A 43,527-nucleotide genomic window follows, 5' to 3' on the forward strand; every position below is an offset into this window, starting at 1 on the left:
TATGAGGGAAAGAAAAGTAGAAAGAAATCTGAACAGAACTTCTGATTAAAATCTTTATGTCTTTTAATGAATCTATGTTATACCTAATAAAACGGCATAGAAATTGCTTATCAAAAACTTATATATTAAGTTGTTGAAAAACATAAATTTAAAAGAGTGGGTGAAAATGAAGTTATCGGTTGGATTAAAAGTTGCAAACTCCTTGTCACTGACACCGCAGTTACAACAAGCCATTCGTTTGCTTCAACTTTCGAGCTTGGAACTTGAGCAAGAAGTTCAAATTCAGTTGGATAGTAATCCCTTATTAGAAAAAGTCGAAGAACAAAGTAGTGTTGAAAGTTTATCCACCTTAGAAGAACAAGAGCATGATCAAAAGGATTTAACCAAAGAATTAAATGCAGATCATCTACCGAATGATTTGCCTGTCGATACAGACTGGGATGATGTGTACACCCATCTACCAACGAGTTTGGGCGCAGCGGAATATGAAGAGCGCGAGGATAATCGTCAGGGGCATTTAGGTTTAAAAGAGCACATGATGCAACAAATCAATCTGTTGCATTTTTCTCAAGTCGAGCAGCTCATTGCCTATTGTATTGTTGATGCTTTGGATGACAATGGTTTCTTGGATTGTGAAATATCTGAAATCACTGCATCTGTACAGTATTTATTGATCTCCATGGAATACGAAGATGAAGTTGAAGACGATGAAGTTTTGGTGGTTTTGAAACATATTCAGCGTTTAGATCCGATTGGTATTGGTTCGCGTAATTTAGCGGAATGTTTATCTATTCAGCTTGAAAGTTTGACTGCAGATGTACCTTATCGGCAGGAAGCGCTGCAACTTTTGCAGCATTATGAGCTATTAATTTCGAATGATTTAGCCAAGTTAATTAAGCAAACGGGTTTAAGCGCAGATCAGCTTCAGCATGTAGTGGCTTTATTAAAAACATTGAAAGCACATCCTGGTACAGCATTTGAAGATCAGGAGTCAGACTATCAAATTCCAGATGTGGTGGTCAGTAAAAAGCAGGACCATTGGCAGGTGCAGCTGAATCCTGATGTTGTACCGAAGCTTAGAATCAATTCATTTTATGCCAATATGATTAAACGCGCAGATCAAAGCGAAGACAATCAATATTTGCGCAATCAAATGTTGGATGCAAAAAACTTTATTAAAAGTGTCGATGAGCGTCATAAAACTTTATTAAAAGTCGCAACCTGTATTGTGCAACATCAACGTGAATTTTTAGAAATTGGTGCTGAAGGAATGAAACCGTTGATTTTGCGTGATGTTGCCGATGAGGTGGAGTTGCATGAATCTACAGTTTCACGGGTGACCACCAATAAATATATGTTAACTCCACGTGGTTTATTTGAATTGAAATATTTCTTTTCAAGTCATGTTGGAACAAGTTCAGGTGGAGAAGCATCCTCAACTGCGATTCGCGCCAAGATAAAAAAATTAATTGCAGAGGAAAATCCACGTAAACCTTTGTCAGACAACACAATTGCAAACCTTCTTAAGGAAGGGGGAATTGATGTAGCACGCCGAACGGTTGCGAAATATCGTGAGTCATTAAATATTCCGTCATCTTCTGAACGAAAAGTCTTGATCTAGTTTTTAAAATCGGTCTATTCTAAGGATTCATTATGACCAAATAATGAATTTTTTTTGAAGGAATAGTTAGACATGATTTAAAGTGACCGCTGCAGTGATCTGTTATTTGGCAATCAATCATGTGAACTATGCCTTCCTAATCCTAATGAAGGTGAGGGATAGAATTATGCAAATAACAATTCGTGGACATCACTTAGCTATCACCCCTGCAATTGAAGAAAATATTCGACTTAAATTTGCACAAATGACCAAACATCTGGATCAGGTCAATAGTATGCAGGTGAAATTAAGTAAAGATCATCAAATCGATAAACATTCTAAAAAAGGCAGCGCCAATCATATTGCAGAAGCAATTATTCGTTTACCTGGAACGGAGCTTTTTGCGCAGGCTAGTGCAGATGATATGTATACTTCAATTAAGATGATGACAGAAAAATTAAAACGTCAGTTAGAGAAACATCGGAAGATGCAGTTGGATTATCAGCCTTTAGCCATCTAGTTAAAATGTGATTTAAAAAGAGGTTTTGGATAAACCTCTTTTTTATTGCGATAATGTATAGGATTAATGAATTATTTTTTCTATTTATAGTAAAATGACAGGTTTTTACACCGTTGGTCCTATAAGAGGTCTTTGTGATGAATAGTGAACAGCTCACTGAAATTTTAAAAGCTGCTTTTCCAGAGGCTGAAGTTGCTGTAAGTGGGCAAGGCGGCAAGTTTGATCTTCGTATTGTAGATAATCAGTTTGAAGGTAAGCGTCCTGTTGCTCGTCAACAAGCAGTGTATGCACCATTGAATAGCTATATTGCCAGCGGTGAAGTTCATGCGGTTACAATTCGTGCAATGACACAAGAAGAATGGCGTAAAGCAAGCTTATTTGGAGCTTAATAATTTAATGGATAAATTTTTAATTCAGGGCGGTAATAAGCTCGAAGGTGAAGTGCGTATTTCTGGTGCAAAAAATGCAGCCTTGCCACTTCTTGCTGCAATGATTCTTGCGGAAACGCCAATTACATTGAAAAATGTTCCAAATTTAAAAGATGTAAATACCTTAGTGAAGTTGATCGCAGGCTTGGGCATTAAAATGTCTTATGAAGGCGATACAGTCATTGCAGATACATCAACGTTGGACAACAAATTTGCACCTTATGAATTGGTAAAAACCATGCGTGCTTCTATTTTGGTGCTTGGCCCATTGGTCGCGCGCTATGGTAGTGCAAAAGTATCTTTGCCAGGTGGTTGTGCAATTGGTTCACGTCCTGTCGATCAACATCTTAAAGCACTCGAAGCGTTAGGCGCAGAAATTGAAGTCGAAAATGGTTATGTAAATGCCAAAGTCAATGGTCGCCTTAAAGGTGGCGAAGTGGTCTTTGATATGGTCACTGTTGGCGGTACAGAAAACATTCTCATGGCTGCGGTATTGGCAGATGGTGTTACTACCATTCGTAATGCTGCGCGTGAACCTGAAATTACTGACCTTGCGCAAATGCTCATTAAAATGGGCGCTAAAATTGAAGGTTTAGATACCGATACTTTAGTGGTTACAGGTGTTGAACACTTGCATGGTTGTGAGTATTCGGTGGTTGCTGACCGTATCGAAACGGGTTCTTATTTGGCTGCGGCTGCAATTACAGGCGGTAAAATCAGAACCACACATACCGATCCTGCCTTGCTAGAATCTGTGTTAGATAAGTTTGAAGAAATGGGTGCGGAAGTCACACGTGGCGATGACTGGATTGAACTGGATATGATGGGCAAGCGCCCTAAAGCCGTGAGTTTCAGAACTTTACCACACCCTGAATTTCCAACAGACATGCAAGCACAGTTAATGGCGGTGAATGCGATTGGACGCGGTTTTGCTACCATTTCGGAAACTATTTTTGAAAACCGTTTTATGCATGTCCCTGAGTTGTCACGTATGGGTGCCAATATTCAGGTAGAAGGCAATGATGCGGTGGTGACAGGCGTAGAAAAACTTTCTGCTGCACCTGTTATGGCAACTGATTTACGTGCCTCATTCTCGTTGGTGTTAGCAGCATTGGCGGCAGAAGGCGAAACATTGATTGACCGTATTTATCATATTGATCGCGGTTATGAAAATGTAGAACAAAAGTTACAAGGTTTAGGCGCCCAAATTAAGCGAGTAAATTGATGAATGACATGAGAAACGATGATCCAAATTTTGACGTCATGGGCAATTTTGATCATGGTTTAACTTTGGCATTAAGTAAGGGGCGAATTTTAAAAGAAACTTTGCCTTTATTAGAAACTGCGGGAATTAATTTACTGGAAGATCCAGATAAATCACGTAAGTTGATTTTCCCAACCACACATAAACAAGTGCGTATTTTAATTTTACGTGCCTCTGATGTACCAACTTATGTTGAAAATGGTGCGGCAGATATTGGGGTTGCGGGTAAAGACGTGCTGATGGAGCATGGCGCTCAAAATGTATATGAGCCGCTGGATCTGAAAATTGCCAATTGTAAATTAATGACTGCGGGCAAAGTTGGTATGCAGCGTCCAAAAGGTCGTTTAAAAATTGCCACTAAATATGTGAATTTGACCCGTCAATATTATGCCAGCTTAGGTGAGCAGGTTGATGTCATTAAACTCTATGGCTCAATGGAATTAGCACCATTGGTCGGTTTGGGTGATTACATTGTCGATGTGGTTGATACAGGTAATACTTTACGTGCCAACGGTTTAGAGCCGCTAGAAGAAATCTGTAAAGTATCTTCACGTTTAATTGTCAATAAAGCCAGTTTTAAGCGCAAGCAAGATTTGCTCAATCCAATTTTGGCACAACTTGAAAAAGCTGTGGCAGAACGAGAGTTGGCAAAACAATCTGCTTAACTTTGTATCCATCATCCTGCCTTCTCAAAAAACCGTCATTCAATGGCGGTTTTTTTATGTTCGTGCATGATTCTGTTCTTGAATGATTTCGAACGTGAATTTCCATCAAAACATACTGCTTTCGCCATGTATAGATTCCCACAAAGCCCTAGAAACAAGGTAAACTAAACTTTTCTATCAAACCTTGTGGGTAAATTGATGCGACGTTTATCGACTCAAGATCAAAGCTTTAAACAAGCCTTTGCAGACTTGTTGGCTTTTGAAACTGTCAGTGATCCTGAACTTTTAAAAACTGTAGATCAAATTATTGCTGATGTGCGTCAGCACGGTGATGCTCAGGTTCTTAAACTCACTCAACAGTTCGATCGACATCCAGCGCATCAATTTTCAGAACTTGAGTTAAGTCAGGAACAACTGAAAGCCGCATTTGATGCTTTAGATAACGAAGTTCGTGAAGCTTTGGAATTGGCTGCTGTACGTATTCGTGAATTTCACCAAGCGCAAAAGCAGGATGGCTGGACTTATGTTGATGCTTTGGGCAATACACTTGGGCAAAAAGTCACGCCATTAGATCGCGTTGGTATTTATGTACCGGGTGGTTTGGCATCTTATCCATCTTCTGTGCTCATGAATGCCGTGCCTGCGCATGTTGCTGGTGTACCTGAAATTATTATGGTGGTACCTGCACCGAATGGTGAACTCAATCCATTGGTTTTGGCGGCTGCATATTTAGCAGGGGTGACTCGTGTATTTACCATTGGCGGAGCACAAGCTGTTGCTGCATTGGCTTATGGTACAGAAACCATCCCATCGGTAGATAAAATTACGGGGCCAGGTAACCGCTTTGTGGCGGCTGCAAAACGTGCTGTATTTGGTCAGGTTGGCATTGATATGATTGCTGGGCCATCCGAAATTTTGGTTTATGCCGAAGGTGAAAATAATCCTGAATGGTTGGCGATGGATTTACTTTCCCAAGCCGAGCACGACACGGTTGCACAATCTATTTTTATTACACCAGATGCGCAATTGCTGAATCAGGTTGAACAAGCGATTGAACAGCACTTGGCGAATTTGCCTAAAGCTGAAATTGCCCGCACTTCTATTGCAAATCGTGGTGCATTGATCTTAGTCAAAGATCGTCAAGAGGCGATTGAATTGATCAACCAAGTTGCGCCCGAACACTTAGAATTGTGTATGGATGATGCACAAGTGATGGCAGAAGAAATTCGTCATGCGGGTGCGATCTTTATGGGGCGCTATACACCAGAAGCTATTGGTGATTATTGTGCAGGGCCAAACCACGTATTACCAACGTCGGGTACGGCACGTTTTTCATCCCCATTGGGTGTTTACGATTTCCAAAAACGCTCAAGTCTGATTATGTGTTCAGCTGAGGGCGTGAAAAGTTTGGCGAAAACCGCTGATATTTTAGCGAAGCAGGAAAATCTGGATGCGCATGCACGATCAGCACGTTATCGTTATCAATCATAAATAGCATTACAACCTCTCCCTGACCCTCTCCTAATAAAGAGAGGGGAATTTAAACCACACAAATTTTGTGTCTTTAGTAATGAAAATTCCTCTCCCTTTGGGAGAGGTTAGGAGAGGGTTTAAAGAGAATACAAAATGAATATCACAGCAGAACAAATGCGTTTTTGGAGCCCTGAAGTACGTGAGCTAGAGCCTTATGTACCGGGTGAGCAGCCAAAAATTCAAAATTTATTAAAATTGAATACCAATGAAAACCCGTATCCACCTTCGCCTAAAGTGGTGGAAGCGGTGCAAAAGGTTTTAGAAAACTCGGCAGATGCACTGCGTTTATATCCAGATCCAGATGCGTCTGAGCTTAAGCAAGCCATTGCGAAACAGCAAAATGTAGCTGTTGGAAATGTCTTTGTTGGCAATGGTTCAGATGAAGTCCTTGCACATATTTTTAAGGCTTTTTTTGTTCAGGAACAGCCGTTACTGTATCCGGATATCACCTATAGTTTTTACCCTGTATATAGTCAATTTTTTGGGGTAAAAACTAAAATTTTGCCTTTAAATGATGATTTTGAAATTGTAGTTGATGACTATAAGCAAGCCAATGGTGGCATTATCATCACCAATCCGAATGCACCGACCAGTATTGCTTTAGGTTTAAGCGCGATTGAAGAAATTTTACAGGCCAATCCAAATTCAGTGGTGGTGATTGATGAGGCTTATGTCGATTTTGGTGCAGAGTCTGCAGTGAAATTGGTGGAAAAGTACGAGAATCTAGTGGTGTGTCAAACCACCTCTAAATCACGTTCATTGGCAGGTTTACGTGTTGGTTTTGCGATTGCACAACCACATTTAATTGCCGCATTGGAAGCCGTAAAAAATAGTTTTAACTCTTATCCAATGGATCGTTTTGCCATTGCAGCTGCGGTGGCATCTTTTCAAGATCAGGCGTATTTTGAAGCACAATGCCAAAAAGTTATTGCAAGCCGTGAGAAATTGGTGACGGATTTAACGAGCTTGGGCTTTAAGATATTGCCATCACACGCCAACTTTATTTTTGCATCACATCCTCAACAGGATGCGGGTGAATTAGCTGCAGCATTACGTGAACGCGGTATTATTGTGCGTTATTTTAATAAACCACGCATCAATCAATATTTGCGCATTACTATTGGTACAGATGATCAAAATCAACGCTTAGTAGATACTTTAAAATACGATATTTTGGCTTAATTGTTAAAATATCGTAGAGGCGAGTGAAGCATTGAATTCACTCGCTTTTTTTGTTTTTGCGACATGCTATTGCGCAGGTTTGTACCAGCGGTTCAATAAGTCCAACATCGCTGAAACCTTGTCAAAACATTCTTGATATTCTGCTTCACAAACAGATGCAATCGTGACGCCACCACCAGCCCATAATGAAACATCTTGCTGATATTTCTGAATAGAACGGATCAGGATATTCCAAGAACCCGTTCCATCGGCATCAAAATAACCCATAGAGCCGCAATAGGCGCCACGTGCTGCACCTTCGAGTTCATCTATAATTTGCATGGCACGAATTTTCGGTGCGCCTGTAATTGACCCACCTGGCAAGGCAGACATCAACACATCAAAAGGATTCATCTCGGCTTTTAGTGTTGCGGTCACTTCACTGACCATGTGATGCACTTGGTTAAAAGACTCAATATTGAATAACTTTGGCGTTTTGACGCTGCCAGTTTCGGCATAAACACTTAAATCATTACGTAATAAATCCACAATCATCACATTTTCAGCCTGATCTTTTTTAGATTCACTTAATTGTTGTTTCGATTGTCGGTCTAATTCAGGATCGCCATAACGTGGCATCGTGCCCTTAATGGGTTTTGTGGTAATTTTTCGATTTTCCTCAAAATCGATAAAGAGTTCGGGCGAACAACTTAAAATTTCAAAATCACCAATACGTAAATAACCTGCATAAGGTGCATTGGTCAGTTGCCAAAACTGAGCTGCAGTCTCTAAAAGTTGACCTTGAGCCTCAGCGCTAAACTCTTGCGTAAGATTAATTTGATAACAATCTCCTGCCACTATATAGTCTTGAACATGTTGAAAGGCGCGTTGGTAATCTGTGAAATTCCAGCGGGCTTGACACTTTTGGCTTAATTGGAACTGTTCAATTATGGTTGATTGAGTATATAAATTTAAAATAAAATCAAAAATTTGCGTAGCAGCATCGTCTGAACTATAAAAATACCAGCCATCAGTTTCTTGCTGTAAATAGCTTTTAAATTGACCTAAAAAAACACTGGGTTGGGCGCGAGGCTGCATATTGATGTGTTGCTGTGCTGCTGCATCATACGAAACAAACCCCATTACACTGCAAAATGGGGCGGTGTCAGCATCTTCTAAAGCACCGAGATGAGCTGTTAAATCTAATTGAGTTGGACTTAATTCATATTGATCCAATGCCGTTTTTTGAAAGTAAAAATGTTGATGGTTTTGCTGCACACAATAGCGTTCAGCCAAAAAAGCAATACGTGCCTTTCCATTATTTTGCAAATAAATACAATGTGAAAGTGCTGCCAAAGCTTGCAAAATTCTTGCAGCCTCATATTCAGGTTCACAGAATAATTTTTTAAAATGAGTAGGATAGGACATAAAGCGTAAACAGCTGAGAGATTTTAAAAGGCTATTTTACATGATTGCAGCACATAAAAAGCAAATAACCGTTTGTCGGTAAGATGTGGATTGCGACCAACAGCAGTTGAACAAAAAATAACTCAGATATACCTTTGTATGTGCAAACCGGCTACTCAAGGAATGTGTGTCAGTGTTGTCCTCATCAAATAAAAATACAATCACTGGCACTGAGTGGTAAAACCAAAAAAATAATACTCTCGGGAGAGTAACAAGATGAAAAAATTTACTAAACTTGCTTTGGTATCATCAATCGCGTTAACAACAAATGCAATGGCAATGCAGGCAATGGACGATACTGCATTAAGCGCAACTACTGGTCAAGATGGTTTAAGCATCGGGATTGGTATTTCTAAAATCGAAATCGAAAAACTTTTAATCCATGATAACGATGGTTTGGTTAGTGATGGTGCCAAACCAGCAGTTGCTCCTGTCTTAGATGCGAATGGTAATGTTGTAACTCCTGGTGTACCAGCTGTTATCGGTTCTTTAGGCGGCACAAACAAAGCTGGTGCAATTGTTGTCAAGGGCAATGGTATTGCTGGAGATGCAAACGAAAAGCATGGTATTGTGATTGGTGCAAACTACGATGATAACGGCAATTACTTGTTAGCTTCTCGTAACTTAGCAGACTTGGTTATTGATACGGATGCAGGTACAAGTGCTACAGGTGGTGCATTTATTAATGTTGCAGCTCAAGTATCAGGCTTAGATATCAAGATTGGTGAAATTGGTGTATCTGCATCAAATGCTGAAAATACAAGTACAACCTCTATCCGCCGTGGTAATGATGATACTAACTATAATGCAATTTTATCTGGTTTAACTTTAAAAACTGGTAAAATGGATGCCAACATCCAATTAGGCGCAGCGCCACAAGGTGCAATGGTTAAATTGAATACCAAAATGATTGGTGGTTTAGAAATTAAAAACTTAGGTATTTTGGATAATTCAACCAAAGGAGAAGCTGTAGGGGTTGTGAAGATTAATGGTACAGATACAGCTATAACAACAAAGGAAGCGGGTGAAATCTTTATTGAAAGCATTAAAATTGCGGATGCTGACAGTAAAGACTTGACGTTAAATCAAAGTATCCAAGTATTTAATGATGCTTATGTTGGTGGTGGTAATAATGTCGGTAAGGCGGCACATATTCGTATTGTCAGCAATGACACTGGTGCCAAAGACCAATATATTAAAGGTATCCATTTAGGTAGTCGTACTGCTGCTTCTATTGGTGATATGGAAGTTCAAGGTCTTCAAACTTACTACAGTACTTCTCAGGGTAGCTACACGAAGGGTGCTGTTATCACCATTTCTGGTCACTAATTTAAAAACTGAAAAAGCGCGTGAATTCACGCGCTTTTTTTTACAAATAAACTGATGAGTTCGCAAAAAAAATATAGAAAGCCCTTTTTTTTTCTATAAAACGAGTATCTTTCTAAATACAAGGAAGTAGAGTGAAAACTCTAAAATAAAAATATTAGGCAGGTATTGCCGAGAATTAAAAAGTAAAAATATATGTTAGAGATCGCTTTGGGCTCGGCATTGATCTATTACGCTGCCACACAAGCCTTTGATTTAAAAGAACAGCATCCTGAAACTGTGCGTTACACAGAAACTTTGGATTCTAGAAATAATTCCTTTACCCGTATGCACAGAGAGCCTGTGCAAATTAAACCTGCTTTAGAAGATCAATTTCGCGGAATTGTGCGCCAAGCCTATGACTACAGTTGTGGTTCTGCAGCTTTAACAACCTTGCTGAATGGTTATGTAGGAACACAATTAAACGAGCAACAAACCATGAGTGGCTTGCTGCGTTATGGAGAATACGACCGAATTATTGAACGTCGTAGTTTTTCGCTATTGGATATGAAGCGCTTTGTCGCAGCTTTGGGCATGGAAAGTGGTGGATATCGCGGGGAGTTTTCGGATTTAGTGAAACAAGGGCAGCCTGCAATTGTGCCGATTTCCTATGCAGGTTTTAAACATTTTGTGGTGTATAAGGCATATAAAAATGGACGTGTCTATGTGGCAGACCCTGCATTAGGCAATATCAGTTTCGATGAAGAACGCTTTAAGGAAGTCTGGGAAAATAACACCTTATTTCTAATTAATGTCGCACCGCAAAATCGTCAAACTATGTTGGCATTACAAGAAAAAGACTTGCGTCATGTGGAAGACGCAACAGTGAATCGTTATGCCTTTGTTGATATTCAATATCCACAATTTGCGATGGAAAAAATAGCCGATAAAGCATCGACAATACGTCTAGAGCGTAATGTAAATAAAGATTCTGAAAATTACGGACAGTACGAGCATCGTTTTTTAAGACTCTACTACAAAAACAAATAATCAGTTGTTCACGAAATACAAAAATAAAAATGGAAGGGGTAAATCATGGATCGTAAATGGATGAATAAAACCTTATTGGCTCTCAGTATTCAAATGGTATTTGGGGTGGCTTATGCCGCAGAGGAGCCGCAATTAGGGGAATATGAAACCACAACTGAACAGGCAGAAGTATCAGATACAGCAGCATCAACTGCAGATACAAGTGCTGAAACAAATAGTGCGGTTGTCGCTGCAAATGGTGCACAAGCAGCATCATCTGCTTTGCAACAGCAAGAGGGCGACGCAACCAAAGAGGCGAATTTAGAGGAAGTGTTTACCTCGAATGAGCGTCAATACTCGCTCATGAAACAAGGTGATATTTCATCTTATTATGATATTGATTATACCTATCATCGTGATACGCAGCTCGACCTTGAAATGGCTCAAGGTCAGTTGTATCAGCTTCGTGTGCAAGAAAATGCGTCCCACGCATTAACTAACACCTTCACCGCACAATATGGTTTGCGTGACAATTTAACTTTATCTGCTTCTGTACCATTGGTTGCAAAGTCAGACTTGTTAAAAGATGCCACGGCAGCAGGCTTGGGGGATATTTCTTTAGGTGCACGTTGGGAGCCATTCCCATTAAAAGCGGGGCGTTTACCTTTAATTTTATTCGCAAATTTATCGACCAAAACGGGGGATAGTCCTTACGAGATTAATCCTGTTAAAGATTTATCAACAGGTAAGGGTTACTACTCTGCAGGCATCGGTGCAAGTACGCGTAAGTATATTGACCCAGTTGTATTGTTTGCTTCTGCTTCAGCCAACTATGGTTTTAAAGAAAGCGGTCTCAATCAAATTCGCGGTAGCCGTATTATTGAAGAGTTTGAGCCAGGTATTAGTGGTGGTTTTGCTTTTGGTTTTGCTTATTCGTTTAACTACGATGTGTCGATGACCATGTCCTATCAGCAAAGCTTTAATACAGGTTCGGAGTTTACTTATCATACGGGTGAAAGCTATTCACCTGCAGACCAGACCAGTTCGACTTTGGCTATTTCATTAGGCGTTCGCGTTTCACCTGAAACCATTGTGAATGGTACGGTAGGAATCGGTCTGACCGAAGACGCGCCAGACGTATCACTTGGTTTGTCATTCCCACTGGATATTCTCGGTTTCGGTAAAAAAATTCGCTAAGAGGCTAGTCGCATGAAAATGATACGACTTCGCCCGTTAGTGACTGCAATTATACTGTCGGGCTGTTCAGGGGCTGCTTTTGCGCAGCTTGGACAAAACTTATCTGTCGATATTCGTTCTTTGACTATGGGGAATGCGGTCACTGCAGATCCTCCTGGTATTAGTGCGATTCACTTTAACCCTGCTGCACTGACCAAGATTGAAGGTTTGCAAACAGATGTGCAAGGGGTGTTGGCACATTTTGATGTACAGCGTGAGCTTTCCGTTCCAGCAGGTTATGACGTATTTGGTTATTCTGATGACCCTGTGGTGTGTAACGATGGACCAGAAATTTTGGCCGATTTTTGTACCGATTTTAAAGGTACAGTACAAGCCGATGTAGAATATCCAACGCTGTATGTCCCGATTCTGAAAAAATTTGTCGATTTGGGTAAAGGCATGCCACTGGCAGCGCCAACCAACGGTATTGCCTATAATCCACCAGGTTCCAAAGTGACCTTTGCCACCGCATTATATGCGCCGTTGATTGCGGGCTTTGGTGCCGAAAATGGTAACCCTGGTAACTTTATGGGACAACAGGTTGCCTTAGAGCGTATTACTTATCTTTCTCCATCTATCGCCTATCAAGTCAATGATGAATTGTCAGTCGGTGCGTCAATAGGGATGTCTTACCAAGCCATCGCCATGAATACCGATTTACGCTTCCCGAATGAACTGATCGGGATGTTACGTATGGTGGATGAAGTGGTCTGTACGCCATTTAAAGAAAACGCCAATATCATCACCGATATTTTGTTGCTCGGGATTTGTAATGCCGAAGAAGGCATGAATCCATTTTCCCGTTTTGGGCAAATGCAACTGGCGGTTGAGCAAAGTTTAAGCCCGAGTTATAACTTGGGTATTTTGTGGGAACCGACAGAAGATTTTAGCTTTGGTATGGTGTATCAGAGTGCAGCTAAAATGCGCTTGAAGGGCAAATATCATATTGATAACTCGAAAGCACCGCGTGAGTTAATTAATGGTTTGATGTCTTCACCAACAGGTCAGATTTTAGCGGCAATTTTAGGTTTCCCAAGTTATATTCCAGCCAGTGAGTCTGGTTTGGTTTCTATGGATTTTGAATATCCTGCGCACTTTCAAGCGGGGATAAAATATAAAGTCATGCCTGATTTACAAGTCAATTTTGATGTGGGCTGGACTGACTATAAAGCATGGGATAAATTCAAATTCGAGTTTGACCGTCAAATCTCGGCATTAAAAATTGCAAAATTGCTTTCGGAGCATGTGTCTGATGACAGTTTAGCTTTGCCATTAGAGTTTAAGTCACCGTGGAACTGGGGTGTTGGCATCGAATATTCAGCCACAGACCGTTTAAAACTGCGTGCGGGTTATGAACCACGTGGTAGTGCGATTCCTGACAATAAACGTAACACCATGGTACCGATTAATAATGCACGTTTATTCGGTCTAGGTGTGGGATATCGTTTTGATGCAGATACAGACCTCGATTTATCCATCGGCTTTTTACAAAGTAAGGATAAAATTCCAGCCAATACCAGTAGCTTAGCCAATAAGGAAGGTGTAAATAACCTACTGTTAAACCCTTATGCGGGTTTGAATGTGAAAACGGATACAAAAATTACAATTCTTGGATTGAGTTATAGAACACGATGGTAAGTTCAGTACGGAAAATAAAACGGACTTTATTTTCAAAGTCGATACTCACACTGATTTTCAGTATGGGATCGGTGTGTTACGCGAATCAGTTTTACACCATTATTGGACCAGATGGTCGTCCAATTGTGGTGCAGCGTAATGCTGCAGAAAAAAAGCAAACGATACAGGCGTTGGAAACCGCACAACAGCAAAAGCAAGTCCAACAAAAGCAACTACAAGAAAACCAACAACAAGACCAGTTTAAGCAAGACAAGGTGCATCAAGTACAGCAGATAACTGCTCAAACATCCGTTCAGGTATCTAAAAATATTTCTGTTCAGGCGAGCAAGCAACTGAATTTGTCTAAGCCGAATATCTCAGAACAATCCGCTATGTCACAAAATCAGGCTAGTCAAAGCAAAGAGAACTCATCATTGCGTGCATCACACACTGAGCCAAATGCAGTGCAGCAAGATATTTCCAGTGCGGAATCTGTTCATCAAACAGGATTGGCAAAAGAAGCAGCGATCAACAAAGTCGCGGTAAAACCATCTGTACTAGAGGATTTACAACAGCTTCCTCAGCAATTTGCGATTGATCCATCCACAGTGTCTGTTTCTAAAAAAACACCAGATCAAGCATCGCATGCATCTGCCCAACAAACGGGTTTTATGGAGATGGCGGGAGAACAGTATGTTAAAAGTGAGTATTTGGAAGATCAGGAGTTTAATTTAGAAGGAAAAAAACGCTTTTATAGTATGCCAGAAGGCATAATTGACACAAAAAATGGCGGTGGTGCTCGTATGCAAGTGGTCGAACGTGAACGTGGTGTAAGCCGTTCCGTTCTCAATAAATTATTTAAAAAGCAATCGGTTGCTGAGCCTCACGCTATTGTTTTGGCTGCAGACTATTATCGTGTTAATCAAGCTGAAGCAATTGAGGGTTTGGGGCAGCAATGTTTTGCTGAAAGCAAAAAAAATAAAGCTAAAACCTTAAAAGCACAACAAGATTTAAATTTGTGGCCTAGAGCTCCCTTAACCGAAAAATTTGATTATGAATTGGTGAAGTTAGAAGGCAATATTCAAAATATTCAAATCAACTCTTATGCCATGAAGCAAAATCAACCGACCTTTTATTGGCCGTTTGTGGTTTTTCTGGATCAAAAAGGCTGTGTGATTGAAGGTGCAGGTGGTTTTAGAAATCAGGATACTGCAGGCAATGTCTTACGACACGAGGTAATAGAAGGTATGCTGCAACTTCCAAAAAATAGCCACTATGTATTATTAACGCCATTGGCTTCTGCAGTGGATATGGAACATCGCGCGCTCAGTAACCAAGGGCAATTAAAACTCATTGCGATACGCTAACAACAATAAGAGAATTCAGGATGAAAACAAGACATATTTTACCTTTTGCAACGACAGCATTGATGGCGGCCTTGAGTGGTTGTGGTGGAGAAAGTGCCAATATTAATCCAGAGCCTAATGCTGTGGCGTATATCAATGGAAGCTGTGCCAGTACAGCAAAAAACTGCGTGGAATTTGCATTGGATTATCCTGTGGATGGTTTGAATTTTACCTGTAGCAGTGATACCAGTAAAACCTACATCACCATGATTGAGCCGAAAAGTAATGCGGCAACAGGTAAATGTAGTGAAGGAGATAAAGTCCACTTCTTTATTCAGGAAAAGACCAATCAATATATTGATTTAGGCACAGTATCATTGTCTGATATTGGAATGGTCAGTACTGCAGGCGCGGGTTATCCACGTTTAAGTGTGTTAGATATGGCACGTGGATTAACAGGACGCCAAGCAACGAGTTTAAGTAGTAGTGACGAAACTATACAGGTCGCGACTGCAATTGTACGTATTTTACAGGCTTTATCTCTTGAAAATAAAAATTTTGTCGCAGGCGATATTCAGCCTTTAACGATTACGACACTCAAAAAAGAACAATTGGCAAATGTTGCTGAGTCCGTTGAGCTTGGTGACTATCGTTCAGGGGCTTATGCCAGTATTTTACGCCCGTGGGTAGATGTGTCACAGGTATCTCAAGATGATGCTTATCAAGCATTAAACACCTTGGTTTACATGAATAACTCGGCATCTTATCAAGCTAACTATCCGATTTTAGCCAAAGAAGACTCACAATTGCCACAGGGTTTATATGGCTGTAATTTGGCAGATTGTAAATCTACGGTCGCAGATTTGAAACACCTCATTGGGCAGTATCAACTGATTACAGACCGTTCAGGGTATACCTTCGGTTATGGTATGCAGTGGAAAGGTGCGGTGTCTGCGAACACGACTAACCCAATTTTAACGGTGAGTGGTGAATTGATTCGTAAAGTGCGTCCTGAGCGTATGGTTGCAGCAGCACAAACCACATGGGTCAACCCATTGAATAAACGTATTCAGGGGCCATTCCATTTTAGTGTGAATGACAATACGGCTGATGATTTTAAAATTACCCAAGGTAAGGTGTTTAATGATTATTTAATTGCGGGCACGGAAGGTTTTTATAAATTATTGACCAAATCTACAACAGCGAATCCTGCAGATTATGGTCAATGGCAACAAACTATAGGCACTGATCAGTTCAAAGGTTCTTTTGATGCCTATAAATTCTTTTCTGTGAACTTTTTGGATAATCGCGTTTTTAAAACCCAAAAAAATGTACCTTTAGGCAGTCGCTATATTTTCCCAATTTATGCAACCTTGACCTTTAATTTTGATGGCGGAACGACGACAGATAGCATCAAATTAGGTGTTGTTTTAGATGAAGATGGCAATATTCGTACAGATATAGCACCAAATGCCACAGAAACCGATATGTCTGGTCAGTGTGCAGCAATTAGTCAGTCTGGTGCTGAATATGTTGATACAAATGGTGTGCAGCAATACCGTATAGGTGTGTTAGGTGCAACCGATATCGACAATAAAGCAGTTACTTTGCGTATGATTTTGGCCAATCCAATATTTCATAAACTTGATGGCGCAGTCATTGGTTTGAATACCAAAATTGAAGCGGTTGAAGGTGGAAATGGTCAAGTGGTGGGCGGTGCACGTGCCAATATTGGCAATTTAGTTGCAGCCAACTCTACACGTATTACATTGTCTGATTTCAATGGCTCAACAGTGAAGTGGAGCAATATTTATCATGCGCAACTTGCAACTTACGTGGCTCAAAATCCTGCTTTAGCAACTGATGCAGATAAAGCTTTGGTGAAAGCCCAAGGTGGAGCTGTAAGTCTAGATGTTGCCGAATGTTATAACCCAGATAAAGTGCGTATTTAGCATTAATTTCCTATGATATAGAGATGAAAATAGCTCACTACTCAGTGGGCTATTTATTATTCAGATTTTAGCTTGATTCAAATGAACATCATGTGGGGTTTTTAACCCGTATGATCGGTACGTGAACCTAAGGTTTCTAAGTGGGTCGTGAAATGGTTGTTTTTTCGATCTGCAAAGTAGTGTTGTAAAGTACGTTCTACACTTGGGAAAGCCAATTCAGACCACGGAATTTCATCTTCACTAAACAAGCGTGATTCGATAGTTTCTTCACCTGCACCAAATTGACCATTCAACAATTGAGCTTTGAACAGCACATAAATTTGCCCAATCCGTGGAATGTTATACATGCAATAAAGTTGTTCGATTTCAATTTCCGCTTCGGCTTCTTCGCGGGTTTCACGGGCAGAACCTTGCTCCATGGTTTCAAACATTTCCATATAGCCTGCGGGTAAAGTCCACAAACCATAGCGTGGTTCAATTGCACGACGACACAACAATACTTTATTTTCCCAAACGACCAATGCACCACAAATGACTTTTGGATTGACATAGTGAATATTGCCACATGCGCTACACACTTGACGTAATTGCTGATCGCCAAGCGGAATTTTCGTTGTTGTTTTTTGTCCACAATTTCCACAAAAGTTCATAGTGATCGTCATTGTTGAAGGGAGTTCTCAGAATAACTGAAAATTTCAACTTTGGCATCCTCTCTATCTATTGCCCACCTATTTCAGCTATGATGAAAACTTAGACAAGGAGAATTATAAGGCATGATTGATCATTCGCTCACGCATCTATTACAGCAACGTTTGCGCTTTTCTAAAACGTTCATGGAAGCGCATGCAGCGGTATTGATTGCCATTACCGACGAGTCTGATCCAAAGGTATTGCTAACCCGCCGTTCTACCTTACTCAATAATCACGCGGGTGAGGTGTCTTTCCCTGGTGGCAAACGCGATCCGCAAGATACCAGTAATATTGTGGTGGCGTTACGTGAAGCACAGGAAGAAACGGCGTTAAATCCATTTGAAGTGCAGTTGATTGGTGATTTACCAATGCAAAAAGCCCGTAATGGGATGTTGGTTAAACCTGTGGTGGGGCTGATTTCTCCAAAAGTAGAATTAATTCCACAACCTTCAGAAATTGATCGGATCTTTTTTGCCTCTTTACAGCATTTAATGGAAGCGCCACCAACGCCGTATGAAGTGAGCTTTGCACAACAAAAATTATATTTTCCGAGTATGCAGGTTGAAGATGAAGTGGTTTGGGGCTTAACAGCGCGGATGTTGGTGTCTTTATTTGAATATGGTTTGGATTATCGTAAAGAATGGCCGTTTTTGTTAAATTCACCAACATTTAAGAAATAGAAAAATTTTGATGTGAAGATAGGAAGGAACCATGTTGTATAAATTTAAAGGATATGCCCCGAAAGCAATGCAGCAACCGTGGGATGGTTGGGTGGCGGATAATGCCACGGTCATTGGTCAGGTTGAGTTGGGACAGAAAGTTAGTATTTGGTTTGGGGCTGTGGTACGTGCCGATAACAGTAAAATCAAATTGGGTAATTTTAGTAATGTTCAGGAAAATGCTGTTTTGCACACCGATGCAGGTATTGAAATGCAGATTGGTGATTATGTGACTATTGGACATCTGGCGATGTTACATGGTTGTACCGTGGGCGATAACACCCTGATTGGTATTAATGCAGTGGTGCTGAATCATGCGGTGATTGGTAAAAACTGTATTATTGGTGCCAATGCTTTAATTCCTGAAGGGAAAGTGATTCCCGATAATTCTGTGGTGATGGGTTCTCCCGGTAAAGTGGTTAAGACTTTGGATGAGTCTGCAGAAGCACGTTTAAAAATGAGTGCGCTGCACTATGCTGAACATTTTCAGCATTTTGTAAACCTAGAGCCTGCAACACTCTAAAATAGAATTTGCATCGTTTAGTCAAACGCATTTTTTAGCTGTAATTACATAGAATTTTATACTCAGGAATTGCAATCTAAGGCATGTAAATCCTCGCGTGAATTTCAGGAGTGGAGTATCATAACGCCAATTTTTGATATTTACTCCTTGAAGGTTGTGCATGAAATTGCTGGCATTGGAAACTGCCAATGAGCAGTGTTCCGTTTCGATTGTAGATGAAACACAGGAACTCTTTTTTCAATTAGATGCGCGAGCAAAAGCACAAACGCAAACCATCTTACCAATGATTGAGCAAGGCTTTGCTGAAACTCAAATTAGTACGGCTGATCTGACTGCAATTGCCTTTAGCCGTGGCCCGGGTTCTTTTAGCGGTGTGCGAATTAATGCGGCAGTCACGCAAGCTTTGGCGTGGGCGCATGATGTGCCTGTAATTCCTGTATCGACTTTGCAGGCATTGGCGCAGGCGGCTTATCGTCTTGAAGGATTAACTGCGGTTACGGCTGTGTTGGATGCACGCATGAATGAAGTGTATATCGCCAGTTTTGAGCTAGATGCACAAGGAATCATGCAGGCGGTTGATCAGGAACAATTATTGAATTATAGCGATGCTGCACAGACGGTACGCTTTCAATTGGTCGGTTCTGGGGCGGGTCTGATTGATCAAGAACAAATACAATACAAAGGCTTAAGTGCAAGCGCACAAGATATTGCTACTATTGCACGCGTCTGTGCACAGCAACAGCAATGGGTCAGCGCAGAACAAGCATTGCCTGTTTATTTACGTGACAATGCTTGGAAAAAAATTCCAGAACAAGGCAAGGCATAATTAGGGTTATTTATGGATCTTTTACTGCTGCTCAAAGCGGCAATTATGGGTATTGTAGAAGGGATTACTGAATTTCTACCCATTTCTAGCACAGGACATTTGATTCTCGCTGCAGAGCTGATGGACTTTTGGACCAAAGAAAAAAGTGATGTATTTGTGATTGCCATTCAAATGGGGGCAATTGCAGCGGTCATTTATGAGTACTGGACACGTCTATGGGGCGCAGCTACGGGCATGTTTACAGGCGAAGAAAAAGGTCGTCGCTTGGGCTTTGGTCTGATCATGGCATCTATTCCAATTATTTTGATTGGATTGACCTTTGGGCAGACTGTAAAAGAATTACTCTTTAATGATGTTGCCGTGGCGATAGGTTTGATTATTGGTGGCTTTATCATTATGTGGATTGAAAAACATCCACCGCAAGTACGTGCCCATGAGGTTGAAGACCTAACTTATCGAGATGCTATTTGGATTGGTCTAATTCAGGTATTGTCGCTGATTCCGGGGACTTCGCGTTCAGGTGCAACCATCATTGGTGCGATGTTCTTGGGTGTATCGCGAAAAGCAGCAACTGAGTTTTCCTTCTTTTTGGGAATTCCTGTCATTATTGGCGCAGGCTTGCTCGACTTATATCAAAGCTATGATGTATTCCAAACTACTGAAGATTGGACCGTACTCAGCTTCGGGATCATCGTCTCTTTTGTTTCCGCACTTTTGCTGATCCGTGCATTGGTGGCTTATGTGGCGAAACGTGATTTTATGATTTTTGCTTGGTATCGTATTGCTTCAGGTTTAATCATTTTATTGTTCGCATTCACAGGCTGGAAACTATGGTAAGCGAACTTCGCTTATACACCGAAGCCGAGTGGCTCACTCAAGCACAGCATTATTCTGCTGTGCTTTTGTCTAGAGGCGTGCAAACGTGCATTGAAACAGTAGAAAAACTCAATGCGCGTTTTTTGCGTTTGAACCCTGAATTGGCATTGTGTGTAGATGCTGAAGGGTTGTGGTTGTGTGCCAATGGCATGAAAATGCAACCCGATTGGAAAGCTGAAGTTGGGCGATTGAAACGTGCCTCTTTAAAATCGGAAATGATTGCTCGTGCCTGTAATTTGTCGGAAAAACCAAGCCTAATTGATGCTACGGCAGGATTAGGACACGACAGCTTACTCATGGCACACTTGGGTGCTCAGGTCACGTTGTTGGAGCGTCATCCTATTCTTTTTACTTTGTTGGAGGATGCTAAACGCCAAGCCGCAGATGATCCTTTTTTAGCAAGTGTTGTTGCCCGTATCCAGTTGGTTTTTACAGATTCAGCAGATTATTTACGCAACTGCGCAGCGCAGGGCAAAGTGGTTGATGTGGTGTATTTAGACCCGATGTTTCCGCAGCGAGATCAACATCAACAGGCGCAGAAAAAGCAGGCACAAGTCAAAAAACAAATGCAGTTATTACATTTGCTGTTACCTGAAGATGGCGAAATGGATTTAGGTGATCATTTACTGGGTTTGGCACAGCAAATTGCCAAACGTGTTGTGGTGAAGCGCCCACGTTTGGCTGTATTTTTAGCGGGGCAGGAAACCACACATCAATGGCAGGGTGATGCTTGCCGATTTGATGCCTATTTCCAAGCAAATTTGAACAATGGGTAGATTTCTACCACTAAAGCAGTGGCAAGGCGTTCAATGCTTCTATAATGCGCAAAGATTTGTTATATAGTTAAAATTGACAATTGATAATTACGACGACAAGCATAAACTTGGAGTGTGGAAACGCGAGCTGCGATTAACAGAATCCTATGATTGACTTCAAACCCTCCATTAATTTTTGGCACGATTTTAAAAGCAACCAAGCCGCAGGCGTTTGGTTATTTTTGGGTTCGCGACGCTCTTTGCAAATTATTCGTCCTTCTATCTTACAACTGATTTTTTGGGGGATTTTAGGTGGTCTTGCCAATACCTTATTCAGTTGGTTGGTCGCGGGAGAAGTGGGTGAATTTAACCCACAAGGTTTGGTCAGTTATGCCTTGTGGCCCTTTATTGCCTTAATTGTCGGAATTATTCTTTCTCAGCGTGTCAATAACCCGCGTTTATTGTTAGTACCTGCTTTGTTGTGGTTGGTATTAGATACTCACGTTGCATTATTACAAAGCTTGATTCAATACATGGGCATGATGGATGTCTTGCCGTATGTGTTGTATGACTATTTGCCTACCATTTTTATGGTGCTATTTGTTTGGCAAAGTTTGGCAGTGGTATGGGTGTTTTCACGTGAATTGCATTGGCCGTGGTGGGAACGTGCGCTGATTGTTTTGGCGACCTTATTCACTTTGGTAGTTTGGCAAATGTCAGTGAAAAGTCAGCCCATTTGGAAAGTAGAAGAAGTTCCACCAAGTCTAAGCGAAGAAGCTTTTTATGCACAAAGTCGTGTACTCAATAAAGCTTTAGACAGTATTCAATATGGGGAATTTGCTCAATCGCATTGGTACTTTTTAGGTGTTGCAGGGGCGAGTTATCAAGACGTATTTATGTCTGAAATTGAGCGCATTCGTGAACAGTTTGATACCCGTTTTGGTACTTTTGGGCGTTCGATGGTGTTAATTAATAACCCAATGACCCGCAATGTAATTCCAATTGCTTCGCAAACCAGTATTGAATTAGCGCTGCGCCGTATTGGACAGCGCATGAACCGTGAAAGTGATGTGCTGTTTTTATATATGACCTCACACGGTTTAAAAGATCATTTTGAAATTGAAAATGCACCACTTGACTTAAATCAGGTCGATCCGAAATGGTTACGCGATACTTTGGATAAATCGGGTATTCGTTGGCGTGTGATCGTCATTTCAGCCTGTTATTCAGGTAGCTTTGTATCCGCCTTGCAAGATGATAATACCTTGGTGATTACTGCATCGGCAGCAGATCGTGAGTCGTTTGGTTGTTCAAACGAAGCTGATTATACTTATTTTGGTCGTGCCTTTTTTGATCAGGCTATGCGTGAACAAAACTCTTTTGCTAATGCTTTTAATGAAGCCAAAGTGACTGTGGCGAAATGGGAGCAAGCGCAAGGTTTTGAACCTTCAGAGCCACAATGGGCAATTGGTAAAAATATGGAATTGATGTTGCCACAATTAGAGCAGCGTTTGTTTCCTCAAAAAAGTGTTGCAACATCGGCTGAAATTCAATTGAGTGCACAATCTGTTCAATAAGCCAAAGAGGAGAGGGTGATGGAGTTAATTCAGAACAACCGCTGTTTTGAGGGTGAGCAACGAATTTATCGTTTTCATTCCAATGCTTTAGGGACTGAAACTCAGTTTGGCATTTTTTTACCAGAACAAGCTTTGGCGGGGCAGGCTTGTCCTGCGGTATTTTATTTGGCAGGTTTAACCTGTAACGAAGAAACCTTTGCGATTAAAGCACATGCGCAGCACATGGCAGCGCAATTGGGACTGATTTTGATTAGTCCAGATACTTCACCGCGTGGCGAAGCTGTTGCCAAAGGCGACCATTGGGATATTGGACAGGGGGCAGGTTTCTATATCAATGCGACACAAGCACCGTGGGCGGCACATTATCAAATGGAAACTTTTGTCACCGATGAGCTTTATCAATTGGTGCTGCAACAGTTCCCAATTCAGGCACAGCACGTTGGCATCATGGGGCACAGTATGGGCGGTCATGGTGCATTGACCCTCGCGTTGAAATATCATGAAAAATTTAAGTCAGTGTCTGCTTTTGCTCCGATTTGTGCGCCAAGCCAATGCCCGTGGGGTGAAAAAGCGTTTTCGAATTATTTAGGTACAGATCAGCAAGTATGGTTACAGCACGATGCGACTGCTTTGGTGCAGGCCAAAGGTGCATTGTTCAGTGAAATTTTGATTGATCAGGGGTTGAAAGACCAATTCTACAGTCAGCTCAATCCTGCATTATTTCAGCAAGCTTGCGATGCGGTTGGGCAAAAATTGAGTTTGTGGGAACATGCAGGCTATGATCATGGCTATTATTTCATTCAAAGCTTTATAGATCAGCATTTGCAATTCCATGCGGTACAATTGCAAGCAGACTAAGTCAAACACTCAATTTTACACATTGATTTTTAAACTTTTCTAGGCAAGTTGTTCACTTTTTATTAGAATGGTGAACACTTGCTTTTTTACCGTTTGGAAAGATTGCTCATGTGGGTTTGAGCGTCTGGGTAGAATAACGACCGCACAATAAAATAAATAAGGCATCACATGCACAATTCAGAATGGGATTCACCACAACAAGCAACGCCATCTTCCCCTTTTTTTCCAGCGGAGCCTACGATGCCACCCACGCGGAATCCATTACTTGGACGGATTCATCATTTTCAATTTCATGGTAGCGCCTCAGAATATTTTGGCATTTGGATTGTCAATATTTTGTTGATGATTGTGACTTTTGGGCTGTATGCACCGTGGGCAAAAGTACGTCGTTTGCGCTATTTTTATGGCAATACCGAATTAATCAAACGTCGTTTTGATTTTACAGGCATCCCACATAAAATTTTATTGGGACGTTTAATTGCCATTGGAATTTATGTTGCGATCTCGGTGGTTTCCAATTATTCAGTCAAAGCAATGGTTATTGGCGTGGTGGCTTTATATTTGGCTGTGCCGTGGTTGATTCGAGCGACCATCCGTTTCAAGGCGCGAAATAGTAAATTTGGCAATGCGCGTTTTTATTTTTCAGGCAGTAACAAAGAAGCCTATTGGGTATTTCTAAAATGTATCGTAATTAATTTGTTTACTTTGGGCTTATTTTTTCCTGTGTTGGTGTGGATGTATAAGCGCTATTGCCTAGACCATTTATATGCAGGGCAGCTTAAATTTAAGCTGAAAGCAGATTGGCCTGCTTATATGCGCGCGATGTATATGCCTATTTTATTCTTCTTTGGCATTTTGCTTGCTGTCGGGATAATGTTGGCTTTGGCAGGACAGTTGAGTCGTAATCCTGCACAGTTGGTTTGGTTATTTTTAGCGGTTTATTTGTTGGGGATATTTTTAATTTGGCCACTAATGTCGGCGCGAATTTTTATCACCACATGGAACAATACCAGTATCAGTCGTAGTGAATTTCAGACCGATTGCGGGCAGTGGCACTATACTTGGATTGTGGTGACCAATTGGATTGTGAAAGTCCTGAGTTTGGGTTTAATGACCCCATGGGCAGCCATTCGTTTATATCGTTATCAGGTTGAGTCTTTGAGTCTACATTTAAAAAATGATCCAGATTTGATGATCAATAAACTGCAGGCTGAACATAGCGCACTTGCAGAAGAAATCAGTGATATTTTTGATATTGATGTATCGCTGTAAGCTAGGAGAAGAAGATGGCGGCACAGGTCGTGGATGTAGTGTTTTATGATGGTGTAGTGTCTAAACCATGGGCTGCCAAAATCTCTCCTGTAGATGCTCAGTCGGTACTCATCCGCTACGGTGAAAATTTACAGCAACATCGACACTATCATTATCAAGACATGATGTTGGTGGGCGCACTGGGTAAAATTCAGCCTGTCATTGAACTTAGAGATGATGCACGTATTGAGTTTTCCCAAGCCTTGCCTGAATGGTTTCAACTGCGAAATAAACAGGTGCAGCATTCCATCTGGAAATTGGAACGTACGCCAAGTCTGATTGTATTTAGTCTGGTTTTTGTGTTGTTGATGGTATTTGCCACAGTGCAATGGGGCATCCCAAGTGCATCCAAATACGTTGCTTTTCAGTTGCCTGCGAATACCTTAAAGCAAATTGGTGATGAAGCAGAGCGTTATATCTTAGACATGACAGCGCCAAGCCAATTGCCTGCAGCGCGTCAGCAGAAAATTTTGACAGATTATCGACAGCTCATTGCAGGAGAGACACCTGCCAAAGTGTTGTTTCGACAAGGTCATGGCTTAGGCGCCAATGCTTTGGCAATTCCGAATAACACCATTATTTTGACCGATGAATTGGTGGAATTGGCGGAGAATGATCAGGAAATCATTGGCGTGTTGGCACATGAGCAAGGACATTTGGCCGAAAGACACAGCTTGCAGCAGGCTTTATCGAGCTTAGGGTTTAGTATTATTTTGCTCGCGATTACAGGAGATGGTACAGATTTAGTTTCGACCTTGCCTGTTGCGCTCGTAGGGGCAAATTATTCACGTAATTTTGAATCTGAAGCAGATCATTATGCTTTAAATACGATGCACGCTCAGGGCATTCCGACCATTCATTTTGCTCATTTTCTGGAGCGTTTGGCAGAAAATGCAGGTGAAGACACCGCCAACAGCCCTTGGGATTTTTTGCAAAGCCATCCTGCAACACAAAAACGTATTCAAGCGGTTAAAGATTTTGAACAGACGCAGCGTTTAGCGCCTTAACATGAAACAGTTAGTGGCGTTGCCAAACCGCGCTCAATTCTGTTTGTGCCATACGACTTAAATGATCAAGCACAACTTGTTCGAGGTAACGTAAATCTGTTTCAGCCTCTTTGGCTTGAATTTTAACCATAAGCTCATCTGTTTGAGGCGTAAGCAGAATTGTGGCAGTTGGCATCATAATTTGGTATTGGGTTGGATTGTCTACAACGTCAAATTTATGTTTCCAGTGGTTGAGTAGACGCTTGGCGATACGGCTTGCTTGCATTGTTTGAATATGGGCAGAACTGTTCATCATCTGTTGAAACTAACATTGTGTTTAAATGGGTAAAGACCATTAGCATAACAAAGCCAGACTGAAAGAAAAGTGGAATGCTGCAACAGAGCGTTGCGGAGATAGAACTATCAAATTGGATGATCCAACTGAATCATCGAACTAAATGATCCAATCGTAACAGAATCCACCACACCAAGCAGTCTTTGCTATAATGCCCCACAATCCCAATATTCAGCTAGGTTCTCCCATGTCCAAGCCTTATTTAATTGCGCCGTCTATTTTATCAGCAGATTTTGCTCGTCTAGGCGAAGAAGTGGAAAATGTACTTCAGGCAGGTGCCGATGTGGTGCATTTTGATGTGATGGATAATCACTATGTACCGAATTTAACTTTCGGTGCAGGTGTATGTAAGGCATTGAAAAACTATGGTATTACTGCACCAATTGATGTGCACTTAATGGTAAAACCTGTAGACCGCATGATTGGTGATTTTCTAGAAGCGGGCGCAGACATTATCACGTTCCATCCTGAAGCTTCAGAGCATATTGACCGTTCATTGCAACTGATTAAATCGGGTGGGGCAAAAGCGGGTTTGGTCTTTAACCCTGCTACACCGCTGCATTATTTAGATTATGTACTTGATAAAGTTGATCAGATTTTACTCATGAGTGTGAACCCTGGTTTTGGTGGGCAAAAATTCATTCCAATGACTTTAGAGAAATTACGTCAGGCACGTCAAATCATTGATGCTTCAGGTCGTGATATCCGTTTAGAAGTCGATGGTGGTGTGGGACCTGCCAATATTCGTGAAATTGCAGAAGCGGGCGCAGATATGTTTGTTGCAGGCTCAGCAATTTTTGGCAAGCCAGACTATAAAACGGTGATTGATGAAATGCGTGCTGAATTGGCAAAAGTTGGCGCAGTCGAAGTATAAATTTCTACAATCACAAGTGCTTATGCTGTGGATAACTTTGTAGATAACCGTATGGATATCTATGTTGATAACACTATGGATAAGCCGATTAATTTATAAACATTTGTACATCAATTGTTTATGACTTATACAAAATAAGTATAAAAAGGATTCAATCGAATCCTTTTTGTTTATTTTAAATACACTGAATTTATTGAGTATTTACTCAGTTAATTATAAAAATAAGTTGCTTAATATATAACTTGATTGTTTTAGTTGGCTTTTAAATCGCACGGATTCACTCTGTTTTTCAATGCAGAAGATATTGTGTATAAGTGGGGCTTGAATTATATTGAGTGCATTGTAGATTGTGGATTGTACTTGGCAAAAATGTTCAATTCTTGTGCAAGTTCAGGTCTGCATCTTTCATACTCAGGAATTTATTTAGTGCTGACTCAACCCTACAAACAAATGTGGTTTGTTGTCCTGATGGCATTTGTCATAGGGTGGAGTGGTATTGTTAGTGCTGCGGTAAAACCTGCACATGATTGGATGATGTCAAATCAGGCAGCAGGGTCTGAGATTCGACATTCTGCAACCGCAGCGAGTGAAATGACATCTTTGCCAGATTGTCATACCGCAGCTTTACAAACGCATCCTGAAACCAAGCAGCATATATCTGGGCATGATGCCAAGGCCAACCATCATCTCAGTCAGCACACATCCGCAACGGATACCGATTTAAATGCGGCAGATTGTTATGGCTCGGCTGATTTTTCTACTGCAAAGATGAATTGTCAGGACTGTGCGCAGTTGCATTGTCAAAGCTTAAACAGTGTGTTGAATGTGCAAGTCCCTGAACTGATTCAACCTGTAGCACTTTCATCTGTCAATATTCTGTTGCCTGCTTATCAAGCTCAACATTTACTTGGGCATTGGCAGCAAATTTTACGTCCACCCAAAGCTTAATCCTGAATTCAAAACACTTTTACGTTTTATTTTAAGGATTAAGTCATGTCTAAATTTTATCAGCCTGCGCTGTTTTTAACAGTCTGTGCATTGTGTTCGAGTTCTGCATTTGCTGCGGTCAAGGAATATCACCTGACCATTGCAGAACAAACGGTCAATATCACGGGAAAACCTGTTCAACGTATTACAGTCAATGGACAATTTCCCGCGCCTGCACTCGAATTTGAAGAAGGCGATGAGGCGGTAATTCACGTTAATAATCAATTAAAAAATCAGGACTCATCTATTCACTGGCATGGTTTATTGTTGCCCGGTTTGATGGATGGTGTGCCTGGATTTAATGGTTTTCAAGGGATTAAGCCACAAGGACATTTTGTTTATCAATTTAAAGTACGTCAAAGTGGTACCTATTGGTATCACGCACATTCCAAAGGTCAGGAACAAGATGGTCTATACGGCTCTTTGGTGATTCATCCTAAAGCCAAGCCAGCCGTAAACGCACATGAATACACAGATCGTGATTATGTGGTGATGCTGTCAGATTTTCATGAAAAATCTAGCAATCAAATTCAGAAAGATTTAAAAATTTCAGCCGAGTTTTATCAAAATCAGCGTGAAACCTTAGGTGATGTTTGGCGTCAAGTACAGCGTGATGGGCTAAAAGCCACATGGTCAGACCGCAAAATGTGGAATCAGATGCGCATGCTGAAAACCGACCTTTCCGATGTCACAGGCTATACTTTTTTAATGAATGGCAAGACACCTGAACAGAACTGGACAGGTGTATTTAAGCCAAATGAAAAAGTGCGTTTACGTTTTATCAATGCCTCTGCCATGTCGTTTTATGATGTGCGGATTCCAAACTTAAAAATGACAGTGGTCAGTGCCGATGGTCAGCCAGTCAAACCTGTTACTGTGGATGAATTTCGTATCGGCACTGCAGAAACCTACGATGTGATTGTTGAACCTCAAGCAGCGCATTATCAAATTGAAGCGGAATCAATAGACCGCTCAGGTTTTGCTGTGGGTAGCTTGCAGAGTGAACTTCATTCTGCAACATCAAATCTACAGCTCCCTGCAGCGCGCCCGCGTGCTTTACTCACCATGCAAGATATGGGGCATGCTACAGAGCATTCAGGCGATGATCATTCCAAGATGAACCATGCAACGATGTCTGAAATGGATCACTCAAAAATGAATCATGCAGCGATGTCTGAAATGGATCATTCCAAAATGAACCATGCAGCGATGTCGGAAATGGATCATTCCAAGATGAACCATGCAGCGATGTCGGATATAGATCATTCCAAGATGAACCATGCAGCAATGTCGGAGATGGATCATTCCAAGATGAACCATGTAGCGATGTCGGAAATGGATCATTCCAAGATGAACCATGTAGCGATGTCAGAAATGGATCATTCCAAGATGAATCATGCGGTAATGTCGGAAATGGATCATTCCAAGATGAACCATGCAACAATGTCTGAAAATACGCATACACAATATGGCATGCCTTCAACAGAACACAAAAATGCGGTGGTATATGGATGGGCAAATGCTTCTACACCCGCGGGGCATAAAGCCTTGCACTATGAAGATTTGAAATCGCTGCAGCCACAAGCAGATACACGTGAACCAAGCAGTGAATTGGTCGTGCGTTTAGGCGGTACGATGGAGCGTTATATCTGGACAATCAACGGTAAGAAATTTAGTGATGCCACACCACTCAAGGTGAAATATGGTGAGCGTATTCGGATTAAATTTATCAATGACAGCATGATGGCACATCCAATGCATTTACATGGCATGTTTATGCAGTTGGAAAATGGTCAAACGGCAGCAGAAATGCCGAATAAACACACCTTAATTGTGCCGCCAGGTCAAACTGTAACTGCACTGCTTACTGCAGATGAATTAGGTGAATGGGCAATACATTGTCATTTGCTCTATCACATGAGCGCGGGAATGATGAATAAATTGATTGTAGCGCAGGTGAGTGAAAATGAACCGCTTTCAACCACAGCAATTCAAGCCACTCAAACCCCTTCAGCGACAGCGCAAAAAGGAGCAGCACATGCACAACATTAATCTTTTTGCGAAAACAGTTTTAAGTATTTCTGTCTGCTGCATCAGTACAGTTGGGCTAGCAGCGACAGAGGTGCATAGTGCACATGCCAGTTCAGCAGAGATTGCAACAATTGCAGCTCAGGCTGATACTCAATCGCATCAATCGCATCAATCGCATCAATCGCATCAATCGCATCAATCGCATCAATCGCATCAATCGCATCAATCGCATCAATCCGATTCGTCCGTGCAAGAGTCGCAGTCACACGATCATCGTAAAGAACATGGTGCGCAGGTGTACGCGGTGAGCACTTTAGATACGCAATGGCAAGTGAATGATCATGCCGAGGGAGTGCTCAAATCTAAATTACAAACTCGTATCGGAACTGATGAAAACAAGTTGTTTGTGAAAATTCATAGCGATAAGCAAGAGTCACAAGCGACTGAATATGATGCCAAGTTGTTATACAGTCGTATGATTTCAGATTTTTGGGATGTGCAAGCAGGTGTGCGTTATCGACACGAAGTGAATCAGCAAGAGCATCAAACAGACCGAGAAGATAAGTTTGACGCTGTGTTTGGCTTACATGGTTTAGCTCCATATTTTTTTGAAACCGATGCTTATTTTTATTTGGGTGAGGATCAATATGCGGCTTTGAGTTTGGAAGCCACACGGGATCTGTTATTGACTCAGAAATTGATCGCACAGCCTTATTTGGATGTAGATGTTATTCTGCAGGATGATGCCAAATATTCGAAAAAAACAGGACTCAACCGTGTGGCTGTGGGTGTGGAAATGCGTTATGAAATCAGCAAGAACATCATGCCGTATATCAGTGCAGGTTATGAATATACCAAAGGTAATCAACACACTGTTTGGCAGTCTGCAACCGATTCTGAACAGAGCGGCTTATATGCGATAGGGTTGCGTTTCAGGTTCTAGTGATTAGAACAATGTATCGTTGTAAGTTCTAAATAGAATAGATTGTCCCTAAATACATAGGCTTGGTTTATACTGAGCCTATTGTATTTTTGGGTGTGGCGTATGTCTTCATCAACTCAAGATCCTCAATCGAATCAAGATGAAAACTTAGAAAACCAAAATCTAAACAATGCTGGCTGTGGTTGCGATACACAAAAAAATGTAAACCAGCCTTGTGCAACTGCGCCTATACAGTCCGAGTCATGTGACGCCACAGGCTGTGGTTCGTCTTGTGATACAGAAAAAAGCTGTGCTGATCAAAATAGCTGTACATCTGCAACGACAGCCAAGACAGATAAAGCAACAGTCGTAGGTTCTGAACTTTTGAGTCCGTGGGTGAGTGCGTACCATATTCCTAAAATGGATTGCGGCGCTGAAGAACAAATGGTGCGGATTGCTTTGGCAGACCATAATGATATTGCTGCCTTATCTTTTGATTTGCCTGCACGACTTTTAAAGGTTTATCACAATAATCAATCTGCCACAGAAATCACCCATAAATTAGAAGCATTGGGTTGGGGTGCTGTGTTGCAACAGACTGAAGCCAATACACAAACTGAACTGCCTGTATCTAACAGCGCTGCACAACAAAAAGTGCTATATGCCTTGCTTGGTATTAATGCCGCTATGTTTTTGGTGGAATTAATTGCAGGTTTAATTGCATCTTCGACTGGGTTAATTGCTGACTCCTTAGATATGTTTGCCGATGCCGCCGTGTATGGTTTGGCTTTATTTGTCGTGGGTCAATCCGCCAAGAAACAGCTCAAAGCTGCACATTTGTCTGGTTGGATACAACTGGGTTTGGCTGCACTGGTTATCTTTGATGTCCTGCGCCGTTTCTTCTTAGGCAGTGAGCCTGAATCAATGTTGATGATGGTCATTGGTGCTGTGGCATTGCTGGCAAACGTCACCTGTTTATGGCTAATTTCAGGGCATAAAGATGGTGGAACCCACATGCAAGCCAGTTATATTTTTTCCGCCAATGATGTGATTGTGAATTTAGGTGTGATTATCGCGGGCGGTTTGGTGATGCTGACAGGGTCGAATTATCCAGACCTGATTATTGGCTTAGTTGTGGCCATGTTTGTATTGAATGGTGCGCGCAAAATTTTAAGTTTAAAATAGACGGATCATCGCTGCGCGGTGGCTTAAATTGCAACAGGAGGAACGACCTCCCTTGTTTGGGTTTTTAGAAATAGTCAAAGTGACTGAACACTCGACAAGAAAAATCTTCAGGACGGCCTGATTTCATGCTATTGAAGGAGGGCGTTATGGCCTGGATGATGTTGATATTGGCGGGTATTTTTGAAGTGGTTTGGGCATACTCCATGAAGTTGTCTGACGGCTTTAGTAAATTAACGCCCAGTATCGTGACTATCTTTTTTATGATTTTAAGTTTTGCGCTTTTGGCCTATGCCATGCGTACTTTGCCATTAGGCACGGCTTATACGATTTGGACAGGTATAGGCGCAGTCGGTTCATTTTTAGTCGGTATTTTTGTTTTAGGCGAACCTGCCAGTGCTATGCGTATGTTGGCTGCAGTTCTGATTATTTCAGGTTTGGTGCTTATGAAAATTTCATCCAGCTAACTTGGAATGCAGTCTTTTAGTGTGTGCTCAATAACAGATCGGTTTGAGTTAAAAACAGGATGACCTGATACCCAACCTGCTTGAGGAGAAAAATAATGCAATTGGCATTTACTGAAATGGACACTCCTGTAGGCGTGCTTAAATTGGTGGCTCACGATCACGCATTGGTTGCGGTAATGTGGGATAACGAAGATCATAAACGGGTACGTTTAGCCAGTTTAGTTCGACAAGATGATCATCCAATTTTGCTCAAAACTCAGCAGCAACTCCAAGAGTATTTTGCAGGTCAGCGTCAGCAATTTGATGTGCCTCTTGATTTTGAAGGCACTGAATTTCAGAAGAAAGTCTGGCAGGCGTTATTAAGCATTCCTTTTGGGGAAACTCGTAGTTATAAGCAAATTGCCGAACAAGTTGGTAGTGAGAATGCGATGCGTGCCGTAGGGGCGGCAAATGGCAAAAATCCAATTTCGATTATTGCACCGTGTCATCGGGTGGTGGGTGCAAGTGGAAAATTGGTGGGCTTTGCAGGCGGGTTGGATAATAAAGCGATTTTGTTAAAGTTAGAATCTTCAACTTCAAAAGTTTAAATGACTGAGATTCAACAACAATTTTGATCAAAATAAAATAGAGCAGGGGAAATGTTAAAAACATTATTGTTGCAGTTTTGGTGGCTTATTCTGCTTGTTGCAGGTGTAGGGCTGATCAAAATTTTCAAACCTTTTCTAAAGGGAAAGGTGGGGGAACTCGCAGTAAGTACGCATGTGAAGTTGTATTTAGATGAACGTTATATCTTGTTGAATGATGTAACTTTGCCTGATGAGTTCGCAGGAACAACTCAAATAGATCATATTTTATTGAGTCCTTTTGGGGTTTTTGTGATTGAAACAAAAAACTATAAAGGCTGGATTTTTGGTGGAGAACGCCAAAAAGTATGGACACAAAAAATTTATAAAAAGACCTACAAGTTTCAAAATCCTGTCTATCAGAACTATAAGCATATAAAAGTTTTGGAATCAGTATTGAGCGATATTGTCGAGCCTGAATATCTGCATTCTGTGATTGTATTTATGCCAGACTGTGAGTTTAAGACCTCTTTGCCCAACAATGTTTTTAAAGGCAGTGTATGGGTTGAGTATGTCAAAGGTTTTCGGCATGAAGTCATTTCACCGATGAAACTGAAACGTATTCAGCTGAGAATTGAAAAAGAACTACTTGATAAGTCTTGGAAAACCAATCGTCAACATGTCGAAAATTTGAAACAACGGCACGAACGTTAAAAAGTTGCAATGAAAAACCCTGATACAAGGTGATCAGGGTTTGAAGGAGTTGAACGATAAGCACTAAAACCTTTTCGGAATTTTCTGTCCGTTCGGTACAGGCGTTTCCGCATATTTAAGCACACCAAACAACCAAGTTTCAGCATGTTGTACCGCTTGTTTCAGTTGATCTCCCATTGCCAAGCGCCCTGCAATAAAGCTCGCCAATGAACAGCCTGAACCGTGATATTCACCTTCAAGCCGTGGACAGCGGGTTTCTGAAACCATTTCATTGTTAATATACAGTGCATTACGAATATGATCAGGGGTATCTTCATGCCCACCTTTGACCAAAACGGCCTGCGCGCCCATTGCAAATAATTTAGCTGTTGCGCGTTCTAAATCATCTTCACCCGTTAAGGCACGTAATTCCACAGTATTTGGCGTGATTAAAGTCGCCAGTGGAATCAACTCGACAAATGCCTGAACCAAAGTCGCTTGATCACCTAAAGAACCACCACTATTGGCAACCAAAACAGGGTCAAGCACATATAAATAATCAGGATGTGCACGTAAAAAATCTGCCAGCGCTGCAATATTGTCAGTGGTGCCCAACATGCCCGACTTTACAACTTTAATGGGCAAATCATTCACCACCGCATTGGCTTGCGCCAATAACAATTCTTTAGACGTTGCTTCAAAGCCAAATACTTGCTGAGAGTTTTGAATGGTCAGTGCTGTGCAGGCAATCGCTGCATGTGCACCGCTATTGCCAACGGCTTCAATATCAGCCTGTAAACCAGCGCCACCCGAAGGGTCTAAACCAGAAAAACATAGTACTGTTGGTCGCACACACATATCCTTAATTGCTTCTATTTACGTTAGTATAGGCAACTTTGGAGTAACACTCGATAGTCATTTAGGCACATAGGCTGACATTGTGATAAAGAACCTTTTAATTGATTTAGATGGCACGCTGACCGACCCGAAAGAGGGCATTACCGCTTCTGCGCGTTATGGTTTGGCTAAGGTTGGACATCCTATTGCAGATACGGAAAATATTGATTGGATTATCGGGCCGCCCTTAAAAGCCTCTTTGGCAAAATTACTTCATGTAGATGTGCATGACGTATTGGCAGAGCAAGCCTTAGCAGGCTATCGAGAGCGTTTTGCTGCAACAGGCTTATTTGAAAATCATGTCTTTGAAGATGTTGCTGCAACATTGGCAGATTTAAAACAGCAAGGCTATCGACTGTTTTTAGCAACAGCCAAACCTGAAATTTATGCACGCCAAATTTTAGATCACTTCGATTTATTGCAATATTTTGAATATCCCTACGGTAGCGAACTAAATGGTGAGCGTACCAATAAAGCGGATTTAATTGCCTATATTTTGCAGCAAGAACAATTGCAACCTGAACAATGTTTAATGATTGGAGATCGTGAACACGATATTTTAGGTGCACGAGCCAATGGAGTCGATTGTGTTGCAGTCGAATACGGCTATGGTTCGGCTCAGGAGTTAGACTTGGCTGCACCAAAACATAGAATTCAGTGTTTTGCGCAAATTTTGTCGGTGCTTGAACAGTTATCTGGATGAGCGAGATGCTTACATCTGTTTGCATTTCTAGCGCAGTGTTATTGCAAAGATCGTGCTTCAATATTTAATTTGAATATTTAATTTTAATATTGAAAGAGGGTATGTGATGAAGATATTTAGTCAATCTATTGCAGTAGTAGCGGTTTCAATACTGATGACTGCATGTGCCAATCATGCTGCTACATCCACAACACCTACTGCGCAGGTCGAAATGTACACATCATTGCAACATCGACAGTGTGAGCCAGATTCAGGTTTAACCCTTACGGAAATTGTTCAGCGTTTACAGCAAGCACAGATTCAGGTGAAGCGGGCCAGTGTAGGTTCAGATGGGCGGATGTATGCACAGGTCTGTGGTGGTGCAGATGGAAAAATTGCTATTGTCACGATTCCTCAATCTCAGCAGAAACAAGCAGCGGCATTGGGCTTTCAGCCTTACTCACAAATACGTTGAATTAAAGCATAAGTGCTGTTTTTAGTTGTCACCCATAAAAAAACCTCAGTTCTTTGCACTGAGGTTTTTTTACAACCGAATCAGGTTGAGATGTCAGGATACTTGGCGTTTCAAATTTTAGAACTGTGGTTTTACCACGACTAAAATTACAATCGCTAATAGCAGCACAGTCGGCATTTCATTGAAGAATCGCCAGAACTTGTGTGATTTATAATGCGCATTGCCAATCAGTTTTTGGCGGTAATAGCCACAAACCAAATGGTAAATCACCAATAAACCGACCAATGCTACTTTCAGGTAAAACCATAACGCATCGTGGTAATTGCGGGTCGCATCGCCCCAATCTACCAAAAAGTGTGCCGTGATGAGGGTGGCAATCATAGACGGCCACATAATCCCTCGGTACAACTTGCGCTCCATGATTTCAAAACGCTGATGGCTCAGTGTATCTTCACTCATGGCATGGTAAACATATAAACGTGGTAAGTAGAACAATGCAGCGAACCAGCAAACCACGGCAATAATATGTAATGCTTTTACCCATAAAAAAGCATCAGAAGGTGCATCCATCGACTATCCTATAGGAGATTATTCATCCCACTTCTTGAAAATAAGGCAGGCATTTACACCGCCAAAACCAAAACTGTTACTCATCACAGTATTCAATTTTGTGTCGCGTTTTTCAAGTACGATATCAAATGCTTTCGCGCCTTCATCAAGTTCAGTGACGTTGATGTTTGGTGCAATGAAGTCGTTTTGCATCATCAAGACAGAATAAATTGCTTCTTGAACGCCTGCAGCACCCAAGCTGTGACCAGTCATTGACTTCGTTGAGCTAAGAGCAGGCACTTTACCTTCACCAAACGCACGTTCCATGGCTTTCAATTCAGTCACGTCGCCTGCTGGAGTAGAAGTACCATGTGTGTTCACATAGTCAATTGCGTCTACACCGTGTTGTTTCGCTTCGTCTAAAGCCATCAAGATACAACGTGTTGCACCTTCACCGCTTGGTGCAACCATGTCTGCACCGTCAGAGTTTGCAGCATACGCAACCACTTCAGCTAAAATATTTGCACCACGTGCTTGTGCGTGTTCAAGTGATTCAAGAACCACGAAACCACCACCACCTGCAATGACGAAACCATCACGGTCTGCAGAGTACGGACGAGATGCTGTTTCTGGTGTGTCGTTGTATTTAGAACACAAAGCACCCATCGCATCAAACAATAAGCTTTGTGACCAGTGATCTTCTTCACCGCCACCTGCAAGCATTAAATCTTGTTTACCCAATTGAATTAGGTTGTAGGCATAACCAATTGCATCGGCAGAAGTTGCGCATGCACTGGTAATTGAGTGCGCGATACCTTGTAATTTGAACGCAACACCCAAGTTTGCCGTAATGGTGTTCGACATGTTACGTGGTACGAAGAACGGGCCAATTTTACGTGCGCCTTTTTCTTCAAGTAGCTCAATCATTTCTGCAACAGATGCAGTTGAGTTACCGCCTGAACCACCCGCGATACCGTAACGTGGGTTGCCTGCTAAATCTTCTTGCTTTAAGCCCGCATGTTCAATGGCATCTACTGCAGCGTTGTAAGCGTACATCGCACACACGCCCATAAAGCGTTTTAATTTACGGTCAATGTGGTTAAAATTTTGTTCTGCTGCTGCACTTACGTGGCTTTTGAAATTAAGTTCAGCATAAGTTGGGTTGGAACGTGTCCCAGAAATACCGTTTTGTAAAGAATGAGTCACAGCTTCTAAAGTATTACCAATGCACGAGTTAATGCCCATGCCGGTGATTACAACACGTTTCATCTACAGATCCCTTTTATGGTGATAATGTTGAGCCGAACACCGTGACTGCCAAGCAATCGCTGATACGGTATGACTCATGTCTTACAATTGCGTTCATAATAGCAGAAAGAATTTTGAATTCTTATGGCAAATATGATGCCACTTTGCAGGGAAGATCAAACCGCAGTGAAGCGGCAAATGAGATGCAGGAAGCCAACCAAAAGATACACAATCATATTGAGATAAACTTAGACTACACCTAGTATCTACCCATAAATCATAGAAATTAAAAATGAGGAGTAAGAATGTCAGATTCCAAGAATAAACAATCAAGCGGATTCTTCTCGAATGCGATTGGGGTGGCTAAAAAGCTCAGCAGTACAGGCATCCATGTATTGCAGCAAGTTGCACCGGGTACTGTAGCGAAGGATGAGCACAGTGCAAAATCAGGGCAAATTATTGAAGGTCAGGCACGTAGTTTTAGTGCTTTTCAAGCGCGTCAGTATGACAATCCTCAACACATGCTCAGACAGCATGTGCCACAAGTTTCACGTCAGCTTTTAGGACGTCACTATAATCGCGTCAATCAGGTAGCGAGTTTTGTGTCGCCCGATTTTTCCGAAAAAATTTCAGATTATTTATTTGATCAGCTGAATAGTTTTACCTCCAATATTAGCTCTGTTGATGATGTGCTTGATCAAGCAGGTGTGCGCGATTTAGAAGAGTTGACTCAAGATGTAGATCGTTCTAAACGAATTAGTCAGGCACTTGCAGAACAAAATAAATGGATTGCATCACTGCAAGGCGCATTGACAGGTGCAACAGGAGTAATCGGTTCAACCATTGATGTGCCTGCATCTATTGTGATGTCTTTACGTACCATTTATCAGGTTGGGCGTGCCTACGGTTTTGAACTGAATAAAGACACTGAGCAAGAAATTGTTCAGTTTATTTTTAAACAAATTGATTTAGGCGTCATTGCAGAAAAGCAAGCAGTGTTGATGGGGCTAAAAACCTTATCTAATATGCTGCAAACTCATGATGTGCATCAATTACAAAATATGCTCGGTTCAAGCAATGATTATGAGGCATTAAAGAAATACTTCTTGAATGAGCAAGGTCAAGTCAAATGGCCGTGGTTGAATCATGTACCTAAGTTTTCCATGTTGAATAAACTCACGCCTGTAGCAACCGCATCGGTGAGTGCAGTATATAGCTGGAAATTGGTGGAAGATGTGCATCACAAGGCACAGCAAGTGTTTTCCAATGCCCGTAGCTATTTAATTCAGCATAAAGACAGCAATTTATCAGCCATTCATGCGTATGAAAAATCGTTGGAATTGCTGGCACAGGCTGCGCCTAAACTCTTGGAGCAATTGAAGGGCAATGAAGCTAAACATGCGGAGCAAGATGAATTAGTAGCGGGGCAAGAGCGCGCGGAATCTGCGCCGTCAGATGCTTTGCTGCAAACCGTATCAGACCATGAAAGTATCAGAACGGTAAAAGTGCAGAAAAAATCGAACAAAGTGGAAACAACTGCAGCACAACTCGATGAAAATATTCAGCAAGGTCTAGAAGAATTGGCAGATCAAATGCTAGAGCCACATGCTGAAGTTGCACCGCAAAAACCTGCTGTACCTGCAGAAGAAATTGATGAATATAGGCTGGAAGATGCTTTGGAGCCAGTGGAAGATTCAACTCAAGTGGCTGAAACTGTTTCGGAAAATCCAGTAACATCAAGCAAAGAAACTGCAAAGCAGGTTACAAAAAAGCCGAGAACTCGTACAAGTGCTCGCAAGCCAAAAGCTGAATAAAAACAAGTGATAAGTAGAAATTTGGTTGGTATTTTAACTGCCTATGAAATATTGACCATTTTTCTATCTTCGCTTACAATTGCATGCCCTCAAAAAGTAGTATGTTTTTGGGGCTTTTTATTAACGGGAGAATTGCCACATGGCAACAACAAATCAGTTGATCCGTAAGGGTCGTACGACTTTGGTTGAAAAATCAAAAGTTCCTGCGTTGAAGGCTTGTCCACAACGTCGTGGTGTTTGTACACGTGTTTACACAACTACACCTAAAAAACCTAACTCAGCAATGCGTAAAGTTTGCCGTGTTCGCTTAACTTCAGGTTTTGAAGTTTCTAGCTACATCGGTGGTGAAGGTCACAACCTACAAGAGCACAGTGTTGTTCTTATCCGTGGTGGTCGTGTTAAAGACTTACCAGGTGTACGTTACCATACCGTTCGTGGTTCTTTAGACTGTGCTGGCGTGAAAGATCGTAACCAGTCACGTTCTAAATACGGTGCTAAACGTCCTAAGAAATAATCTTTTAAAGATTAAACTCTTAGTTCGTAGAACTGCAATCCTTTATCGTCTCGCTTGTCTGATTTCTGCATTTAATTTTGTGAAATTCAAGCGACGTGTAGTAAGGCCAGCGAAATGCACACGACACTTTGTGCTACGGCTGGATCACCCTGAAGTGTCATATTTATAGGTAGTTTAAAATGCCAAGACGTCGCGTAGTCGCTGCTCGTGAAATCCTTCCGGATCCTAAATTCAGCAGCCAAACAATCGCTAAATTCATGAACCACGTAATGCAAGATGGTAAAAAATCTATTGCTGAAAGTATCGTTTACGGTGCTTTAGACCGCGTTCAAGAAAAATCTAAAGTAGACCCAGTTGAATTTTTTGAAGCTACGCTTGAAAAAGTTCGTCCAATGGTCGAAGTAAAAGCACGCCGTGTTGGTGGTGCTACTTATCAAGTTCCTATGGAAGTACGCCCATCCCGTCGTACTGCTTTAGCGATGCGTTGGTTGGTAGATGCTGCTGCTAAGCGTTCTGAAAAAACTATGGCGTTACGTCTTGCTGGCGAGTTGCTTGATGCATCTGAAGGTAAAGGCGCAGCGATCAAAAAACGTGAAGATGTGCACCGTATGGCTGAAGCCAACAAAGCCTTCTCTCACTACCGTTTCTAAGCGGATAAAACAGGCCCTAATCAGGAGGGTGATGAATCGGTTGTCACTGAATTGTCATCAAATCGCTTTAAGTTGCTAGGCAGCTTAAAGCGTCCTGTTTTAAACAACAAAATTTAGGAATGCTAGAAATCATGGCACGTCAAACCCCAATTTCTCGTTACCGTAACATTGGTATCTCTGCGCACATCGATGCGGGTAAAACAACAACTTCAGAACGTATTTTGTTCTATACAGGTGAAAGTCACAAACTTGGTGAAACTCACGAAGGTTCAGCAACAACTGACTGGATGGAACAAGAGCAAGAACGTGGTATTACTATTACCTCAGCAGCTGTAACATGCTTCTGGAAAGGTATGGGTAACCAGTTTGACCAACACCGTATTAACGTAATTGACACCCCAGGACACGTTGACTTCACAATTGAAGTTGAGCGTTCTATGCGTGTTCTTGACGGTGCATGTATGGTTTACTGTGCTGTAGGTGGTGTACAACCTCAGTCTGAAACTGTATGGCGTCAAGCAAACAAATATAAAGTACCTCGTTTAGCGTTCGTGAACAAAATGGACCGTACAGGTGCAAACTTCTTCCGCGTTGTTGAACAAATGAAAACTCGCTTGGGTGCAAACCCAGTGCCTATCGTTGTTCCAGTGGGTGCAGAAGACACATTCACAGGTGTTGTTGACTTAATCGAAATGAAGGCAATCATCTGGGATGAAGCTTCACAAGGTATGAAGTTTGAATACGGTGAGATTCCAGCTGACCTTCAAGCAACTGCTGAAGAATGGCGTACGAACATGGTTGAAGCTGCTGCAGAAGCATCAGAAGAACTCATGGACAAGTACCTAGAAAATGGCGAACTTTCTAAAGAAGAAATCGTTGCTGGTTTACGTCAACGTACATTAGCGGGTGAAATTCAACCTGCAATGTGTGGTTCTGCATTCAAAAACAAAGGTGTTCAACGTATGTTGGACGCAGTAATTGAATTCTTACCTGCACCAACTGACGTTGAAGCGATCAAAGGTATCTTAGACGACAAAGACGAAACTGAAGGTTCTCGTGAAGCGTCTGACGAAGCTCCTTTCGCAGCGTTAGCGTTCAAAATCATGAACGACAAATTCGTTGGTAACTTAACGTTCGTACGTGTTTACTCTGGTGTTCTTAAAGCGGGTAGCCCGGTTTATAACCCAGTGAAAATGAAGCGTGAGCGTATTGGTCGTATCGTACAGATGCACGCAAATGACCGTCACGACATCGAAGAAATTCGTGCAGGTGACATCGCAGCGTGTGTAGGTCTTAAAGATACAACCACTGGTGATACATTATGTGACGAAAACCACGTAATTACACTAGAGCGTATGGAATTCCCAGAGCCAGTAATTGCATTGGCTGTTGAACCTAAAACTAAAGCTGACCAAGAAAAAATGTCAGTTGCTTTAGGTCGCTTGGCGAAAGAAGATCCATCATTCCGCGTTCGTACAGACGAAGAATCTGGTCAAACGATCATTGCGGGTATGGGCGAGCTTCACCTTGACATCATCGTTGACCGTATGAAGCGTGAATTCAACGTAGAAGCGAACATTGGTAAACCAATGGTTGCATACCGCGAAACGATCAAAAAGACGATTGAGCAAGAAGGTAAATTCGTACGTCAAACTGGTGGTAAAGGTAAATTCGGTCACGTATTCGTACGTTTAGAGCCGCTTGATCCTGAAGCTGGTAAAGACTACGAATTCGCTGAAGAAGTTGTAGGTGGTGTAGTACCTAAAGAATTCTTCGGTGCAGTAGACAAAGGTATCCAAGAACGTATGAAGAATGGTGTCTTGGCTGGTTACCCAGTTGTAGGCATTAAAGCGACATTATTCGACGGTTCTTACCACGATGTCGACTCTGACGAATTATCGTTCAAAATGGCGGGTTCTTACGCATTCCGTGACGGTTTCATGAAAGCAGATCCTGTTCTTCTTGAGCCAATCATGAAAGTTGAAGTAGAAACTCCAGAAGACTACATGGGCGATATCATGGGTGACTTAAACCGTCGTCGTGGTATGGTTCAAGGTATGGACGACTTACCTGGTGGTACTAAAGCAATTCGTGCAGAAGTTCCACTTGCAGAGATGTTTGGTTACGCAACACACATGCGTTCTATGTCTCAAGGTCGTGCGACTTACTCTATGGAATTTGCTAAATATGCTGAAACTCCACGTAACGTGGCAGATGGCATCATTGCTAAATTCCAGTCTGGTGGTAAAAAAGGTGACGACGAGTAATCTTTCGATTACTATAAGCGCAAACTAATTCATAGTTAAAAAACCTAATGCTCATGGAGTGATCCTCCATGAGTTGTTTTAAAAAGGAAGATCTCATGGCTAAGGCTAAGTTC

42 protein-coding genes are annotated in these 43,527 nt (G+C 41.6%); 36 read left to right on the forward strand and 6 right to left on the reverse strand.

Features of this window, described 5'->3' with window-relative positions:
* The first annotated feature begins 166 nt into the window (after positions 1-166).
* The 7 genes from VF675_RS07915 (at position 167) to hisC (ending at position 7,192) form a co-directional block, all read left to right on the forward strand.
* Positions 167-1,621 carry an RNA polymerase factor sigma-54 gene (locus VF675_RS07915; protein ID WP_440205029.1) on the forward strand — a complete coding sequence of 485 codons (1,455 nt, stop codon included), beginning with the start codon at positions 167-169 and terminating at the stop codon, positions 1,619-1,621.
* Between the two features lie 166 nt (positions 1,622-1,787).
* Positions 1,788-2,120 carry a ribosome hibernation-promoting factor, HPF/YfiA family gene (gene hpf, locus VF675_RS07920; RefSeq protein ID WP_004975196.1) on the forward strand — a complete coding sequence of 111 codons (333 nt, stop codon included), beginning with the start codon at positions 1,788-1,790 and terminating at the stop codon, positions 2,118-2,120.
* A 137-nt stretch (positions 2,121-2,257) separates the two neighbouring features.
* The gene (ibaG, locus tag VF675_RS07925; protein ID WP_004975198.1) at positions 2,258-2,509 is read left to right on the forward strand and encodes a BolA family iron metabolism protein IbaG; all 252 of its coding nucleotides are present in this window, start codon (positions 2,258-2,260) and stop codon (positions 2,507-2,509) included.
* Positions 2,510-2,516: 7 nt separating this feature from the next.
* A complete protein-coding gene (murA, locus tag VF675_RS07930) occupies positions 2,517-3,773 on the forward strand; it encodes a UDP-N-acetylglucosamine 1-carboxyvinyltransferase (protein WP_179989114.1) in 1,257 nt (418 codons plus the stop codon).
* Positions 3,773-4,477: an ATP phosphoribosyltransferase gene (gene hisG, locus VF675_RS07935; RefSeq protein ID WP_004975201.1), complete on the forward strand. Its 705-nt coding sequence runs from the start codon at positions 3,773-3,775 to the stop codon at positions 4,475-4,477. Before murA ends, hisG begins: the two co-directional genes overlap by 1 nt.
* A 186-nt stretch (positions 4,478-4,663) precedes the next feature.
* Positions 4,664-5,968, forward strand: coding sequence for a histidinol dehydrogenase (gene hisD, locus VF675_RS07940; protein ID WP_440205030.1), 1,305 nt, complete (start codon positions 4,664-4,666; stop codon positions 5,966-5,968).
* Between the two features lie 135 nt (positions 5,969-6,103).
* Positions 6,104-7,192, forward strand: a complete 1,089-nt coding sequence (gene hisC / locus VF675_RS07945) for a histidinol-phosphate transaminase (RefSeq protein ID WP_131261923.1) — start codon at positions 6,104-6,106, stop codon at positions 7,190-7,192.
* 66 nt (positions 7,193-7,258) lie between these two features.
* Here hisC and pabB read toward each other — a convergent pair whose 3' ends face one another.
* Entirely contained in the window at positions 7,259-8,599 is a 1,341-nt protein-coding gene (gene pabB, locus VF675_RS07950) for an aminodeoxychorismate synthase component I (protein ID WP_154320397.1), read from the reverse strand.
* 255 nt (positions 8,600-8,854) lie between these two features.
* Between pabB and filA the strand changes: the two genes are divergently transcribed.
* From filA to filF, 6 genes are all read left to right on the forward strand, one after another.
* Entirely contained in the window at positions 8,855-9,967 is a 1,113-nt protein-coding gene (gene filA, locus VF675_RS07955) for a putative pilus system protein FilA (RefSeq protein ID WP_416665548.1), read from the forward strand.
* 192 nt (positions 9,968-10,159) lie between these two features.
* Positions 10,160-10,993, forward strand: coding sequence for a putative pilus system C39 family peptidase FilB (gene filB / locus VF675_RS07960; protein ID WP_096902113.1), 834 nt, complete (start codon positions 10,160-10,162; stop codon positions 10,991-10,993).
* 45 nt (positions 10,994-11,038) lie between these two features.
* Entirely contained in the window at positions 11,039-12,169 is a 1,131-nt protein-coding gene (gene filC, locus VF675_RS07965) for a putative pilus system protein FilC (protein WP_096902116.1), read from the forward strand.
* A gap of 12 nt (positions 12,170-12,181) precedes the next feature.
* Entirely contained in the window at positions 12,182-13,846 is a 1,665-nt protein-coding gene (filD, locus tag VF675_RS07970; protein WP_070154334.1) for a putative pilus system OmpP1/FadL family transporter FilD, read from the forward strand.
* A complete protein-coding gene (filE, locus tag VF675_RS07975; protein WP_179989110.1) occupies positions 13,840-15,192 on the forward strand; it encodes a putative pilus assembly protein FilE in 1,353 nt (450 codons plus the stop codon). The genes filD and filE overlap by 7 nt, the downstream gene beginning before the upstream one ends.
* 20 nt (positions 15,193-15,212) lie before the next feature.
* On the forward strand, positions 15,213-17,123 hold the full coding sequence (gene filF / locus VF675_RS07980) for a putative pilus system protein FilF (protein WP_440205031.1): 1,911 nt from the start codon (positions 15,213-15,215) through the stop codon (positions 17,121-17,123).
* A gap of 101 nt (positions 17,124-17,224) precedes the next feature.
* Here filF and VF675_RS07985 read toward each other — a convergent pair whose 3' ends face one another.
* Positions 17,225-17,773, reverse strand: coding sequence for an NUDIX hydrolase (locus tag VF675_RS07985; protein WP_026438436.1), 549 nt, complete (start codon positions 17,771-17,773; stop codon positions 17,225-17,227).
* Between the two features lie 123 nt (positions 17,774-17,896).
* Here VF675_RS07985 and VF675_RS07990 point away from each other — a divergent pair, with 123 nt between their 5' ends.
* The 9 genes from VF675_RS07990 (at position 17,897) to VF675_RS08030 (ending at position 26,265) form a co-directional block, all read left to right on the forward strand.
* On the forward strand, positions 17,897-18,493 hold the full coding sequence (locus tag VF675_RS07990; RefSeq protein WP_440205032.1) for an NUDIX hydrolase: 597 nt from the start codon (positions 17,897-17,899) through the stop codon (positions 18,491-18,493).
* Positions 18,494-18,524: 31 nt separating this feature from the next.
* Positions 18,525-19,055 (forward strand): gamma carbonic anhydrase family protein, encoded by a 531-nt coding sequence (locus tag VF675_RS07995; protein ID WP_131261917.1) that lies wholly within the window; start codon positions 18,525-18,527, stop codon positions 19,053-19,055.
* Between the two features lie 160 nt (positions 19,056-19,215).
* Entirely contained in the window at positions 19,216-19,881 is a 666-nt protein-coding gene (gene tsaB / locus VF675_RS08000; RefSeq protein WP_286397049.1) for a tRNA (adenosine(37)-N6)-threonylcarbamoyltransferase complex dimerization subunit type 1 TsaB, read from the forward strand.
* A 12-nt stretch (positions 19,882-19,893) separates the two neighbouring features.
* Complete coding sequence (locus VF675_RS08005) at positions 19,894-20,718, forward strand: undecaprenyl-diphosphate phosphatase (protein WP_104852431.1); 825 nt, start codon at positions 19,894-19,896, stop codon at positions 20,716-20,718.
* Positions 20,712-21,533: a class I SAM-dependent methyltransferase gene (locus tag VF675_RS08010; RefSeq protein WP_179989105.1), complete on the forward strand. Its 822-nt coding sequence runs from the start codon at positions 20,712-20,714 to the stop codon at positions 21,531-21,533. The genes VF675_RS08005 and VF675_RS08010 overlap by 7 nt, the downstream gene beginning before the upstream one ends.
* Before the next feature lie 146 nt (positions 21,534-21,679).
* Positions 21,680-23,089 carry a C13 family peptidase gene (locus VF675_RS08015; RefSeq protein WP_070154323.1) on the forward strand — a complete coding sequence of 470 codons (1,410 nt, stop codon included), beginning with the start codon at positions 21,680-21,682 and terminating at the stop codon, positions 23,087-23,089.
* A gap of 18 nt (positions 23,090-23,107) precedes the next feature.
* Positions 23,108-23,947, forward strand: a complete 840-nt coding sequence (fghA, locus tag VF675_RS08020; RefSeq protein ID WP_440205033.1) for an S-formylglutathione hydrolase — start codon at positions 23,108-23,110, stop codon at positions 23,945-23,947.
* A 168-nt stretch (positions 23,948-24,115) separates the two neighbouring features.
* Positions 24,116-25,219, forward strand: a complete 1,104-nt coding sequence (locus tag VF675_RS08025; protein WP_440205034.1) for a YjgN family protein — start codon at positions 24,116-24,118, stop codon at positions 25,217-25,219.
* 14 nt (positions 25,220-25,233) lie between these two features.
* Positions 25,234-26,265 (forward strand): M48 family metallopeptidase, encoded by a 1,032-nt coding sequence (locus VF675_RS08030; protein ID WP_440205035.1) that lies wholly within the window; start codon positions 25,234-25,236, stop codon positions 26,263-26,265.
* 10 nt (positions 26,266-26,275) lie between these two features.
* Here VF675_RS08030 and VF675_RS08035 read toward each other — a convergent pair whose 3' ends face one another.
* Positions 26,276-26,557, reverse strand: coding sequence for a DUF2218 domain-containing protein (locus tag VF675_RS08035; protein ID WP_096902137.1), 282 nt, complete (start codon positions 26,555-26,557; stop codon positions 26,276-26,278).
* Positions 26,558-26,786: 229 nt separating this feature from the next.
* Between VF675_RS08035 and rpe the strand changes: the two genes are divergently transcribed.
* The 8 genes from rpe (at position 26,787) to VF675_RS08075 (ending at position 34,339) form a co-directional block, all read left to right on the forward strand.
* Entirely contained in the window at positions 26,787-27,473 is a 687-nt protein-coding gene (gene rpe / locus VF675_RS08040; protein WP_004975246.1) for a ribulose-phosphate 3-epimerase, read from the forward strand.
* Positions 27,474-27,899: 426 nt separating this feature from the next.
* A complete protein-coding gene (locus tag VF675_RS08045; protein WP_373684816.1) occupies positions 27,900-28,421 on the forward strand; it encodes a hypothetical protein in 522 nt (173 codons plus the stop codon).
* 45 nt (positions 28,422-28,466) lie between these two features.
* Entirely contained in the window at positions 28,467-30,512 is a 2,046-nt protein-coding gene (locus VF675_RS08050) for a multicopper oxidase domain-containing protein (protein WP_440205036.1), read from the forward strand.
* On the forward strand, positions 30,499-31,434 hold the full coding sequence (locus VF675_RS08055; protein WP_440205037.1) for a copper resistance protein B: 936 nt from the start codon (positions 30,499-30,501) through the stop codon (positions 31,432-31,434). The genes VF675_RS08050 and VF675_RS08055 overlap by 14 nt, the downstream gene beginning before the upstream one ends.
* A gap of 102 nt (positions 31,435-31,536) precedes the next feature.
* Entirely contained in the window at positions 31,537-32,598 is a 1,062-nt protein-coding gene (locus VF675_RS08060) for a cation transporter (RefSeq protein WP_440205038.1), read from the forward strand.
* Positions 32,599-32,744: 146 nt separating this feature from the next.
* The gene (gene sugE / locus VF675_RS08065; protein WP_004975255.1) at positions 32,745-33,062 is read left to right on the forward strand and encodes a quaternary ammonium compound efflux SMR transporter SugE; all 318 of its coding nucleotides are present in this window, start codon (positions 32,745-32,747) and stop codon (positions 33,060-33,062) included.
* 95 nt (positions 33,063-33,157) lie between these two features.
* Positions 33,158-33,649, forward strand: coding sequence for a methylated-DNA--[protein]-cysteine S-methyltransferase (locus tag VF675_RS08070; RefSeq protein ID WP_004975257.1), 492 nt, complete (start codon positions 33,158-33,160; stop codon positions 33,647-33,649).
* Between the two features lie 51 nt (positions 33,650-33,700).
* A complete protein-coding gene (locus VF675_RS08075; RefSeq protein WP_440205039.1) occupies positions 33,701-34,339 on the forward strand; it encodes a nuclease-related domain-containing protein in 639 nt (212 codons plus the stop codon).
* Between the two features lie 63 nt (positions 34,340-34,402).
* On the opposite strand, the gene VF675_RS08080 is transcribed toward VF675_RS08075, so the two are convergent.
* Complete coding sequence (locus VF675_RS08080; protein WP_136144318.1) at positions 34,403-35,170, reverse strand: hydroxymethylpyrimidine/phosphomethylpyrimidine kinase; 768 nt, start codon at positions 35,168-35,170, stop codon at positions 34,403-34,405.
* Positions 35,171-35,258: 88 nt separating this feature from the next.
* Here VF675_RS08080 and VF675_RS08085 point away from each other — a divergent pair, with 88 nt between their 5' ends.
* Together VF675_RS08085 and VF675_RS08090 are read left to right on the forward strand one after the other, a co-directional pair.
* Complete coding sequence (locus VF675_RS08085) at positions 35,259-35,918, forward strand: HAD-IA family hydrolase (RefSeq protein WP_019837216.1); 660 nt, start codon at positions 35,259-35,261, stop codon at positions 35,916-35,918.
* Positions 35,919-36,024: 106 nt separating this feature from the next.
* Complete coding sequence (locus VF675_RS08090) at positions 36,025-36,372, forward strand: hypothetical protein (RefSeq protein WP_004975264.1); 348 nt, start codon at positions 36,025-36,027, stop codon at positions 36,370-36,372.
* 117 nt (positions 36,373-36,489) lie between these two features.
* Here VF675_RS08090 and hemJ read toward each other — a convergent pair whose 3' ends face one another.
* Positions 36,490-36,942, reverse strand: a complete 453-nt coding sequence (gene hemJ, locus VF675_RS08095; protein ID WP_004975266.1) for a protoporphyrinogen oxidase HemJ — start codon at positions 36,940-36,942, stop codon at positions 36,490-36,492.
* A gap of 18 nt (positions 36,943-36,960) precedes the next feature.
* On the reverse strand, positions 36,961-38,190 hold the full coding sequence (locus tag VF675_RS08100) for a beta-ketoacyl synthase N-terminal-like domain-containing protein (RefSeq protein ID WP_004975268.1): 1,230 nt from the start codon (positions 38,188-38,190) through the stop codon (positions 36,961-36,963).
* A gap of 284 nt (positions 38,191-38,474) precedes the next feature.
* Here VF675_RS08100 and VF675_RS08105 point away from each other — a divergent pair, with 284 nt between their 5' ends.
* The 4 genes from VF675_RS08105 to fusA all read left to right on the forward strand — a co-directional run bounded on the left by VF675_RS08105 (position 38,475) and on the right by fusA (position 43,414).
* Positions 38,475-39,983, forward strand: a complete 1,509-nt coding sequence (locus tag VF675_RS08105; protein WP_440205040.1) for an EcsC family protein — start codon at positions 38,475-38,477, stop codon at positions 39,981-39,983.
* Between the two features lie 139 nt (positions 39,984-40,122).
* Complete coding sequence (gene rpsL, locus VF675_RS08110; protein WP_000246374.1) at positions 40,123-40,497, forward strand: 30S ribosomal protein S12; 375 nt, start codon at positions 40,123-40,125, stop codon at positions 40,495-40,497.
* A gap of 179 nt (positions 40,498-40,676) precedes the next feature.
* Positions 40,677-41,147, forward strand: a complete 471-nt coding sequence (gene rpsG / locus VF675_RS08115) for a 30S ribosomal protein S7 (RefSeq protein ID WP_004975277.1) — start codon at positions 40,677-40,679, stop codon at positions 41,145-41,147.
* A 131-nt stretch (positions 41,148-41,278) separates the two neighbouring features.
* On the forward strand, positions 41,279-43,414 hold the full coding sequence (gene fusA, locus VF675_RS08120; protein WP_096902149.1) for an elongation factor G: 2,136 nt from the start codon (positions 41,279-41,281) through the stop codon (positions 43,412-43,414).
* Positions 43,415-43,527 lie beyond the last annotated feature (113 nt).

Source organism: Acinetobacter sp. Lyrl_1 (assembly GCF_051948795.1).
Classification (GTDB): Bacteria; Pseudomonadota; Gammaproteobacteria; order Pseudomonadales; family Moraxellaceae; genus Acinetobacter; species Acinetobacter towneri.

Excerpts from the sequence above, each read along its gene's own strand:
- rpe (WP_004975246.1), top strand. The coding sequence starts at position 26,787 with ATGTCCAAGCCTTATTTAATTGCGCCGTCTATTTTATCAGCAGATTTT.
- hpf (WP_004975196.1), top strand. The coding sequence starts at position 1,788 with ATGCAAATAACAATTCGTGGACATCACTTAGCTATCACCCCTGCAATT.
- VF675_RS08060 (WP_440205038.1), top strand. The coding sequence starts at position 31,537 with ATGTCTTCATCAACTCAAGATCCTCAATCGAATCAAGATGAAAACTTA.
- rpsG (WP_004975277.1), top strand. The coding sequence starts at position 40,677 with ATGCCAAGACGTCGCGTAGTCGCTGCTCGTGAAATCCTTCCGGATCCT.
- tsaB (WP_286397049.1), top strand. The coding sequence starts at position 19,216 with ATGAAATTGCTGGCATTGGAAACTGCCAATGAGCAGTGTTCCGTTTCG.
- VF675_RS08055 (WP_440205037.1), top strand. The coding sequence starts at position 30,499 with ATGCACAACATTAATCTTTTTGCGAAAACAGTTTTAAGTATTTCTGTC.
- VF675_RS08070 (WP_004975257.1), top strand. The coding sequence starts at position 33,158 with ATGCAATTGGCATTTACTGAAATGGACACTCCTGTAGGCGTGCTTAAA.
- VF675_RS08105 (WP_440205040.1), top strand. The coding sequence starts at position 38,475 with ATGTCAGATTCCAAGAATAAACAATCAAGCGGATTCTTCTCGAATGCG.
- hisG (WP_004975201.1), top strand. The coding sequence starts at position 3,773 with ATGAATGACATGAGAAACGATGATCCAAATTTTGACGTCATGGGCAAT.
- rpsL (WP_000246374.1), top strand. The coding sequence starts at position 40,123 with ATGGCAACAACAAATCAGTTGATCCGTAAGGGTCGTACGACTTTGGTT.
- hemJ (WP_004975266.1), bottom strand. The coding sequence starts at position 36,942 with ATGGATGCACCTTCTGATGCTTTTTTATGGGTAAAAGCATTACATATT.
- VF675_RS08100 (WP_004975268.1), bottom strand. The coding sequence starts at position 38,190 with ATGAAACGTGTTGTAATCACCGGCATGGGCATTAACTCGTGCATTGGT.
- murA (WP_179989114.1), top strand. The coding sequence starts at position 2,517 with ATGGATAAATTTTTAATTCAGGGCGGTAATAAGCTCGAAGGTGAAGTG.
- filB (WP_096902113.1), top strand. The coding sequence starts at position 10,160 with ATGTTAGAGATCGCTTTGGGCTCGGCATTGATCTATTACGCTGCCACA.
- filA (WP_416665548.1), top strand. The coding sequence starts at position 8,855 with ATGAAAAAATTTACTAAACTTGCTTTGGTATCATCAATCGCGTTAACA.
- VF675_RS07915 (WP_440205029.1), top strand. The coding sequence starts at position 167 with ATGAAGTTATCGGTTGGATTAAAAGTTGCAAACTCCTTGTCACTGACA.
- pabB (WP_154320397.1), bottom strand. The coding sequence starts at position 8,599 with ATGTCCTATCCTACTCATTTTAAAAAATTATTCTGTGAACCTGAATAT.
- hisC (WP_131261923.1), top strand. The coding sequence starts at position 6,104 with ATGAATATCACAGCAGAACAAATGCGTTTTTGGAGCCCTGAAGTACGT.
- filF (WP_440205031.1), top strand. The coding sequence starts at position 15,213 with ATGAAAACAAGACATATTTTACCTTTTGCAACGACAGCATTGATGGCG.
- VF675_RS08090 (WP_004975264.1), top strand. The coding sequence starts at position 36,025 with ATGAAGATATTTAGTCAATCTATTGCAGTAGTAGCGGTTTCAATACTG.
- VF675_RS07995 (WP_131261917.1), top strand. The coding sequence starts at position 18,525 with ATGTTGTATAAATTTAAAGGATATGCCCCGAAAGCAATGCAGCAACCG.
- VF675_RS08010 (WP_179989105.1), top strand. The coding sequence starts at position 20,712 with ATGGTAAGCGAACTTCGCTTATACACCGAAGCCGAGTGGCTCACTCAA.
- ibaG (WP_004975198.1), top strand. The coding sequence starts at position 2,258 with ATGAATAGTGAACAGCTCACTGAAATTTTAAAAGCTGCTTTTCCAGAG.
- VF675_RS08030 (WP_440205035.1), top strand. The coding sequence starts at position 25,234 with ATGGCGGCACAGGTCGTGGATGTAGTGTTTTATGATGGTGTAGTGTCT.
- VF675_RS07990 (WP_440205032.1), top strand. The coding sequence starts at position 17,897 with ATGATTGATCATTCGCTCACGCATCTATTACAGCAACGTTTGCGCTTT.
- VF675_RS08015 (WP_070154323.1), top strand. The coding sequence starts at position 21,680 with ATGATTGACTTCAAACCCTCCATTAATTTTTGGCACGATTTTAAAAGC.
- filE (WP_179989110.1), top strand. The coding sequence starts at position 13,840 with ATGGTAAGTTCAGTACGGAAAATAAAACGGACTTTATTTTCAAAGTCG.
- VF675_RS07985 (WP_026438436.1), bottom strand. The coding sequence starts at position 17,773 with ATGAACTTTTGTGGAAATTGTGGACAAAAAACAACAACGAAAATTCCG.
- VF675_RS08035 (WP_096902137.1), bottom strand. The coding sequence starts at position 26,557 with ATGAACAGTTCTGCCCATATTCAAACAATGCAAGCAAGCCGTATCGCC.
- VF675_RS08005 (WP_104852431.1), top strand. The coding sequence starts at position 19,894 with ATGGATCTTTTACTGCTGCTCAAAGCGGCAATTATGGGTATTGTAGAA.
- fghA (WP_440205033.1), top strand. The coding sequence starts at position 23,108 with ATGGAGTTAATTCAGAACAACCGCTGTTTTGAGGGTGAGCAACGAATT.
- fusA (WP_096902149.1), top strand. The coding sequence starts at position 41,279 with ATGGCACGTCAAACCCCAATTTCTCGTTACCGTAACATTGGTATCTCT.
- filC (WP_096902116.1), top strand. The coding sequence starts at position 11,039 with ATGGATCGTAAATGGATGAATAAAACCTTATTGGCTCTCAGTATTCAA.
- filD (WP_070154334.1), top strand. The coding sequence starts at position 12,182 with ATGAAAATGATACGACTTCGCCCGTTAGTGACTGCAATTATACTGTCG.
- VF675_RS08050 (WP_440205036.1), top strand. The coding sequence starts at position 28,467 with ATGTCTAAATTTTATCAGCCTGCGCTGTTTTTAACAGTCTGTGCATTG.
- VF675_RS08075 (WP_440205039.1), top strand. The coding sequence starts at position 33,701 with ATGTTAAAAACATTATTGTTGCAGTTTTGGTGGCTTATTCTGCTTGTT.
- sugE (WP_004975255.1), top strand. The coding sequence starts at position 32,745 with ATGGCCTGGATGATGTTGATATTGGCGGGTATTTTTGAAGTGGTTTGG.
- VF675_RS08025 (WP_440205034.1), top strand. The coding sequence starts at position 24,116 with ATGCACAATTCAGAATGGGATTCACCACAACAAGCAACGCCATCTTCC.